Genomic DNA, 55,944 nt, shown 5'->3' with positions numbered 1-55,944 from the left:
CGGGATGACGAGGGTGCCGCCGGCGTACTCGAGGACTTGGCGGGCGGTCTCGACGGTGAGGCCGCGCCAGGGGTCGAGCTCTTTGAAGTCGCGGTGGGGTATGTCGCCGATGATGCCGCGCAGGAGGTAGCCGATGTGCTCGGAGTCGAAGACGCGTGCGGGGAGGGCGTCTTTGAGCAGGCGTGCGGTCGTGGTCTTGCCGGCGCCGTAGGTGCCGTTGAGCCATACGATCATTCGGGGGAATCTAGCAGGTGCGGACCTGTCCCCAGCGCGCCCTTTGTGTTACGTTGCGAACACCCCGGGCGCAATGCTGCGTCGACCCGCCCGCTCTCCGGTCCCGTTAGGACGTTGCCCATGCGCGCCTCCCGTCTGCTCCTGATCCTCCCGCTCGTGCTGGCCTCCGGCTGCTCCGACCTGTCCGGTCTGGCGGACGGGGCGACGACCGCTCCTCCGGCCGGGAACGGCTCGAACGTGTCGAACGAGTTCAGTGACACCGCGCCGTTCACGGTCACCGTGGACCCCGCCGCGCTGACGGCGAGCATCGAGGCGCTCGAGGTCGCCGATGAGCGCGACGACGGCTACGACCGGTCCCTGTTCCCCCATTGGAAGGACGACGACGGGAACGGCTGCGACGCCCGCGACGACGTCCTGGTCAAGCAGGACCGCACCGGGGCCCTCTCCGAGGCCGACTGCGACGGGGCGATGACCGGCGAGTGGGTGTCGATGTACGACGCGGCGACCGTGACCGCCTCCGGGGACATCGACATCGACCACTTCGTGCCGCTGAAGGAGGCCTGGGGATCGGGCGCGGTCGACTGGACCACCGAGGACCGCCAGGCCTACGCGAACTGGCAGGAGAACAACTGGCACCTCATCGCCGTCACCGCCTCCTCCAACCGGTCCAAATCGGACCAGGACCCGGCGGAGTGGATGCCCGAGGACGAGTCCGTGTGGTGCGCCTACATCTGGGCGTGGGTCGAGGTCAAGACCGAATGGCACCTCAGCGTCGACCCGGCCGAGCAGACCGCGCTCCTGGACTACACCGCCGACGCCTGCTAGCCGAGCGCGAGCCAGGTGACGCCGAGTCGGTCGACGGCGGCCCGCTCGGCGTCGGTGAAGGCGTCGCGGCCGGTGGCTTTGGCGATGAACGCGACCGGGTCCAGGCCGAGGGCGGCGAGCGCGGTGCCCGCGCCGGGGCCGAGGAGGAGCGCGCTGGTGTGCGCGGCGGCTTCGGGGGTGGTCCAGCGGGGTCGTCCGAGGGCGTCGGCGAGGTCGATGCCGTGGACGGCGACTTCGACGACGCGGGTGGTGAGGAAGTCGTCGAGGGTCATGGGGTCGCCGTGGCGGGTGGTGACGCGCCGAGTTGCGGGTTCGGCGGCGCACCGGTCGGCGGCGGTGCGCCAGGTGGTGCGGAAGCGGGCGGCGATCGCCGGTCCCCCGGCTCGGGCGTCCTGTGCGGCGGTGTCGATGCGGGTGGCGTTGACCTGGGGTGAGAAGCGGTCGTCGGGTCGGTAGTAGCCGGCGGCGTCGACGGTGGCGGCCGGTGGCTCGGGGGCGTCGAGCATGGGGGCCAGGCGGGCGAGGGTCATGGTGATGTGCGCGGTGAGTGCGGCGGCGTCCCATGGGGTGCAGCGTGTGGGTGCGGCCCAGGCGCTGTCGTCGAGCGCGGCGAGGATGCCCGAAAGGTGCTCGGATTCGCTGTTGAGTGCGGCGAGCGCGGGTGGGATCATGGGCGGCATCCTATTGTCTTGCGCCTGTGGGGATGCCGATGCTGTATGCCGCTGTGGTCCGTCCGGTCATCGACCGCGTCCATGTGTCGCTGCGCCGCGCGGTGCGGCCGGAGGTCAAGGACCTGTACGCGCGGCGGGGGTTGACGCCGGGCCTGGAAATCGATCTGTACGCCGCGTTGCTGGACCACCCGGTGCCGGAGGCGGCGGTGGCGGCGCGGATGGTCTACTGGCCGTTCGATCCCGACGCGGCGGAGGCGCCGGGCCTGGTCGAGCGCGTCGACGGGCACTGGCGTTTGACCGGTCCGGGCCGCGAGGTCACTGTGGAGGCCGACAAGGTGTTCGCGGCGACGGCGGAGCGGCTGTGGTCGTACCGGCCGTCGCCGTCGATGCCGGGCCTGGCCGCGGTGGAGGCGGTGCTGCCGCTCGTGCAGCGGCTGCTGGAGGCCGGGCGGGTGACGGGCGGCCCCGTGTTCAATGCCCTGACACCGGTGTGGGAGCCGACGGATGCGTCCCCGTCGGCGCTGCTGAACACGCGGTTGGAGGCGTTGCGGCATCACCGGGCGGACGCGCACCGTGCCGCGTGGATCGGGGCCGGGTTGACGGTCGACCAGATCCAGGCGTTGGCGCCCGGGCCGGAGCGCGAGGCGATCGAGGAGGAGACGAACCGGCTGGACGCGCCGGTCTACGAGGTGCTGGACGACGATGAGCGGCTGGTGCTGCTGGGCGGTCTGGGCGCGCTCGCCGACGGCCTCACCGACCGGTAGGCGAGTCGCCCTCATCGTGGCGTAGGTTGCTGCCCATGACTACTGAGACGTGGGAGGCGCGCGCGGCCGCGCTGTGGGAGCAGATGGACGAGTTGGGCGACGACGCGTTCGTGCAGGCGATGCTGGACCTCGCCGCCGAATGCGACCCCGACGATCCGGTCGCGCTGTTCGAGGTCGGCGGCGCGCACGACTCGACCGGCCGGACCGAGGCCGCCGTCGGCTACTACGAGCGGGCCGTCGCCGCCGGGCTGTCCGGGGTGCGCCGGCGGCGCGTGTCGATCCAGATGGCCTCTTCGCTGCGGGAGATCGGGCAGCCCGAGCGGGCCCTGGAGCTCATCGGTGAAGAGAAGACCCGCGGCTCGGACGAGTACGACGGCGCGCTGGCCATGTGCGAGGCGCTGACGCTCGCCAAGCTCGGCCGCGACCGCGAGGGCCTCTCGGTGGCGCTCCTGGCCCTGGCCCCGCACCTCCCCCGCTACCAGGTGTCGACCGTGGCCTACGCGCGCGGCCTGGTCGGCGAGGACCCGGTGGGCTAGGAGACCCGCACCGCGGGTGTCGTTTCCGGGCGAGCGGCGCCGCCGGTGCGGTGCGGGCGTTAGGTTCGAAGGCGTGGATCCTCGATTGACCGTGGCCGAACTGGACCCGGACCGGTGGCCGCATTTCCTGGCGCTGGCCAGGCAGATGGGCGGCAACCGGTCCTGCTACTGCATGTGGTGGCGCGAGGAGCGCGGTGAGCGATCGGGCAGGCCGCGGGCGGAGGCGGCGCGCGAGGTGGTCGACCAGGGCCCGCCGGGGCTGCTCGCCTATGCCGGGGACACGCCGGTCGGCTGGTGCGCCGTGGCGCCGCGTTCGGCGTATCCGCGGCTCAACACCGCCCGGGACACCCGGCCGGCGGCCGGTGCCGATGATCTCGACCGCGTATGGGTGGTGTCCTGCTTCTTCGTGCCCGAGGCGTGGCGGGGGCGCGGCGTGTCCCGGATGCTGCTGGCCGCCGCCGTGGACTTCGCCTACCGCCGTGGTGCCGCGGCGGTGGAGGGCGTGCCGATCGATCCCGCCGTGGTGGACCGCTCCCCGGGCGGCTCCTATACCGGGACGCTGCCGATGTTCCTGGCCGCCGGGTTCGAGGAGGTCGCGCGCCCTACCCCGAAGGCGCGGGTGACGGTCAGGCACCGTCGCGGCTGAACCGTCGCCCGGTTCGGGAGGCCCCCTCAGGCGACCGGGTCTGCCAGGACCTGCGCGAGGTTGGCGGCCTGGGCGCCGTCGGTGTCGTTGCCGGAGAGGCCGGTGATCATGATGAGGGCCTTCCACAGGGTCCAGCCGCGGGCGCGGCGCCAGGTGTCCGCGTCCAGGCCGACCGCGTCGCGGAAGCGCCGCCGGCTGCTGCCGCTGAAGTAGGTCCAGGCGATCTGCAGGTCGCAGGCGGGATCGCCGACGCCGCAGGTGCCGAAGTCGATGAGTGCCGAGAGCCTCCCGTCCTCCACGAGCAGGTTCCCCGGTGCGATGTCGCCGTGGAACCACGACGGCCGGCCGTCCCATGTGGAGGCGCAGGCGTCGGCCCAGACCGCCCGGCACGCGTCCGCGTCGACCTCGGGCGCGAGGTCGAGGGCGGCTTCGACATCGCCGCTGTACACGCTCGGGTGGCAGCCGCGGAAGAACGAATGGCGTCCCGCGGCGGGACCGCCCTCGGGCGGGGCCTCGTGGAGGCGGGTCAGGGCCCGTCCGAGGTCGTCCGCGAGCCGGTCGCGGTCGACGTCGGGCGCGTCCAGGAGGGTGTCGCCGGGCAGCCAGCGCCGGATCGACCACGGGTGCGGGTAGGCGGCGGTGGGGCGGCCGACGGCGACGGGTTCGGGTATCGGTAGCGGCAGGTGGGGTGCGAGGCCGGGCAGGCAGCGGTCTTCTTTCGCGACGGCGTCCGCGTAGCCGGCTGCGGAGGGCAGGCGCACGGACAGGTCGTCGCCGAGGCGGAAGGTGCGGTTGTCCCAGCCTTGGCGCGGTACCGGTCGGACGGGCAGGTCGGCCCAGCCGGGGAACTGCTCGGCGATCAGTGCCGTGACGAGGTCTGCGGTGATGTCGGTCAAGGGGTGCCTTTCGGGAGGTCGAGGGTGAGGCGGGTGCGGTCGGCCGGTGCGGCGGCGGGGACGCGGACCACGGTGTAGCCGTACTCGGTGTAGGCCTCGATGTGGACCTGTTCGAAGCGGCGGGCCTGGGCGAGGCCGATGCGGCGCACCGGGGTCGCGGTGATGGATCCGAGCAGGTCGAACAGGAGCACGCGCGGCTCGTAGAGCCCTTGGATGCGGTCGAGTTCGGCGGACAGCACCGGGCCGACCGGTGCGCCGGTGAACCGGGCGAGCGCGAGGGTGCAGACCGGGGACCGGTCGAACCACTGGACCGGTCCCGGCAGGGCATCGGCGGCGGTCTGCCGTGCCCGTTGCAGGGACGCGACCTGTTCGGTGAAGTCAGGGCGCTCCCAGGGGGTGTCGTCGCCGGCGGCTTGGGCGGTCTCGATGAGGTCGGTGGCGGCTTCGGCGATCACGGTGTGTCCGGCTTCGGCCAGGAGCCGCAGGACGGTGGTCTTGCCGGCGCCGGGGGCGCCGGTGAGGACGAAGCGGTGCAACAGGGCTCCTCAGGTTGCAGTGAGGTCGCAGGCGGTGGTGACGATGGCGGCCGCGTCGCCGTCGAGGTGGGTCGCGAGGCGGGCGGCGGCGTGCCGGTACAGGGCCAGGGCCGCCCGGCAGCCGTCCTCGTGTCCGGCGGGGGTGATGCCGGCGGCTGCGTCCCAGGCCGCGGCCCAGGCGGGGCCTTCGGCGGCGGCGACGGCGTCCCACAGGTCGTTCTCGGTGTCGCAGACGAGCCGGTTCGCCACGGACATGGCGTACCCGAGTTGGAGGACGAGGATCGCCCGGTTGGCGGCGGCGGCCCGGGTCCGGCCGCGCTCGAGCATGCCGCGGGTCTTGTGGACCTCCTCGGCCAGGCCCACGAGTTCCCCTGCGGCCCAGTGGTCGGCGCCGGGGCCGATCAGGTCCCAGGTCCACGCGTGGGCGCGGGCCTGGAGGCGGGCCAGGTGGCCCTCGGGGTCGTGGAGCAGGCGCGCCCGCCGCCATGCGCCGACGGCGACCACGGCCTCCCAGGGGCTCGTGAACGCCCCTTCGAGATCGGTGAGGGTCTTGCGGGAGAGGGTGACCATGCGGCCCTCGACCTGCCGGATCTCCGTCCCGGCGCCGGACTCCACGGCGAGGAACAGGTCGATGTCGGAGTGGGGGTGGTCGGTGCCTTGGGCGACCGATCCGAACAGGGCGATGCCGAGCGCACTGGGGGCGAGGTCGGCCGCGAGCCGCTCGGCGATCGCCAGCGCGTGGAGGGTGTGGTGCACGCGTCGAGTATTCACATGAGCCGGTGGCGGTGTCGACCGGTTTTCACACGCTGCGGTAGTAGGCGATCTTCCCCGAGATGTAGTCGCGCTTGGCCGCGAGGTCGTCCAGGGAGGCGTCCACGGCGACCCGGTGGGCTTCCAGGAGCCGGATGCGCTCGGGGATGGTGTGGTCGCCTTCGCGCACGAGTGCGGCGAAGCGGGCCATCTGCTCTACCGGCATCCCGGTGTCGCGCAGGCATTTGAGGGTGCCGAGCCATTCGAGGTCGCCGTCGGTGAACCGGCGCTGCCCGGTCGCGGTGCGCCGCACCTGGTCGATGAGGCCGATCCGCTCGTAGTACCGCAGGGTGTCCATGGAGAAGCCGGAGCGGCGGGCGCATTCGCCGATCGTGTACACGGAGGCCGTTGCATTGTCTGCCACGAGCAATGACGATACCTCACGTCGGCTGCCTGCGGGTTTGCGTTGGAGTCCACTCCAGGTCCTAGCGTCGGACCGAGGAAGTCAACGAGAGGAGACCGCTGTGGAGCGGATCGCATTGGGGACCGGCGGGATCGCGGTGTCGCGCCTGTGCCTGGGGGCCATGGCCCTGGGCGGCGTGCAGGACGAGGCGACGAGCTTCGCGATCTTGGACCGGTTCGTCGAGCTGGGCGGCAATTTCATCGACACCGCCAACTGCTACATGTTCTGGATTCCCGAGGGGACCGGGGACGAGTCGGAGCTGCTGCTGGGGCGCTGGCTGGCGGCGCGCGGCAACCGTGACGACCTGGTGATCGCCACGAAGGTGGGGAGGCGTCCGTCGTTCCCGGGCGGGGGCCTGGAGCATTCGGAGCCGTTGACGCCCGAGCGGATCGGCGCGGGTCTGGACGAGTCGCTGGCGCGGCTGGGCACGGACCGGGTGGACCTGTTCTGGTCGCACCGCGACGACCGGGAGACGGCGCTGGAGGACACGGTGGCCGGGTTCGACGCGGTGGTGCGGGCCGGGAAGGCCCGGATGGTCGGGGCCTCGAACCATGCGTCGTGGCGGGTCGAGCGGGCCCGTGCGATCGCGGCGTCCACTGGCGCCGCGGCCTATACGGCGATGCAGAACCGGTACTCGTACCTGCAGCCGCGTCCGGGGGCCGTGCTCCCTGAGGGCGGGCATGTGCACGCCGCCGCCGAGGACCTCGATTTCGTGGCGGGGACGCCGGGGACGGCGCTGCTGGCGTACTCCTCGCTCCTGTCGGGGGTGTACACGAACCCGGCGAAGCCCTTGGGCGAGCATTACCGGCATCCGGGGACCGAGGCGCGCCTGCGGGTCCTGGACGAGGTCGTCGCCGAGACCGGTGCGACGCGCAACCAGGTGGTGCTGGCGTGGCTGGCCGGGCACGCGGCGCCGGTGGTTCCCCTGGTCGGGGTGTCGTCGGTGGCGCAGCTGGACGAGGTCGCGGCCGGGTTCGACGTGAAGCTCGACGCCGGGCAGTGGGCGCGGCTGACCGCGGCGGCCTAGCCGAGGAAGCTGAGCCTGACGGTCCGGTCGGGGTTGTCGCGGTTGGTGTCGACCAGGAGCACCGACTGCCAGGTGCCCAGGGCGATGCGGCCGGAGATCACCGGGAGTGTGGCGTGCGGGGCGATCAGGGCGGGCAGGACGTGGTCGCGCCCGTGCCCGGTCGAGCCGTGCTGGTGGCGCCACCGGTCGGTGCGCGGGAGGAGGTCGGCGAGGGCGTCCAGGAGGTCCTCGTCCGACCCGGCCCCGGTCTCGATGACGGCGATCCCGGCGGTGGCGTGCGGGACGAACACGTTGAGGAGGCCGTCGCGGGCGCCGTGGGCGGCCAGGAACGCCTCGCAGTCGCCGGTGAGGTCCTTGACGGTCTCGCGGCGTCCGGTGTGGACGGCGATGGTGGTGCTGTAGAACGCCGAATTCATAACCGCCGATCTTGCCACGCCGCACCCTGTCGTACCGGCGGGGTATGTTGCGTCCATTGCGGCGGGAGGGGATCGATGGCGACGTACGCGGTGCTGCTGCGGGGCGTGAACGTGGGCGGGCACCGGAAGGTGCCGATGGCCCGGCTGCGCGAGGCGCTGGAGGCGGCCGGGTTCGACCGGGTGCGCACCTACATCCAATCGGGGAACATCGTCCTCGACTCGCACCGGGACGCAGGGGAGGTGGGCGAGGCGGTGGCCGCGGTGATCCTCGAAGCGTTCGGGCACACCGTGCCGGTCATGGTCCGCTCGGCCGCCGAGATGGACCGGATCGCGGCATCGGACCCGTTCGCGGGCCGGGGCCTGGACGAGTCGAAGGTGACCGTCGCGTTCCTGTCCGCACCCGCCCCGGCGCTGGCCGTCCCCGCCGGGCGGCCCGAAGAGGCCCACGTCCGCGGCCGTGAGGTGTGGGTGTACTACCCCGAAGGGCTCGGCGCCTCCACACTGGACCGGTCCGGGTTCTGGAAGCCGCTCGGCGCCGTCCAGTCGACCGTGCGGAACCTGCGCACCGTCCGCAGGCTGCGCGACATGACCGCCCGTACGCCGGAATGAATGCGCTTCTGCCGCAACGACAGTGAGGCTTGGACTATCGTGGGACGCATGTCCGCTGAGATCGCAGGGATCGACTGGAGCCGCCCGCCCGCACCGGCCGCCCCCGGCGCCGACCCCTACCGCGCCTACCTGGACACCCTCGGGTCCGCCGAGTCCCGCCGGACCATGCGCGGGTGCCTGGACCGCATCGCGCAGCTCCTGTCCGGCGACCCCGACACGGTCGGCGAAGGCCAGCCCTGGCACCTGCTGCGCTACGAGCACACCTCCCGGCTGCGCGCGGCCATGATCGACGCCGGCTGGTCCGGCGCCTACGTCAACAAGCACCTCGCGGCCCTGCGCCGCGTCCTCAAAGAGGCCTGGCGGCTCGACCTCATGGCCGCCGAGGACTACCAGCGGGCCTGCGACCTGCAACCGGTCAAAGCCCAGCGCCTCCCCGTCGGCCAGCAGGTCGACGCCGACGCCCTCGGCGCCGCCCTCTACGCCTGCGACGCCGACCCCGGCCCGGCCGGCGCCCGCGACGCCGCCGTCCTGGCCACCCTCTACTCCACCGGGTGCCGCCGCTCCGAGATCGCCTCCATGCGCCTGGCCGACTACGACCCCGCCGAGCGCTCGATCCGCATCGTCGGCAAAGGCAACAAGGAACGCGCCGTCTACGTCACCGAGGCCGCCCAGGCCCGCATCGACCGCTGGACCAAGGTCCGCGGCAACGACGCCGGCGCCCTGTTCTGCCCCATCAACAAGGCCGGACGCCTGCGCCGCACCGGCAACCAGCTCTCGGGGATGACCGGCCAGGCCATCGCCGACCTCCTCATGAAGCGCCTGGTCGAAGCCGGCCAGCGCCGCCACACCCCCCACGACTTCCGCCGCACGTTCATCGGCGAGCTCCTCGACGCCGGCGTCGACCTGGCCATCACCCAGTCCCTGGTCGGCCACGCCTCCCCGGCGACCACGGCCCGCTACGACCGCCGCCCGGCCCGCCGCTCCCGCGAGGCCGTCGACCGCCTCCAGCTCCCCGAATCGTGATGTCGATTTCTGGCTAGCCGATGTCGGTCCCGCAGGGCAGTCTTGGTGGCATGGACTACCAAGCGATCATCGGCGACGAGGAGCGGCTGCAGGCCGCCGTCGCCGGACGCGACGCCCGCTTCGACGGCTGGGTGTTCCTCGCCGTCACCTCCACCCGCATCTACTGCCGCCCCTCCTGCCCCGCCGTCAAACCCAAGCGCGAGCACCAACGGTTCTACCCGTCCGCGGCCGCGGCCCAGGACGCCGGCTACCGGGCGTGCAAGCGCTGCCGCCCCGACGCCTCCCCCGGCTCGCCGGCCTGGGACTGGCGCACCGACGTGTGCGCCCGCGCCATGCGCCTCATCGGCGAAGGCGTCGTCGACCGCGACGGCGCCGCCGGCCTGGCCTCCCGCCTGGGCTACTCCCTGCGCCAGCTCGAGCGGCTCCTCATCGCCGAAGTCGGCGCCGGACCGGCCGCACTGGCCCGCGCCCAGCGCGCCCAAGTGGCCCGCACCCTCATCGAGAGCACCGACCTGCCCATGGGCCAGGTCGCCTTCGCCGCCGGATTCGCCTCCATCAGGGCGTTCAACCGCGTCGTCGCCGAGGTCTTCGCCTGCTCCCCCACCGAACTGCGCACCAAAGCCAAGGGCCGCAATGTGACCGGCGGGGGCGCGATCACGCTGCGCCTGGCCTACCGCGAACCGTTCGAACCCTCCAACCTGTTCGGCCACCTCGCCGCCGCCGCGGCCCCCGGCGTCGAGGAATGGCGGGACGGCGCCTACCGCCGCACCCTGCGCCTGCCCCACGGCCCCGGCACCGCCGCCCTGCGCCCCGGACCGGGCTACATCGAATGCCGCCTCAGAGTCGCCGACCTGCGGGACGTGACCGCCGCGGTCGCCCGCTGCCGCCGCGCCCTGGACCTGGACGCCGACCCCCACGCCCCCATGGAGGCCCTCGCCCACGACCCCGTGCTCGCCCCCCTGGTCGCCAAGACCCCCGGCCGGCGCGTCCCGCGCAAAGCCGACGGCCCCGAGTACGCGATCCGCGCCGTCATCGGCCAGCAGATCGCCACCGCCTCCGCCGCGACGATCGCCGCGGGCCTGGCCGAACGCTACGGCGAACCGGTCGAGGACCCCGACGGCGGCCTCACCCGCCTCTTCCCCGCACCCCAGGCGCTGGCCGAAGCCGACCCCGCCCACCTGCCGATGCCCGGCAAACGCAAGGCCACCGTGCTGGCGCTGGCGCGGGCCCTGGCGGAGGGCCGGGTGGAGGTGGGGCCGGGCGCGGACTGGGCGAAGGCCCGCCGGGACCTGGCGGACGTGCCGGGGGTGGGGCCGTGGACGATCGAGATGATCGCGATGCGGGCCCTGGGCGACCCGGACGCGTTCCCGGTGAAGGACCTGGGCGTGATCAAGGGCGCCCGGCACCTGGAACTGGGGGCCGGGCGTGCACTGGAAGCCCGGTCGCAGGCGTGGCGGCCGTGGCGGGCATACGCGGTCCAGTACCTGTGGGCCTCCAGTGAGCATCCGACGAACCACCTCCCGACCGAAGTGAAAGCGAGCGTGTGATGAACAGCAGTGCCAGGCATCTGACGATGGAGTCCCCGCTGGGGCTGATGGCCGTCTCGGCGGTCGACGAGGGCGTCACCTGCGTCCACATGGGTGTGGAGGAGATGAAGGACGCGTGGGGGCCCGAGGAGGCCACGCCGGTGCTGGAGGCCGCGGTCGACCAGCTCGAGGCGTACTTCGCGGGCGACTTGAAGGAGTTCGACCTGCCGCTGGCGGCGCAGGGCACCGCGTTCCAGCACCGCGTGTGGACCGAGCTGTCCCGCATCCCCTACGGCGAGACCGTGTCCTATCTGGACATCGCGGTGCGGCTCGGGGACCGCAAGGCGGTGCGCGCGGTGGGGCTGGCGAACGGGCGCAACCCGATCGCGATCGTCGTCCCCTGCCACCGGGTGATCGGCTCGAACGGGAAGCTCACCGGCTACGCCGGGGGCCTGTGGCGCAAGGAGCGGCTGCTGAACCTCGAACGGGGCGAGCCGGCCCTGTTCGCCTAGGGCCCGAAGGCGCGCGGTCAGATGAGGGTGACGTCGAGCTGGACGGTGACGGCGTCCTCCTGGACGATGATGTTCGCGGCGTAGCAGATCTCGTCCGTGCACGCGGCCGGAATGATCCCGGTGGTGCTGCCATTGGGGGTCCTCCCGGCCAGCAGCGGCGCCTCCATCGCGTTGTCGGCGATGAAGTCGTCGAACGCGTCCGAGGGGATCTCGACGGTGACCTCGGCCCGGTCGCCGGGGCCGGGCGACTCCATCTGCGACAGGTCCGACTCGGTGACCTCGGTGCCCTCGGGGAAGTCCAGGCGGGTCGCGGAGGCGACGGTGGCCACGCTCGGCTGCGGGCCGCCTTCGACGGCCCAGCCGACGGCCCACACGGCCGCGAGCAGACCGACGGCGACGCACGCGAGCCACACGGCGGCGATGAGGGCGCGGCGGACCGTCGGCTGCGGCGGGGGTTTCATGGCCGCGACCCTACCCGAATCCCCCCAGTGACCGTCACGTCCACGTGCGGCTACCGGCCGCACCCCGTGCGGGCCGGCGTTCCCTGCGGCGCGCGCGGGCCCGGCATGGGGCCGGGCCCGTGTGGTGTTCAGCGCCGCTGTTCGAGCATCTCGACGGCGTCCTTCGCTTCTTTCAAGCCGACGCCGGTGAGGTCGCGGTACGCCTTGACGGCCTGGATCTTCTTGCCCTGGCCGATGAGCGCCCGGACCTCGGTGAGGGGGTCGGGGGCGGGCGGGGCGTAGTCGTGGAGGTCGAGATGCTGCATGACCAGGTCGAGTTTGCGTTCGATCCGGGCCAGGGCCTCCGCGGTGGGGTCGTATCGGTCGCGCATGGGGCTCCTCTGTCGTCGGTGCGGCCCATCGTAGGTCGTCACCGCCGGTGGGCCCGCCAGCCGCCCGCCGCGGTGATGTCGGTGCCCGAGGCCGGGTGGGCGCAGAACCCGGTGGCCCAGGTGCCGTCGTCGAGTTCGACGGCACCGAGCGTCATGGGTGCGGGGAGGGCGGCCAGGAACCGGCCGAGCGCGGCCGGGCTGAGCAGCCAGCGCTCACCGGGCAGACGCGCACCGCCGTCGCTGTCGCGGATGACGAAGGGTTTGGGCGGGTGCGTGTCCAGGGCGTACATCCGGTAGGCCGGTGCGGTGCGGATGGTGCCGCCGTAGCGGGCGCCGAGGTCGGTGAGCTGGTGGTTGAGAGGCTCCCCGGTGAGGTGGGCGCCGAAGACGACGAGGTCGGCCCCGGCCGGGGCGAACAGCGGCGCGCCGACCCCTTGGAGGGTCGCGGCGAGGTCGAGGGCGACCTGGTCGTGGAAGGCGGGGACGATGAGGCTGACGCCGAACCCTTTCGTGCCGGTGGTTCCGGCGGGGACGGCGACGGCTGCCATGTCCAGGAGGTTCACGAAGTTCGTGTAGGTGCCCATGCGGGCGTTGACGCCGATGGGGTCGGCGGCGACCTCGGCCAGGGACGGGTGCAGGGGCGCGGTGGGCAGCAGGAGCGCGTCGAACCCGGCCAGCAGTGCGGCGGCGTCGCGGCGGACGGCACGCAGGCGCTGCTGGTCGGCGGCGAGGTCGGCGCCGGAGAACTTGACGGCGGCGCGGACGATCGCGGCGACGGTGGGGTCGGCGTCGTCGGTGTCCAGATGCTCCCCGAACGCGGCGAACCGCTCGGCGACGAGGGCGCCTTCGTAGAGCAGGAGCGCGGCGTCCAGCAGCGGCTGCACATCGATCGTCTCGACGGTGGCGCCGGCGTCCCGGCACCGGTCGACCGCGGCCTCCCACAGCGGCGCGAAGTCGGGGTCGAGCCCGGCGAGCGCGGCCGGTGCAGGGAGGGCGATGCGCGGTGCCGGGGGCGCGGCGAGCGGGGCATCGGCGGGCCAGGGGCGTGAGGCGGGGTCGGCGGGGCTGGGCCCGGTCATGGTCCGCATCGCGAGCGCGGCGAGGTCGATGCCTGGGGCGAACACGGTGAGGCAGTCGTAGGAGGCGCAGGCGGGGACGACGCCGTCGACGGGGACGAGCCCGAGGGTCGCTTTGATGCCGATGAGGCCGTTGAGGGCGGCGGGGACGCGCCCGGACCCGGCGGTGTCGGTGCCGAGCGCGAAGTCGGCGATGCCCAGCGCGACGGCCACGGCGGACCCCGAGGAGGAGCCGCCGGAGATCAGGCGGGGGTCGGCGGCGGACCGGACGGCCCCGTAGGGGCTGCGGGTGCCGACCAGGCCGGTGGCGAACTGGTCGAGGTTGGTCTTGCCCAGGCAGATCGCGCCGGCCGCGCGCAGCCGGGCGACCGCGGTCGCGTCCCGCGCCGGCTCGTACGCGAAGGAGGGGGCGGCGGCGGTGGTGGGCAGTCCGGCGACGTCGATGTTGTCCTTGACGGCGAACACGGTCCCGGCCAGCGGCAGGTCCTGGCCGGCGAGCGCGGCGGCGTCGATGCGTGCGGCTTCGGCGAGGAGGTCGTCCTCGGCGCGCAGTGCGATCCACGCTTCGGGCCGCTCACTGCGTTCGAGGCGGTCGAGGGCGGCGCGGACGCGTGCGGCGGCGCTGGTGTTCACGGGTTCCCCTGTCAGGTGTGGTCGGCTAGGGCGCGGCGATGACGAGCAGCGGTGTGCCGGGTGCGGCCTGCCCGCCGGGGCGGGCGAGGACGCGGGTGACGGTGCCGGTGACGGGTGCGGTCACGGGCATCTCCAGTTTCATCGCTTCGAGGACGACGACGGTGTCGCCGGCGTGGACGGTGTCGCCTGCGGCGGCGTTGACGCGCCAGACGCTGGCGGCCATGGGCGCTTCGACGAGGGTCTCACCCGGGGCGAGGTCGACGGTGGTGCCGGTGGCGGGTGCGGCCTCGGCGTGGTCGCGGTCGAATTCGCCGGCGTCGGCCCAGCGTTGCCGTTCGGCTTCGAATGCGGCGGCCTGGCGGGTCTGGAAGGCGCCGATCTCGGCGGCGTTGTCGGACAGGAGCCGCCGGTAGTCGGCGTAGGCGAAGGTGCCGGGGCGGATGTCGATCTGGGCGCGTCCGGCGGCGAGTTCGCGGCGGCACTCGGCGAGTTCGGCTTCGGTGACGCGTTCGAAGACGACGCGGTCGAAGAACCGCAGCAGCCACGGGAGGCCGTCGTGGAAGGACGCGAGGTCGCGCAGGCCGGCCCAGATGGGGGCGGTGCGGCCGACCAGCTGGTAGCCGCCGGGCGAGTCCATGCCGTAGATGCACATGTAGGAGCCGCCGATGCCGACGGTGCCTTCGGCGGTCCAGGTGCGGGCGGGGTTGTACTTGGTGGTGACGAGCCGGTGCCGGGGGTCGACCGGGACGGCGGCGGGCGCGCCGAGGTAGACGTCGCCCAGTCCCAGGACGAGCCATTCGGCGCTGGTGGCGATGTTCGCGACGTCTTCGATGGCGTCGAGGCCGTTGATGCGGCGGATGAACTCGATGTTGGAGGGGTTGAAGAGGGCGTCGTCGCGGACGTTGGTGGCGTAGCGGGCGATGGCCTCGTCGACGACGGCGTCGTTCCAGGAGATCGGGAGGCGCACTTCGCGGGAGGGCACGGTCATGTCGTTGATGTCGGGCAGGTCCTGCTCGAGTTCGACCAGGAGCCCGGTCAGTGACCGGATGGGGAGGACGTCGGGGTCGACGTGCAGGTGGAGGGAGCGGACGCCGGGGGTGGTGTCGATGAGGCCGGGCGGGGCCGCGGCCCCGAGGGCGTCCATGAGCGCGCCGACGCGCATGCGCAGGCCCAGGTCCAGGTGCATGGGCCCGTATTCGAGGAGGATCGCGTCGTCGCCGGCGCGGCGGTAGGCGACGGCGGGGCGGTCGCCGTCGGGTTCGACGGCGGCGAGTGTCGCGTCGTCGGCGGCGGCGTTGACGAGGGGGACGGGTGCGGCGACGGGGTGGGCGCGGAGCCGGTCGGCCTCGGCTTCGGCGACGGGGATGAAGCGGACGGTGTCGCCCGGGCGCAGCTGCCCGAGCTTCCACCGGTCCGAGGTGGTCACGGTGAACGGGCACGCGAACCCGCCGAGGCTGGGCCCGTCGGGGCCCAGGAGTGCGGGGGTGTCGCCGGTGAAGTTGACCGTGCCGACCGAGTAGGGGTTGTCGTGCAGGTTGGAGGGGTGGAGTCCGGCTTCGCCGCCGTCGGTGCGCGCCCACCCGGGTCGGGGCCCGTCCAGGCGCACCCCGGATCGTCCGGCGTGGACTTGGACGCTCCAGTCGGCGGCGTAGATCCGCTCCATGTCGGCGGTGGTGAAGTAGTGCGGGGCCGGCTGCGGCCCGGGGGTGACGGCGAGGTCCCAGGTGTGGCCGAAGGCGGGCCGTTCGGCTGCGGGTACGGGCCCGGCGGGGTCGCCTGCGGGGGCGCCGGGGAGGAGGCGGTCGCCGGTGCGGAGCTGGTCGCCGGTGTAGCCGCCGATGCGCCCGGGCGGGAAGGTCGAGGCGGAGCCGAGGAACGTGGGGACGTCGAGGCCGCCGCGGAAGAGCACGTAGGTGCGGGCGCCGGCGTCGTGGACGGCGCCGACGGCGAGGACGCCCCCGGCGGGCACGTCGAGGGGTTCCCACTGCGGGACGGGCGCACCGTCGAGGGTGACCGGTGCGGGCGCGCCGGTGACGCATACCGTTGCGGCCGTGGAAAACCGGAGGGTGGGTCCGGTGATGGTGCATTCGAGGCCGGGGGCGCCTTCGGGGTTGCCGAGGGCGCGGTTGCCGAGCCGGAACGAGTAGTCGTCCATGGGCCCCGACGGGGGGACGCCGACCTGCCAGTGGCCGATGCGGCCGGGGAAGTCCTGGACGGTGGTGAGGACCCCGGCGGTCAGGACGTCGATGCGCGGGGAGGTGTCGCGGATGGTGGCCACGGTCCCGGTGTCGTGCCGCACTCGGGCGACGCGCTCGTCGGCGGCGGCGGCGCGCAGCTGCCCGAGGTTGGTGTGGACGCCTTCGATCCTGGTCGCCCCCAGGGCTTTCGCGAGGCCGGCCCAGGCGCCGTCGCGGGTGCCGGCGTGGGTGATGATCTTGGCGAGCATCGGGTCGTAGGTCGCCGGGACGTCCAGGCCCCGCTGGATCCACGTGTCGACCCGGGCGTCCTCGGGGAGGTCGACGCAGGTGAGGAGCCCCGCGGAGGGGAGGTGGTCGCGGGCGGGGTCTTCGGCGTAGACGCGCGCTTCGACGGCGGCGCCGCGCACGGGCGGCCCGGCGTCGGGCAGCCCTTCGAGGAACGCGGTGTCGCCGGCGGCGGCGCGGATCATCCACTCCACGAGGTCGATGCCGAGGATCTGCTCGGTCACGGGGTGCTCGACCTGGAGGCGCGTGTTGAACTCCAGGAAGGACGCTTCCTCGCGTTCGGCGTCGTAGATGAACTCGACGGTCCCCGCGGACTGGTACGCGGCCGAGGCCGCCAGGGCCCGGGCGGCGGCGTGCATCTGCTCGCGCACCCGGTCGGGCAGGCCGGGGGCGGGGGCCTCCTCGATGACCTTCTGGTGGCGCCGCTGCAGTGTGCAGTCGCGGTCGGCCAGGCTCACGACCCGCCCGGCCCCGTCGCCGAAGACCTGCACCTCCACGTGCCGGGCGCGGCGCACGTACCGTTCCAGGTAGACCGCGTCGTCCCCGAAGTTGTCGGCGGCCAGGCGCTTGACGGTGGCGAACACGTCGGCCAGGCCCGCCGCGTCCTCGGCGACGCGCATGCCGATCCCGCCCCCGCCCGCGGAGGCCTTCACGATCACCGGGTACCCCACCTGGGCCGCCGCGTCGAGCGCGTCCTCCACCGTGGGGAGCGCGGCGGTGCCGGCCGCGAGCGGCACCCCCGCCGCGGCGGCGGCCTCGCGCGCGGTGACCTTGTCGCCGAACAGCTCCAACTGGCCCGGGGTGGGGCCGATGAACACGAGTCCGGCTTCGGCGCAGCGGCGCGCGAACGCCGCGTTCTCGGCCAGGAACCCGTACCCCGGGTGCACGGCCTGCGCGCCGGTGTCCTTCGCCGCGGACAAGATCGCGTCCACGTTCAGATACGACTCGGCCGGCGCGGCCGGGCCCACGCACACCGCCTCGTCCGCGTCCCGCACATGCAGCGAGGCCGCGTCGACGTCGGAGTAGACGGCGACCGTGCGGATGCCGAGCCGGTGGGCGGTGCGGGTGATGCGCCGGGAGATCTCGCCGCGGTTGGCGATGAGGATGCGGTCGAACACGACAGGTCTCGCTCTCAAAAGGAAAAAAGGGGGGAGGTCAGGGGCGGACGGCGTTCGCCAGGTGCGCCCACGTCAGGGCGGCCTCGGCTCGGCCGACGACGATCTGCCGCGACGTCTCGATGTGGCGGGTGAGGACCTGCGTGGCCTCCTCGTACCGCCCCTCGAGGGCGCCTTCGGCGATCTGGATGTGCTCGGCGATGGTGTCGGCCATCCGCTCGGCGGTGAAGTAGTCGAACATCCGCGCCGGCCGGATCCGGTTGTTCACCGCCTGCAGCGACTCGGCCAACTGCGGATTCCCCGACGCCGCCAGCAGCGTCAGGTGGTAGCGCTCATCGGACTCCACGAACCCCGCGTCCGGGCCCGGCGGGGCGTCCCGCAACCGGTACCACCGCTCCAGCTCCGGCCCCAGCAGATCCGCGTCATGGCGGACCTCCGGGTCCGCCGCCGCCCGCGCCAGCCCCCGCAGCTCCAGCGTGAGCCGCACCTCGTACAAGTCGTTGAGCTGATCGATCCGGGGCCGGTACGGGTACAGGCCGTCGACCTCGCGGGACACGAGCCCGTCGGCGGCCAGGCGGCTCAGCGCCTCCCGCACCGGCGTGCGCGACACCCCGTAGTTCCCGGCCAGCCGCTCCTCGCCCAACCGCTTCCCCGGCTCGTACCGCCCCGCCATCAAGTCCGCCCGCAGCGCCACGTACACGCGCCCCGCCAGCGGACCGTCCATCTCGGGCAGTGCCGTGAAACCGCTCATATGGACATCGCCTCCCGCACCCGCTCCCCCGCGCCCGCACCGGTCGCCCCCGAGGACGCGACCCGGCCCGACCGCAGCACCGCGAACCGGCCCGCCGCCTGCAACGCGAACCCCAGATGCTGCTCCACCAGCAGCACCGACAGCCCGCCCCGCGAGGCCAGGGCCACGATCGTCGACTCGATCTCGGCCACGACGTTCGGCTGGATGCCCTCGGTCGGCTCGTCGAGGATGAGCAGCCGCGGCTCGGTGATGAGCGCGCGGGCGATGGCCAGCTGCTGGCGCTGGCCGCCGGAGAGGAGTCCGGCCTGGCGTCCCAGGAGGGGGCGCAGGGCGGGGAACAGGTCGAGTTGGGCGTCGATGAGGGCCCTGCCGTTCTTGCGGCCGTCGGCGACCAGCCGCAGGTTCTCGCCCGCGGTGAGGTGCGCGAAGCACTGCTGGCCCTGGGGCACGTAGGCCATGCCGGCTTTGACGCGCTTGTTGGCGGGGGCGCGGTTGATGCGCTGTCCGTCGAGTTCGACGGTGCCGGACATGACGGGGATGAGGCCGACGACCGCGCGCAGGAGCGTGGTCTTGCCGGCGCCGTTGTGGCCCATGACGGCCACGACCTCGTCGGCGCCGACGTCGAGGTCGACGTCGTGGACGACGGGGGTGCGCCCGTACCCGCAGGTGAGGTTACGCAGTCGCAGCATCGATGGTCTCCTGCTCGTTGGCGGCGCCCAGGTAGACCTCCTGGACGCGGGGGTCGTTCGCGACCTCGTCCACCGAGCCGGCGGCCAGCACGCGGCCGGCGTGGAGGACGGTGACGCGGGACGCGAAGGCGCGCATGAAGTCCATGTCGTGCTCCACCACGGCCACGGCGCGGGTTTCGGCGATGGCGTGCAGCAGCCGCCCGGTGGTGTCGCGCTCCTCGTGGCCCATGCCGGCGATCGGCTCGTCGAGGAGGAGGACGTCGGCGTCGCCGACGAGGAGCATCCCGATCTCCAGCCACTGCTTCTGGCCGTGCGCGAGGATGCCCGCGGGCGTCTGGGCGTGGCCGGCCAGGCCGATCTGCTCCATGACGGCGACCACCTGGTCGGGCAGGGCCTTGCGGCGCCGCAGGAGGCTCCACGGGGAGCGCCCGGCACCGGCGGCGATGTCGAGGTTCTGCGCGACGGTGAGCTGCTCGAACACGGTGGCGGTCTGGAAGGTGCGGCCGATGCCGCGGCGGGCGATGTGGTGGACCTTCCTGCCGCGCAGCTCTACGCCGTCCTTGACGACCGAACCCGAGTACTTCGCGAGCCCGGTGACGGCGTCCACCAGGGTGGTCTTCCCGGCCCCGTTGGGGCCGATGAGGAAGTGGACCTCCCCGCGGTCCAGGGTCAGGTCGACCCCGTCGACGGCCCGGAACCCGTCGAAGTCGACGGTGATGCCGGTGCAAGTGAGTGCGTGCGAGTTCATGCTGGTGCCTCCGCGGTGACCGGTTCCTTCCGGAACCGCTTGGTGGCGGCGGCGATCGAGGCGATCCCGCCGGGGAGCAGGGCGATGACGACGATGAACAGCAGCCCCTGCGCGTACGTCCACGCCGAGGGGAACTGCTCCGAGAGCGCGGTCTGCGCCCACGCGACGGCCAATGCGCCGACCACGGGCCCGACCAGGCTCGCGCGGCCGCCGATGGCGACACCGAGGATGAACATGATGGACGGCACGATGCCGATGCTCGCCGGGGAGATGATCCCCACCACGGGCACGAAGATCGCACCGGCCACGGCGGCGAACAACGCCGCCGCCGCGTACGCGACCACCTTGATGTTCGCCGCGTCGTACCCCAGGAACCGGACCCGCTCCTCGGCGTCGCGGACCGCGACGAGCAGCTCCCCGTACCGGGAGCGCCGCAGCTGCAGCGCGACCGCCACGACGACCAGCAGCACCCCGGCGGCGATGAAGTACAGCATCTGCTCGTTGACCGGGTCGTCGAGGTTGTACCCGAAGAAGTACCGGAACCGCGACATCCCGTTGAACCCGCCCATCGACTGCTGCCCGATGAGCAGGATCGCGAACGCCCCCGCCAGGGCCTGGGACAGGATCGCGAAGTAGGCGCCCTTGACGCGCCGCTTGAACACCGCGAACCCCAGCAGCACCGCGAACGCGGTGGGCAGCACCAGGATCATCGCGATCGTGAACACCGGCGACGCGAACGGCACCCAGTACGCCGGCAGCTCCCGGATCCCGGCCAGCTCCATGAAGTCCGGCACCGCCCCGGCACCGTTCCGGAACTCGGCGTCGGCCATCTTCATGTGCATCGCCATCAAGTAGGCGCCCATGCCGAAGAACACGCCCTGCCCCAAGGTCAGCATCCCGCCGCGCCCCCAGGCCAGGCCGATGCCCACCGCCACGATCGCGTAGCACAGGAACTGCGCCAGCAGCCCCAACCGGAACCCCGACAGCAGCAGCGGCGCCGCACCGAACAGGACCAGCGCCGCGGCACCGAACCCCGCCCACGTGCCCGCCCGCGTCGAAAGGAACTTGCTCATGCCAGACTCCTGGTCCGCAGCGTGAACAACCCCTGCGGGCGCAGCTGCAAGAAGACGACGATGACGACGAACACGCCGACCTTCGCCAGCGACGCCGTCGAATACGTCTCGAACACGGCCTGGAACGTCCCCAGCGCGACCGCCGCGACCACGGCGCCCTTGATCCGGCCCATCCCGCCCGCGACCACCACCAGGAACGCGTCCACCAGATACGACTGCCCCGTGGTTGGACTCGTCGACCCGATCAGCGTCAACGCCACCCCCGCCACACCGGCCAGACCCGAGCCGATGAAGAACGTCCCCGCATCCACCGCCCGAGAGGAGATCCCCGCCGTCTCCGCCAAGTCCCGGTTCCCCACGACCGCGCGGATCCGCCGGCCCGCCGCCGTGAACCGCAGCACCAGCGCCACCACCGCCACGGCGACCACCGCCAGCGCCAGAATGAACAACCGCGTCTTCGGCACCGCCGTACCCAGCAGATCGACACCGCCGCGCAGGAACTGCGGCACCGTCACGTTCACCGCCGGAGCACCGAACACATCCCGCGCCACCTGCTGCAGCACCAGACCCACACCGAACGTCACCAGCAGCGTGTCCAGCGGCCGGTGGTACAGGTGCCGGATCAGCAGCCACTCCAGGACCAGGCCCATCGCACCGCCGACCAGGAAGCCGACGGGCAGGGCGATCAGGAGGGACAACCCGGCGTCCCCCACGGCCTGCTGCACCACGTACGCCGTATAGCAGCCCGCCATGATGAACTCGCCGTGCGCCATGTTGATCACGCCCATCTGACCGAACGTGAGCGACAGGCCCAGCGCCGCCAGCAGCAGGATCGAACCGGTGCTCAACCCGGTGAACAACTGCCCTACCAACAGGTCCATGGTGTCTCCCTCCCGATCGCCCGCACGACTACTCGCTCACCTGCAGGTCAGACGCCCACGCGTAGCCCTCCAGGAACGGGTCCGGATCGATCGCGCCCGCCGACTCCCACACCGTGTACAGCAGCCCGTCCGCCCGGATCTCCCCGATCCGCGCCGTCTTCGTCACGTGGTGGTTCTCCCCGTCGATCACCACAGTCCCCTCAGGACTCTCGAACGAGACCCCGTCCGCGCTGGCCTGGATGTCGGCGACGTCGAACGACCCGGCCTTCTCGGCGGTCGCGGCCCACAGGTACACGGAGTTGTAGGCGGCCTCCATCGGGTCGGAGGTGACCCGCTCGGCGCCGTACTCGGCCTTGAACGCGTCCACGAACGCGGTGTTCGCCGGGGACTCGATGGTCTGGTAGTAGTTCCAGGCCGCCAGCTGGCCTTCGATGTTCTCGATGCCGATGCCGCCGACCTCCTCCTCGGCGATGGAGACGCTCATGACGGGCATCTCCGCTGCGGTGAGGCCGACGTTGGCGTACTCGCGGAAGAACGCGACGTTCGAGTCGCCGTTGAGGGTGTTGAACACCGCGTCGGCGCCCGAGGCGCCGACCTGGTTCACGATGGTGGAGAACTCGACCGAGCCCAGCTGCGCGTAGTCCTCGCCGACGATCTCGATGCCCTTGTCGGCCGCATAGGCGTTGATGATCGCGTTCGCGGTGCGGGGGAACACGTAGTCCGAGCCGACCAGGTAGAGGGACTTGACGCCGGTCTCGGCGAGGTAGTCCAGGGCCGGGATGATCTGCTGGTTCGTGGTCGCCCCGGTGTAGAAGATGTTCTCCGACGCCTCCAGGCCCTCGTACTGCACCGGGTAGTACAGCAGGGAGTCGTTGTCCTCGAAGACCGGGAGCATGGCCTTGCGGGAGGCCGAGGTCCAGCCGCCGAACACGGCCGCGACGCAGTCCTCGCGGATGAGCTTCTCGGCCTTCTCGGCGAACACGGTGGGCTCGGAGGCCCCGTCCTCGGCGACGATCTCGATCTGCTTGCCCTGCACGCCGCCCGCGGCGTTGATCTCGTCCACTGCGAGGTAGATCGAGTCGCGGACCGTGGTCTCCGAGATGGACATGGTGCCGGACAGGGAGTTGAGGGCGCCGACCTTGATCGTGTCGCCGGAGGTGTCCACGCACGACTCGGCCGCGACCGTCTCCTCCCCGGCGCGCGAACCGCACGCCGAGGTCAGGGCGAGCGCGGTCACGGCCGCGGTGGCGGCGAGGGTGCGGGTGAGGTCTCGGGCAGGGAACGTAAAACGCTGTGGCATGCGGTGTTCGACCTTTCGCGGGGTGTGCGTCCCGGCTCGATGGGGACCGGGCCTGCAAGGGGTGTCGCCGCAGGCAGCGGCGGTGTACAGGTGCGTATACAGCGTCGTATCCGCTATGGGTCCAAGCTAGGGTCGCGATGTTTCACCGCCGTTCACGTCAAGAACGGCCGCATGAACTCCCGTTGCGGGTGCGTAAAAAAGCCCGCACGATCACCGAGCGTGCAAGCGAGACCGCCGGTCCCCAAACCATCCGAAACCGGCCCGCCCCAACATAATGACACCGCTCCCAAACATCGATATGCTTGACTGCCAAAGCAACCCGCGACCCAAGGAGCACCACCACATGCACACCCGACCCGCCAACCCCCGCAAACGAACCCCCGCACTCCTCCTCGCCCTCACCGCCACCGCACTCCTCGCCACCGCCACCCCCGCCGCAGCCGCCCCCGACACCACCACCGCCGACGACTGCAACCTCTACGAAGCCCTCTGCCTCTACGAAGGCACCGACTACACCGGCGCACGATTCAACGTCAGCTCACTCGTCGAACCCGGCACCTGCGTCAGCCTCGTCGACCACGGCTGGGCCGGCCGCGTCAACTCCGCCATCAACACCCACACCCAAAGCGCCGCACTCTTCGCCAACGACGACTGCGTCGGCGGCCCCTACCAAGTCCCCGGCTCCAGCTCCATCCCCGACCTCGGCGGCTTCGAACCCCTCAGCGTCTGGATCGCCGGCTAAACACCCCACCGACAGCGAACGGGGCCAACGCCACCGCGCCGGCCCCGTTCACCCACCCCTCACACAGGACGACCCCGCCAACGCACCCAACCCAGCCACACCCGACACACCGCCACAATCACCCCGACCACACCCAGCACCGTCAACAACCACGCCACATCCGGAGCCAGCAAAAAGAACAACACCCGACTCGGCGCCAAACCCGGCACCACCACCCACGACACATACGCCACCACCGCCGCCGCCAACACCCAGCAGACCGCACCCGCCACCACCCGCACCCCGCCCCGCGCCGACCCCGCACGCTTCACGACCCGCACCACCGACCACACCGCGAACACCACCGCCGCAACCACCAGCAACGACAAACCAGCCAGCAGCCCGACGTACAGCGGATCGACCGCGAGCTCCTCGGCCGCACCCCCCGCCAGAATCCGCACCGCGCCCAGCATCGCCCCGATCAACACCCCCTCCTCGAAATGCCCATACCGGTTCTGCGCCACCACCAACGCCCTCCCCAACTCCGGCAGCAACAGCACACCCGCCGAGAACCCCGGAGCCGCACCCGTGTGCCACACCGTCGACACCCCCAGATCCGCATTCCGCGAATCCACCCGCCACCCCAACCCGTAATCGACCGAATCGCTCACCCCGACCGCACCCCCATGCATGAGCGCCAACGACTCCCCCGACACCACCGGCACCGCCGCCCGACCCAGATGCGCACCCGCGAACGCCGCCAGATCACCGATGTCCCCACCCAGATACCCATAACTCGGACCCGCCTCATCGAACCGCGCCTCCACCCGCGCCGCACGCCCGAACACCGGCGCGAACCCGTCCGCCACCCCCGCAGCATCACCAGCCGTCAACACCGCCCCATCCATCCCCAACGGATCCAGCACCGCCGACCGCAGGTAGTCCACATACGGCACCCCCGCCACGGCCTCCACCACCGCACCCGCCACCACGTAATTCGCGCTGGCGTATGCGAAGGCCTCGCCCGGTTCGGCGATGGGGTCGACGTCGGCGAGGTCGGCGACGGCGTCGCCGTAGGGGTCGTCGCGGTGCTCGAAGCGGTCGGTGATGCCGGTGCCCTCGGGGATGCCGGAGGTCTGCTCGAGCAGGTGCCGCACGGTGATGCGGTCGGAGTGCGCGGTGTTGGCGAGGGCGAAGTCGGGCAGGTAGGTGACGACCGGTTCGTCGAGGTCGAGCAGGCCGTCCTCGACGAGGGTCATGGCGGCGGTGGCGGTGACGGGCTTGGCGACCGACCCCCACAGGAACGGGGTGTCCTCGCCGACCGGTTCGCCGTCGCCGTCCTCGCCCCAGAAGGCGGTGTTCACATCGCCGTCGGCGCTGAGGATCGCGTAGGCGGCGCCGGGGACGCCGGCGTCGGCGAAGCTCGCGTCGAGGTAGTCGCCGACGGCCGTGACGAGGTCGGTCTGGTCCTGGCTCGGCGCTTGCGGCAGCGGACCGGTGAGGGGTGCGAGCGCGGCGAGGGCGGCGGCGATGACGTTGGTGTACATGGCGTTCCCCAGGGTGTGGTGGGAGGCGGCGATAACCATACGAGGATATGGCTACATGAAAACCATACAGGTATATGGTTCAGGGATGCCCAGGACCGCCGACCACGATCTCCGCCGCACCCAGATCGCCGCAGCGGTCCAGCGCATGATCGCCCACGCCGGCTTCGACGCCGCCACCATGGCCGCCGTCGCCCGCGAAGCCGGCATCTCGGTCGGACTCGTCCAGCACTACTTCAAGTCCAAGGACGAACTCCTCCTCTTCGCCTACGAGGGCATGACCGCCGACCAGCTCGCCCGCGTCGGGCGGCTCATCGCCGCCGGCGAAGCCGACCACCAGCCGATCCGCGCGATCCTCCTGCGCTGCATGCCCGAGCTCTGGCCGCTGGACGACGCCCGGCGCGGCGAGTACCGGGTCGGCCGCGTCTTCCGCGCCCGCTCGCTCGACAACCCCACCATCGCCGAAGTCGCGCGCCAGACCGCCGCGATCGTGCACGCCCAGATCGCCCGAGCGGTCGCGAACGGCAAGGAGTGCGGTGAGGTCGAACCGGAGACCGACCCCGACCTCACCGCACTCGAACTCGCCGCCCTCATCGAAGGCCTCGCCGACGACCTCTACCGCGAACCCGAACGCCCCGTAGGCGAACGCACCATGGGCGACGCCGCCGCCGCGATCCTCCAAGCCCGCCTGGAGCACCACTTCCCCGGCGAATGCCGCCACTACGCCCGCACCGGGCCATAACCGATTGACACTCCGACGCAGCGTGACGAGGATCGACCGATGCCGACGCACCCCGTCACCGTCAACCGGCAGGCGATCTGGGTGGGGGTTCCTCGAGCGCGTCGCCACCGGCCTGTGGGTCCTCGGGTTCGGGCAGACCTGGGGCCTGGAGAAACTCGCCAACGCCGAGCACCTCGTCGCGACCGACTGAGCACCGGCCTTGCCGCTCAACCGCGTTCGGCGTCCCAGGCCGGGCTCGGCACGAAGTGGACGTCGTAGCGCTCGTGCATCGCCGCGACCTCCGCTTCCGGCAGTCGCCCGGCGAGCACGTCGGGCAGCTGCCGGAAGTACGCGAAGCGCTCCACCCCCGGCGCGATGGTCACCAGCACGTCGGCGCCGGCGTCGGCGGTGGCCGCGAACGCATGGTGGACTCCAGGAGGGATCACCGCGTAGCCGCCTGCCTCCACCGTGACCGCCTCGGTCCCGATCAGCATCCGCAGGGAGCCGCTGATCACGAAGAACGCCTCGGCCGATCGCTCATGGAAGTGCGGTCGCGCCCCGGCCGCGCCGGGCTCGAGCGAGAGCCGGTTCGCGCCGAGCCTGCCGCCGGTGTGCCCGGCGTCCGCGAGGAGCCGCAGCGAGGGCCGCTCGACGGTCTCCGCTTCCCGTTCCTGAATCACCCAGGCGCCCTCGACGTTCATGACCGCTCCCATCTAGTTGAATAATTCAACTACCGTAGCGCGAATGGTTGAATCCTTCAACTGTTACGATCGGCGGGTGACCCGATGGCTCGACCCAGGCCAGCAACGCGACTGGCGCGCCTTCATCGAAGGCTCGATACGGATCATCGACCTCCTCGACCAGCGCCTGCGCGAACAGCACGGCCTGAGCCTCGCCGAATTCGAGATCCTCGTGCGCCTCTCCGAGTCCGAAGGCAGGATGCGCATGGCCGAGCTCGCCGAGCTCGCCTACTACTCGCGCAGCCGCCTCTCCCACCAGATCAAACGCCTCGAAGCGCGCGGCCTCGTCCGCCGCGAGACCGTCCCCGACGACAAGCGAGGCGTCCTCGCCGCCCTCACCGCCGAAGGAACCGCGGCACTCGACGCCGCCGCCCGCGACAATCTCGAGACCGTCCGCGAGCACTTCGTGGACGCGGTCGAGCCGGCCGACCTCCGCGCGCTCGGCCGTGCCATGCGCGCGGTCGCCGACCGGCTCGGGTGAACCCGGCCTACGCGGCTTCCTTGAGGCGGGCCAGGAAGAACTCCCGCACATCCGCGGCGAGCAGCTCCGGGACCTCCATCGCCGCGAAGTGGCCGCCGCGCTCGAACTCCGACCAGTGCCGCACGTCGAACAGCCGCTCGGCCAAGGGCCGCACCGACAGGGTGATGTCGTGCGCGAACACCGCCACCCCGAGCGGCACCCGGCACGGCTCGCCCTGCGTGGCACCGCGCTGCGTGTCGCGGTGCAGCCGCGCCGAGGAGGCCGCCGTCGCCGTCAGCCAGTACAGCGAGACGTCGGTGAGCATCCGGTCGTCGCTCACCGGGGTGGCCGGGTCCGTCCACTGCGCGAACCGCTCGGCGATCCACGCGAGCTGACCCACCGGCGAGTCGGTGAGCGCGTACCCGATCGTCTGCGGCGTCAGGGCCTGCAGCGCCTGGTACGGGGGCCGGTTCGCCATGAGGTGGCGGATCGTGTCGAGCCGGGCCTCGTCCGATGCGGAGAGCGGGCCCGCGTCGGGGTCCGGCCGGGTCGGCAGGTAGTTCACGTGCACGCCGATCACGTGCTCGGGCGCGAGGGCGCCGAGCGCGGTGGAGACGCCCGCGCCGAAGTCGCCGCCTTGCGCCCCATAGCGTTCGTACCCGAGGCGGCGCATGAGCTCGGCCCATGCCCGGGCGACGCGCGGGACGCCCCAGCCCGCCTCGTGGGTCGGCCCGGAGAAGCCGTAGCCGGGGATCGAGGGGATCACCAGGTGGAAGTCGCGCGAGAGCGGCTCGATCACGTCCAGGAACTCCAGGAACGAACCGGGCCACCCGTGCGTGAGGACCAGGGCCACCGCGTCGGGGTTCGCGGACCTGACGTGGACGAAGTGGATGTTCTGGCCTTCGATCTCGGTGGTGAAGTGCGGCAGCTCGTTGAGCATCGCCTCCTGCTCGCGCCAGCTGTAGCCGGTGCGCCAGTGCTCGGCGAGCGCCTTGAGCCGCGCGAGCGGGAACCCGTAGTCGGTCCCGGCGTCGTCGACCTCGTTGGGCCAGCGCGTGTTCGCGAGCCGGTTGTTGAGGTCGTCGAGGTCGGCCTGCGGGATGTCGATGCGGAAGGGCTTGATCTCGGTGGTGCTCATGGCGATCACTCCAAATTCGTTTGATCGACTAACGTTCATGTTGCTAACGATAGCATATTCGTTAGTGTCACCAACGATCCGACGCGGGCGTCACACCGAAAAAAAGGGGGCCGGGAGCCGAACGGCTCCCAGCCCCTTACGCACTCGGCTAGCCCTTGGCGTCCCGGCATTCGAGGATGCCGCTGCGGCTGGTGATGCGCAGCACCTCACTACCGGCGAAGTGCGCCTCCAACCGGCGCTCGATCTCGTCCATGAGCCGCCCGAAGTCATCCGGGGACAGCGCGAAGAAGTCCTCCTCGGACCGGAACGCCGCCATCAGCGGCCCCGGCTCGGGCAGTTCGATCACCCCGGGCAGATCGTGCAGGTCGACCGAGCCGAACCGCTCGGACACCAGCGACCGGGCGATCTCCAGCGAGAACCGGTCGAGGAGGACCGAGCGCGCCAGCCGCAGGTCGGTGCAGAGCACCGCGTTCGCTGCCTCTCGCCAGAGCGGCTCGTACTCGTGCTTGTCGTCCGAGGCGAGCGTCGAGACGAACAGGACCCCGCCCGGGGCGAGCACCCGCCGCAGCTCGTCGAGCGCCGCCGGGATGTCGGGCACGTGGTAGAGCATGTGCATCGCCAGCACCACGTCGGCCGAACCGTCCTCGAACGGCAGGTCCGCGACGTCCGCGACCACCGTCGGCTCCGGCACGGTCTCCAAAATCCCCGAGGCCAGGTCGACCCCGATCACCTCCGCTCCGGGAAACGCCTCGCGCAGGCGCGTCGTATAGCGGCCGTTGCCGCAGCCGACGTCGAGGATCCGCTTCGGCTCCCCGGAGAGGCGCGAGATGACGACGCCGGGGAGATCGTAGTCGGGGGTCTTGTAGGCGTAGAGCCCTTGCCGGACCGCGAGGCCCTCCTCGCTGCGGTAGTTGTCGACCTTCTGAAACCGCTCATCCGTGGTCTGTCGCTGCATCGCCGGTCCTTCCGCGTTCTTGTCGGGCCCCGCGAACCGCACGGGCCCACTGCTTTCGCGTACGGGTACTCCACGCGCCACCCCCGCGTCACGGTTGCGCTTGCGGCGCAACCGCATTCCTGCCCCGCGAAACCCGATTGCGCACCGGCGGCGCGTCTGCTGTGATGGCCCCACCCCACGCACCGACCGGTGCGCCAGCGAAGGAGACCGCGTGCCGCCCACCGCCTACGCCGACGCGGCGAGCACCGCGGCCGAGACCGCCCTGCTCGCCTACGACCTCCCCGCACCGCTCACCGTGTCACCGATCCGGCTCCTCAACAACGCCGTCTACGCGGTCACGGCCGCCGATGACCGCCGCTACGCCCTGCGCGTCCACCGGCCCCGGTACCGCCACCCCGACCACACCCGGTCCGAACTGGCCTACCTGGACGCCGTCCACGACGACCTGGCCGCCGCCGGCGTCCGCGTGCCGAAACCGGTGCCCGCCAAGGACGGCGCCCTCACCGTCGCGGTCCCCGACGCGCCGACCGTCCACTGCGACCTGCTGACCTGGGTCGACGGCCACGTCCAGCGCCCGGGAACCGGCCTCGGACTCAGCGGCGTACGCGAGACCGGCCGCGCCCTGGGCCACCTCCACCGGGCCGCCGCATCCTTCACCCCGCCCGCGGGCTTCCACCTCCCCACCTGGGACGCCCGGGCGCTCTTCACCGAGCACTCGCCCTACCGGCCCGGACCCCTCCACGACCTGCTGAACCCGGCCGACCGCGCCGTCTTCGACACCGTCGCCGACCAAACCGCCGAGCTCTTCGACCGCCTCGGCACCGACCCCGAGGCGTACGGGATCGTCCACCACGACTTCATCCTCCTCAACTGCCACCCCCAGCGCACGACACGGGGCTGGAGCATCGGCGTGATCGACTTCGACGAGACCGGCTGGGGCCACTACCTCGCCGACCTCGGCCCCGTCCTCGGCAACCTCAGCGACTACCCGCACTTCAGACGGCTCCGCGCCGCCTTCCTCGACGGCTACCGGTCCGTACGGCACCTGCCGACCGAACTCGAAGCGCACCTCCCGCTGCTCATGGCCGCCCGCCACGCCGCCCAATGCCTCTGGGCCGCAGGCCTGGCGCACAGCAACGGCAGCGCCGAAGTCGACACGGCCGACCACATCGCCTACCGCATGTGGGAAGTGCGCCGCTGCCTGGCGATGCGCGACGACCGCTGACCGATCCTCCAGCGCGGCATCGCGCCATTGGCGCGATGCCAATAGGATCGGCACCGGTCGTGCCCGCCCGCACGAGCACCGCGCCCCTGGAGGTTCAGCACACCTTGTCCACGTTCGTGAAGGGCCTCGCCTGGACCGTCGCGCTCCTCTCCGGAATCGCGACCATCTTCGCCCTGTTCGGCGGCCAGCAATGGCTCGAGCAGCAAGGATGGACCCTCGCCCCGAGCGCCACCCCGAACGTCGAGGTCGTCGAGCAGACCACTTCGGCCACCCCCGACGCGCCCACCGACGACCCGGCCGAAACCGAAGCCGCCGAGTCCGACTCCGAGAACCAGGGCTCCCCGGCACCGACGACCGCGGACTCCGCGCTCGCCTCGGCCTGGGCAGCCGTGAACGCCTGGTCCGAACGCACCTTCGACAACCTCCTCTGGGGCATCGTCGCGATCGGCGTCTCAATGCTCGTCGCCGGGGCCGCGGGTGCACTGTTCGCCGCCGCCCAGTACGCGATCTCCGGACTCGCGGCGTTCTTCCAAAGGGTCTTCGGCGTGGTGCTCCTCGCCGTCGTCGTGGCGATGGCCTTCCTCCTCCTCGGCGCCGAATCCGGCTACCTGGTCTGGTTCCTCGTGCTCACCGGCATCAGCGTCCCGTTGGGCTACTTCGTCTCAGACGAGTTCGGCTGAGCCGGTCGCACCCGTCACCGGCGTGTGTAGACCACGCCCACCTTGTCCAGGGCCGCTGCGGCACGGCCGTGGAAACCGGCGATCTGCCAACCTGGCGGGGCCGTGAACGTCGTGCAGTCGCCCGTAGCCGTACCGCCCTCGAGCGTGCGGCCGGTACTGGTCGTGAAGCGGGCGTAGAAGATCCGCGTGTGGTTGTCGTGCTTGCCCTGGCAGACGCGCAGAGCGGTCGGGTACTCCCCCGCCGCCAGCGTCAACTCTTTGAGCGTGCCGCCGCTGCCGCCGTGCGTGAGGACGGTGCCGTCGATGAGGGTCGCGCCGATCTGGTCGATCCGCTCCCCCGCGCGCAGACGCAGGACACGGGCGGCGTCGCCCGCGTCGAGGTCGTCCACATCGGTGAAGAACTCGCCGTGCGGGCCGCCGGCCTGGTCGCTGAGGGTGAAGTCGCCGCCCGTGGACCAGGAGAAGTCCACACTGATCGGGTAGTGGTCGGAGAGGTTCCCGCCGCTCCCGTCCCTGAACGCGGCGTGGTCGTTGCGGTACTGGCCCGCGTCGAGCTTGACGTGCTCGCCCGAGCGGTAGAGGACCTTGTCGACGACCTCGCAGCCCGCATCGACCGTGGCGTCCTCGCAGACGATCGCCTCATCGCCCTCGTTCGGGGCGTCGCCGCCGCGCACGAGTTCGACCCAAGCGTCGGTGAGGCCGTTGGCGGCCGCGAACTCGGCGATGCCGTCGCCGCGCGTGTAGCGCGTGTTGGTGTCGCCGTAAACGATCACCGCGTTCCCGGCCGAGTGCGTCGCCATGTGCGCCGACACCTGCGCGAGGTTCGCTTCGCGGGCGGCGACGTCGCCGGGTTCGCTCCCGGCGTCGGTGTGCAGGTTGTACAGGTCGACCCACACGCCTTCGGCGAGGCGGGCGCGCATGAACGTGAAGCCCTTGGGGGTCAGGCAGTCGCCCGAGCCGGAGGAGCACTGCTGCCACTTGACACGCTCGAAGTCCTCGAACGGCAGGTCCGAGAGCGTGTTGAGGCCGTCGCCGAACGGCACGCCGCCGCTCGTGGGCGTCCGGTGCGGATGGTCGTCCGCCGCGTACAGCGCCGCATGGTAGTTGAAGTCCTCCTGGACGTGCACGATGTCGTACGCGCCCAGGCGGGACCCGATGATCGGGGTGTTCGTCTCAGGGTCCCCGTCGCCGATCCCCAGCGGCAGGCCCGCGATGTTGTAGGAGAGGACGGAGAGGTCGCCGCTGAGTGCGGCCTCCTGCGCCGCGACCGGTTCGGGCGCGGCGGCGAGGGTGAGGGCGGCGAGCGAGGTCAGCGCGGTGAGCGCCGCCAGGCGGGGCGGGAGGTGCATGCGGCTCCAGAGGGCTTGCGGCCGAGGAGGACTCGGCTTCTCGGTTGTCGGCCCTCAGATTGCCCGAATAATGCGAAATGTTCAAGACTGCCGCGAGAACCCCGCCCCGCCTGGTGGTGAACGCTCGCGCTCACACCGCCAGGCCGAGCGCCAGGAGCACGATCGAGGAGGCCAGGAACGTGAACGTCCCGACGGTCTCCTTCGGCCAGAAGTCCGCCAACACGTGCGTGTGGACCGCACAAGTCCAGAACAGCACCAGGCCGGCCGCCGCCGCGAGGCCCACCGGCGGAAACGCCAGGCCGAGCAGGAGGCCGATCCCGCCGGCGGCCTTGAGGACGCCGATCGGGAAGACCAGCATCGACTGCGGCACGTTCGCGCCGTCCATGAGCGGCAGGATCACCTTGAGGCGGACCATCGCGCCGATCCCCGAACCGAGGTTGAGGACGCCGAACGTGATCGCGAGGACGAAGTAGAGCGTTGACATGACGAGACTCCCTGTCAGTAAGCGGTGGTGAGGTAGGTGCGCGAGGCGCGCTGGTCGTCGATCGCGCCGATCATCGCGTGGGCGACGTCGGCGCGGGAGATCTTGAGCGCCAAGGGCAGGCTGGTGCCGTAGGCGACCTGGTAGATACCGGTGAGCGGTCCGTCCGTGAGGCGCGGCGGGCGCACCGAGGTCCAGTTGAGCCCGCTCTCGTCGAGCAGCTCCTCCATCGCGGCGACGTCCCGCATATGCGTGCCGATCACGGCCCGCGCGATCGGCAGGGTCACGAAGTTGAGGAACGGCCCCGCACCCGGTTCGCGGCGCGGCGGCCGTGGGCGGGACGAGGTCGCGACGGTGGTGAGGCCGATGCCGCTCACGGTGATGAGCCGCTGCGCCCCGGCCGCCTGCATCGCCGCGATGATGCGCGCAGTGCCGGGGGCGACGATGCCGGTCTCGGATTTGGCGCGCGGACCGAGGCAGGAGAGGACCGCGTCCGCCCCGGCCACGGCCGCGACGAGGGCTTCGGTGACCGGATCGGCGAGATCAACGGCCACAGCCGGAACCAGATTGTCTATTTTGGAGAGATCGCGGGCGACGGCGGTCACGTCGTGGCCCGCTTCGAGCGCCTGGGCGAGCACGGCGCGGCCGACCCCGCCCGTCGCTGCGATGACGGTGAGCTTCATTGGACTTCCTCGGATTCGCGCCGGATCGGCGCACAGTGATGGAGCACCGCTGCCGGCGGACCGGCACGGCATGAAGGGCGCTGAAGTTCAGCGCAGGGTGGTGAGCTTCTGCGGGTTCGTGACCGCGTACACCGCGGCGACCCGGTCGAGATCCGGGGTCAGGTCGAGCATGAGGACCCCGACGACCCGGCCCTCGCGCCACATCAGCGCCGCGGGCGAGCCGTTCACCGGGCGGAACTCGACCTCGAGCCCCTCATGGCGGCGGAACCGGCGGCTGACCAGCAGCGCCGCGATCCGCTCGGCATCGCGCATCGGCCGCGGCCCGGCCGCGGGACCCAGGCCCCCGCCGTCGCAGGTGAGCACCACGTCCGGCGCCATGAGCCCGAGCAGCCCGTCGATGTCCCCGCCCGAGACGGCGGCCATGAACCGCTCGGTGACCTGCCGGTGCACCGCCGGGTCCACCGCGAACTTCGGGCGCCGCGACTGGACGTGCGACCGGGCGCGGTGCGCGGTCTGCCGCACCGACGCCGGCGAGCGCCCCAGCAGCTCGGCGATCTCGCCGTGCGCGTACCCGAACACCTCGGCGAGCACGAACACCGCCCGCTCGGCCGGGGTCAGCGATTCGAGGACCACCATGAGCGCCAACGAGACCGACTCGGCCCGCAGCGCCGGCTCCGCGGCGTCGGGCGCCGCTTCGGTGAGCACCGGCTCGGGCAGCCACGGCCCGATATAGGTCTCGCGGCGGCGCTTCACCGCGTCCTGGCGGGCGATCGCGGCATTGATGCCCACCCGCACCAGGTACGCGCGGGCGTGCTCGATCGGCGCGCCGTGCGAGCGGCGCTCCCATGCCAGCCAGACGTCCTGGAGCACGTCCTCGGTGTCGGCGACGGTGCCCAGCATCCCGTACACGATGCCGAACAGCAGCTCGCGGTGCTCGTTGAACACCACGGCCGGTGGATCTGGAACTGCGTTCACGGCGGCCCTCCTCAGCGTTTTCGGCCTGTCGCACTCCAAGAGCCGAACAGGGCCGCCGTTTGTGACACCCGCATCGCGATCGTGACCGGGCTCGCAGTCGTTCTTCTGGTGAGAGCGCGGCGAAGCCGCGCACGTTTCAGTCTTTTTGTCTGTTTTTCAAAGAGAGGCGTTAAGCCTCGGTTCCGATATATATCAGAGATTTCAGCACGTGCTTGCCCGGCTCGAGGACCCCTCTGAGCACCGGCAGCACCGTTGCGGGCCAGTACAAGTGCGTGCCAGGCATCGGCTGGATCAGCGCCGCCTCCCGCTCCCCCGTGCTGTCGATCAACTCCGAACGCAGCCCCGCACTCGACACCACCACATGGGACTCCTCGACCTCCGAGACGTGGCCCGGCATGGGAACGCACCAGCCGCCCTCCCCCGTGTGCAGCACCCGCTCGGTCTCGATCACATGGATGCGGGCGTGCCACCCGTCGACCGCCGCCTCCAGCGAGGTCGTGATGGTCACGTCCTCCCACGGCTGCCAGTTGACGGTGAGCACCCCCTTCTCGTCGATCGACCCCTCATCGGAGTCCTCACGGCCGCGCCAGTGCCGGCCGTCCTCCGACAACAGCAGCGCCCCGTCCGGCACCGCCGACTCAAGGCCCGGACCACCGGTCGCATGCGAGAACCCCGCCAGCGTCGAGTACGCCAGCTTCCCGTACGCCGCCTCGCCGGTGCGCGCCCACGGCACCCACGCCTGCCCGTTCAACCGCGTCACATGGCCGCCGCGGTCGCGCACATGCACCGCGCGCGCCGCCTTGTGCGGCTCCACCCCCGCGCCCGGCAGCGCCGCCTCCACCGTCCAGAACGGATGATCGGCCGGGGCCAGCAGCCCGGCGAAGACCTTCGTCGCCCACCACGGGGAGCCCGCGGTCAAGTACTGCTCGGCGACCGCGTTGTTCGGGTACGCGTACCCCACCGTCAACCGCCCCTCCGGGTCCAGGATCGGCTTGTCCCACCACCATTCGAGGTGGCGGCGGCTGAACCCGGCGGCCTCGGCCCACGGCACCGCCTCCACGTCCGCGGCGGCCAGCGCGCCCCACAGGCAGCCCTGCGCGAACCGGTAGCCCAGGCTGCGCCCGTAGGGGACGGCCGCGCCGTCGGCACTGAACCACGACCGGAACTTGCGGGCGAACGCCCCCGCGTTCGCCACGTACCGGTCGTCCCCGGCGAGCTTGTAGTGCAGGAGCGCGTAGGTGTGGAACGCGAACGGGTTGTAGTAGTCGACGCGCCCGCCCGGGCCGTCCTCGAAGACGCTGTCGCCGAGCGCGAAGTCGCCCATGCGCTCCAAGTGGCCGTTGGCGACGGCCGGGTCGTGGGCGATGCCCAGCCGCTTGAGTCCGTGGCCGGCGAACACCGGGAAGTAGTGCCAGTTCATGTCGGCCACCGGGCCGTTGTAGGCGCCGGTCAGCCACGCCGCGAGCTTGTCCTTCGCTTTGGGGGCCAGGGGGTCCCAGAGCCTGTCGGGGGCGAGGCTGCAGGCCCAGCCGACCGCGGCGGCCTCGACGATGCGCTGGCCGCCGTTCGCGGCGTCGCCGACGTACCAGGCGTCCTCGGGGTCGACGGCGCGGGCGAGGGTGGCGGCGAGGGAGGCCCACAGGTCGTCGGGGACGGCGTCCTTGGCGGCGGCCAGGCCCCAGAGCGGGCGGGTCAGCAGTTCGAACCAGTCCTCGGCGTGGGAGTGGTTCGACATGGTCACGGGTGTGGCGTCGGGACCGGCGGCGGCCAGCTCGGCGGCGGGCCTGCCGATCGCGAGCGCGGCCGAGGCCCACCCGGTGTGGCTGTGGTCGAGCGGTCCGAACGTTCGCAGCGGTGAAGTCACGCTGGCAGACGCTATCAATGCCGGTGCCGTACGGCAAGGGGTCCCGGGGGCGGCCATGGGATATTCACGGCGGAATCAGTGATGAATCAGGGTGGTTCGGACCTTTGGGATCTTGCAGGATGAGGTGCAGCACAAGGGGTGCGGCTCAGGGAGGATCCGGATGATGGACGACAGGTACGCGGCCTTCACCATGGCGGACCCGGCCTTCTACGACGCGATGTACTCGGCCGAGACGGCGGGCGCTTCGTTCGAGGTGGCCGGGCGGGACCTCCCGGAGGGCTGGCGTCGCTCGGAGTCCGACGACTGGCTGACGATGCGCCGCGACGACACCGCACTGCCGTTGCAGGGCTGGAAGATCCACGCTTCGGCCACGATGGACGGCGCGGAGCGGGTGCTGGCGGCGGTGTGGGACTACTGCGTGCCGCGCGGCATCCAGTTCAAGTTCCTGCGGTCCTCTGCCGCGCTGCTCGTGCGGGTGTCGAAATACGCGCCCCGCGGCTACTCGGGGAAGCTCGTGACGATCTACCCGGGCTCCGATGCGGAGTGCGAGCGCATCCTCTCCGAACTGGGAGCGCTGCTCGACGGTGAGGCGGGGCCGTACATCCTCAGCGACCTGCGCTGGGGTGCGGGACCGCTGCACGTCCGGTACGGGGCCTTCGCGAACCGGTACACGACCGACGCCAGAGGCGCGGTCGTCCCGGCCCTGCTGGACGGCGAGGGCCGCCTCGTGGCCGACCGGCGCGACCCGGTGTTCCACGTCCCCGACTGGGTCGAGCTCCCCGAGTTCCTCGCACCGCACCTGGAGGCCCGCAGCGCGGTCAAGGTGGACGAGATCCCCTACACGATCGAACGGGTCCTGCACTTCTCCAACGGCGGCGGCATCTACCTCGCCCGCGACCGCGAAGGGCGCCAGGCGGTCCTGAAGGAGGGTCGCCCGCACGCCGGCCTCGACGCCTGGGGCGCCGACGCGGTCGCCCGCGTCGAGCACGAGCACCAGGTCCTGGAGCGCCTCACCGGCGTCCCCGGCGTGCCCGAGTCGCACGGCGTGTTCTGGCTCGGCGAGCACCGCTTCCTCGCCATGGAGTACGTGGAGGGCGACGTGCTGAGCAAGGCCGTCGTCACCCGCTACCCGCTCGTGGACGCCGACGCGACCGCCGAGGAGTACGCCGCCTTCACCGCCTGGGCGGTCGACGTGCACGACCAGATCGCCGCCGTCGTCGCCCAGATCCACGAACGCGGCCTCTCCTACGGCGACCTGCACCTGTTCAACGTGATGGTCCGCCCCGACGGGCGCGCCTGCCTCCTCGACTTCGAAGTCGCCGGGGACGTCGACGCCGAACGCCGTGCGGGCCTCGGCAACCAGGGCTTCGCCGCCCCGCGCTCGCTCACCGGCGCCGCCGCCGACCGGTACTCGCTCGCGTGCATGAAGCTCGCCCTGTTCCTGCCGATGACGAACCTGCTCGGCCTCCACCGGCTCAAGGCCCGCCACTTCGCCGAGATCATCCGCGAGCGCTTCCCCGTCCCCGACGGCTGGCTCGACGATGCCGTGGACCTCATCGCCCCGCCCGAATACGCCTACGAGGCCCCGAGCACCGAGCCCGACGACTGGCCGGCCGTGCGCGACGCGATCACCCGCGCCATCGTCGCCGGCGCCACCCCCGAACGTGACGACCGGCTCTTCCCCGGCGACGTGCAGCAGTTCGAGTCCGGCGGGCTCGGCCTCGCCTTCGGCGCCGCCGGCGTCCTGCACGCCCTGGACGCCGCGGGCGCCGGACGGTTCGAGCGGTTCGAGGACTGGCTCCTGCAGCGCGCCACCAGCCCCGCCCCCGGCTCGCGCCTCGGCCTCTACGACGGCCTGTGCGGCGCCGCCTTCACCCTCGACCGGCTCGGGCACCACCAGGCCGCCCTCGACACCGTCGACGTCGTCCTCAGCGAGGACTGGAAGTCCTTGGGCGGCGACCTGTTCGGCGGCCTCACCGGCATCGGCCTCAACCTCCTCCACCTGGGCGCGGCGCGCGGCGAACCGGACCTGACCGAGACCGGGCTGGCCTGCGCGGGCCTCGTCGCCGACCGGCTCGAAGCCGAGACCGCCGGCGGACCCCGCAGCGGCGGCCGCGAACCGTGGGCCGGACTCATGCGCGGCGGCGCCGGACGCGCCATGCTCCTCATGGGCGCCTTCGACACCACCGGCGACACCGCCTACCTCGACACCGCCGCGGCCGCGCTGCGCGCCGACCTCGGCCGCAGCGTCGTCCGCTCCAACGGCTCCCGCGAGATCGACGAGGGCTGGCGCACCATGCCCTACCTGGAAGCCGGCAGCGTCGGCCTCGGCCTCGCCCTCGACGCCTACCTCACCCGGCGCCCCGACGCCGCGTTCGCCGAGGCCTCCGAGCAGCTCGCCCTCGCCGCCCGCTCCCCCATGTACATCCTCCCGGGCCTGTTCACCGGCCGCGCCGGCATCCTCCTGTACCTCGCCGGACGCACCGAGCACCCCGCCGCCGACCCGGCCGTGCGCGACCAGGCCCGCGCCCTCGCCTGGCACGCCCTCCCCTACGCGGACGGCATGGCCTTCCCCGGCACCGGCCTGCTGCGGCTCTCCATGGACCTCGCGACCGGGAGCGCGGGCGTCCTGCTCGCCCTCGCCGCGGCACTCGAAGCGGGGCCCGAAGCCCGGCTCCCGCTGATCGGCAGTTCCACTGCCCCACAGACACCCGCGCCTCGCGCGCAGGTGAACCCAGTTTCCCAGTAGAACGACGAAAGGACACGAACATGGCTCTCCTCGACCTGCAAGGCATGGAAGGCAACAACGAGCTCAACACGGCCGGCAGCAGCAACAGCGGGCACTCCTGCCCGTCCAACCTGAGCGCCACCCTCTGCGGCGGCACCAGCAGCCTGAGCATCCTGCTCTGCCACTAGCCGAATCCGAACCTCGGCCCCGGACGGCGCACTGCCGTCCGGGGCCGAGGTCGATGAACGGAGCCGCCGATGACCGCCCCCGCACTCGCATTCGGCACCGTCGTGCGCCGCTCCCGCCGCACGCTCCCCCTCCTCGGCGCCTCCGCCCTCGCCGGGACGCTGAGCCTGCTCGCCCTGCCGCTGGCGCTCGCGAACGCGATCGACAGCGCCGTCGCCGGCCGCGGGGCCCAGACCTGGACGTGGATCGCGGCGGCGCTGATCCTGCTCGGCGTCGCATGCGACCTCGTCGACGCCTTCACCGAGACCACCTGCACCGCGGACGCGGCGGCCTGGCTCCGCCGCGGGCTCGTACGGCGCATGCTCGGCATCCCCCACCGCATCCGCGAATTCGACACCGGCGACCTCGTCGCCCGCACCTCGGCAGGCGCCGCGGACGCCGCCCAAGCCGGGCCCGGCGTCATCGGCGGACTGGCCGCGGCACTGCCGCCCGTGGGCGCACTGGGCATGCTGCTGTGGCTCGACTGGACGCTCGCATTGGCGTTCGCGATCGGCCTCGCCTTGGTGGCGATGGTGCTGCGGCTCTTCGCGAAAGAGACCGCCGCCGCCGCGATGGCCTACCAGCGGGCGCAGGGGACCATGGCGGCGCGACTGACCGAGGCGATCGGCGGCAGGCGCACCATCGCTGCCGCGGGCACCGTCGACACCGAGACCGAACGCGTCCTGTCCGACCTCCCCGAACTCGCCGAGCACGGCAAGGCGAGCTGGCGCGCCCTCTCGGCAGCCGGCGCGAGAGCGGCGGTCGCCGGTCCACTGGCGACGGTCGGCGTGCTGGCGGTCGCCGGAATCCTGGTGGGCCACGGCAGGATGAGCGCGGGCGAGGTGCTGGCGGCAGGCCAGTACGCGATGCTCGGCGCGGGCCTGGGCTCACTGACCGGCGTGCTCGGCGTCCTCGCGCGCGCGAAAGCGGCGGTGGCGCGACTCGGCGAAGTCCACGCGGTGCCGGTGCTCGAGTACGGCGACCGAACCCTGCCCCAGGGCACCCGCACGAACGGCGAGCAGCCCGCACGCGAAGGCGAGGACACCGGCTCGGCCGGCGCCGCGCGCACCGACCGCTCGGCGAAAGCCGCATCGGTGCCGAGCCAGGGACTGCCCGCCGGTCCTGGTGCGCCTCATTCGACTCACGGCCTGCTCGAACTCCGCGCGGTGACCGTGGAAGGCCCGACAGGACCGCTCCTCGAAGACGTCACGTTCACCGTCCCCGGCGGCGCGGTCGCGGCGGTCGTGGGCGCCTCCGGGTCGGGAAAATCGGTGCTCGCAGCAGTCGCGTCGCGGCTGCGCGACCCCGATCGCGGCGAGGTGCGCTTGGACGGGGTCCCCTTGCACCACTTGTCGTCCGAGGCACTGCGAGACGCGGTGGGCACCGCATCCGAACGCCCGGCGCTCGCCGGAGCCACCCTCGCCGACGCGATGGGACCGGGCCGGCCCCGCGAAGCGGTGACGGCCGCAGCAGCGGCGGTCGGCGCCGACGGCTTCGCCGAACGCCTCCCGGACCGCTACGACACACCGCTCGACCAGGTCCCCATGTCGGGCGGCGAAGCCCAGCGCATCGGCCTCGCCCGCGCCTGGCGAGCCGAACGCCTCCTGGTGCTGGACGACGCGACCGCCGCCCTGGACGCGGTCAGCGAACTGCGCATCGCCGAAGCATTGGCCGCGAGCGGCCGAACGAGGCTCGTGGTGACGCACCAGGTCCGGGTCGCGGCCCAGGCGGACATGGTGGTGTGGCTGGAAGCGGGCGCAGTGCGAGCCGCGGGTCCGCATCGGACCCTGTGGGCCGACCCCGACTACCGGGAGGTCTTCTACCAATGAACTCAGACCAGCGTCCGGGCCCCACTACGACGACAATGCAGCCGCCCGGCAAGGCGCCGCGCGCCGTCGCCGTCGCCCCGACCCCGGGCCCTCATCCCCACCACCGACGCCGTTCACGCTCGCGTTCGCGTGCGACCCACCGCGCGAACCCCTGGACACTGCGGTGGCATGTCACGCATCACCCCCGCCGCTCCTCACATTGCTCGGCGGCCGCGTCATGAGGGCCGTCCTGCGCTACGCCGCTTCCGGACTCCGGCCGAGGGCCCTGCTCGCGCTCTTCCTCTGGTCGATTCCCGAGACGCTCCCGACCGCGCTCTTCGGGCTCATGGTCGCGCGCGCCCTCGACGACGGGTTCCTCGCCGGTCGCCCTTGGACCGGCGTCGCCTGGCTCGGCGGGCTCATGGCCGCCGCAGTCGTCGGCGCGTTCGGCACCCGCGGGCTCTACGCGACCCTCGGCGCCACAGTGGAGCCGTTCCGGGACCGCCTGGTGCGCCATGTGATAGGTCACGCGCTGCAGGACTCCGTGGCCGGTCGACCCGACACGGGCGCCGTCTCCCGCCTCGCCCGACAGGTCGAGATCGCCCGCGACTCCTACGCGGGCGTGGTGCTCGCCGTTCGCGGATGCCTCGTCACCGCAGTCGGTGTCACCGTGGGCCTGCTTGCGCTCGATCCGCGCCTCGCGCTGTTCGTGCTGCCGCCGTTCCTGCTGGGGCTGTTCGCCTTCATCGCGACGATCGGCTTCGCCGCCGCGCGGCACCGCCGCGCCGCCGAGGCCGATGAGCGCATGGCCGAACGCGTCGGCCAGGTCGCGGCCGCCGCGACCGACCTCACCGGCTGCGGCGGCGAAGCGTACGGCGAGGCGTTCACCGCCGGACCGATCGAGCGGCTCGCCGCCGCCGAGCGGGCACTGGCCGGCGCGGCGGCGCTGCGCGCCATGTGCTTCGCGGTTGGCGGCTGGCTGCCGCTCCTGGCCGTCCTCGCCGCCGCACCGTGGCTCGCCGACCGCGGGCTCACGGCAGGAGCGCTCACCGGGGCGCTGCTCTACGTGCTCACCGGCATCCAACCCGCCCTCAACACCCTCGTCAGCGGCCTCGGCAACAGCGGCCTGCGCCTCTGCGTCGCCCTGGGCCGCATTCTCGACGACCGCTCGCACACGTCGGCCCATCCCAGCGACCGCGCCGACGCCCCGGCCGCCACTGCCACTGCCACTGCCACTGCCACTGCCACTGCCACTGCCACTGCCACTGCCACTGCCGAACTGTCACACCCCCGCGCCACACTCGAACCGGGGGGCCCTGCGATCCGAAACACCCGACCCCAGGGAACAGACGACCTCGAATTGTCGGACCCTCACGACACCATCGAACCGGGGGCAGTCCAGTTCGGACACACCCGGCCCCGGGGGCAGGACGAACCGACCCGATACCCCGGCAATCAACCGCCCGCGCTCACCGCACAAGGCCTCAGCTTCGCCTACGGCCCGCACGCCTCACCGGCCGTCGACGACCTCGACCTCACCGTCCCCGAAGGCGACCACCTCGCGATCATCGGCCCCAGCGGCATCGGCAAGTCCACCCTGGCCGCGCTCCTCTGCGGCCTCCTGCGACCCGACGCGGGCGCGGTCGCCTACGGCCGCACCGACGCCGCCGCCTTCACCCCGGCCGAACTCGCCAAGCGCCGCGTGCTCATCCCCCAGGAGGCGTACGTCTTCACCGGCACCGCCCGCGACAACCTGCGATACCTCGACCCGGACGCCTCCGACCCCGAACTCGCCGCAGCACTCGCCGCCGTAGGCGCCGCGGCCCTGGTCGACCGGCTCGGCGGGCTCGACGCGGTGCTCGATCCGCGCCGGCTCTCGGCCGGGGAACGGCAGCTCATCGCACTCGCCCGCGCCTACCGCTCCCCCGCCCCGATCGCCGTCCTCGACGAGGCCACCTGCCATCTCGACCCGGCCGCCGAGGCCCGCGCCGAGGCGGCCTTCGCCGCCCGCGGCACCCTCCTCGTCATCGCCCACCGCGCGAGCTCCGCGATGCGGGCCCGCCGGCTCCTCGTCCTCGACGGCGGCAGCGCCGCCATCGGCGACCACGAGCACCTGCGCGGCGCGTCACCGCTGTACCGGAGCCTGCTGGCGCACTGGGGCGACGAGCACCCGGCCGCGCCGGATCCGCTGCCGCCCAAGGCGACGGCCCGGGTCACCGCGGGTCAGATCCAGCCCGCCTCTTGAGCGATGCGCACCGCGTCGATGCGGCTGCGCGCCCCCGACTTGTGGATCGCGTTCGACAGGTAGTTGCGGACCGTCTCCACCCGCAGGAACAGCTGTTCCGCGATCTCCCGCGTGGTCGCGCCCGTCCCGACGTGGCTCAGGACCTCCCGCTCCCGCTTCGTGAGCGGGTTGCTCCGGGCGCGCATGGCCGCCAGCGCGATCGTCCCGTCGATCACGGCCTCGCCGCCGGTGAGGCGGTGGATCGCGTCGATGAGCCGTTCGAAGGTCGCCCCGGTGGTCATGAAGCCGACACGCGGCGCGAGCCGGGTCAGGTCTTCGGAGAGGCCTGCGGTGCGGGTGGGGTCGACGAGGAGCAGCACGCTCATGTCGGGCAGTGCCGCGCAGAGGGCTTCGGCGCGTTCGGGCGGCAGTAAACCGGTGTCGTGGACGAGGACGTCGGGCTGCAGGCGCAAGGCCGCCGCCAGCGCGTCTTCATCGCGTTCGGCGCCGTCGATGAGGCTGATGCCCTGCTCGCCGGACAGTCCTCGGCTCAGTGCCGTCTGCCAGAGGCATTGGTCGTGCTGGACGAGTACGCGGATCATGGACTCCCACCTGTGTCACCTTCACAAGTCCCTGCCGACACCCACCCGTAGTGTCCGGGATCCTGGCACAAGCCTCAGGGTACCGGTCCGCAAAGGACACTAAACACGAGGAAATGTCAGATCAGTGACAAATCGTGATCGCGGGTGACATTGACACATCGCAATGTCCCGAAAAACCCCAGAAAGGCCCGTCCGGGTCCGGCCGTGATTGCAGCCGGCCTCGGACAGGCCCTTGTGGAGTGTGACATGTGATATGCCACCGGTTTCAGGCGGCGCGTGCCGCCGTTCCGCTCGCGTCGTCGGTGCCGGCGGCCGGCGAGGGCGGCTCGGCGACCGCGGGTGCCGCCGTGATCGCGAGGACCGTGGCGGTGTCGCCCGGCTGGTCGGGGTGGGTGTGCTGCCAGCGGCGGGCGAGCCAGCCGAGGAACAGCCCCACGGCCGCCATGGTGACGACCGAGCCGACGAGCGACTGCAGTCCCGGTCCGGCGATCCAGGCGATCGCCAGGCCCAGGCCGACCGAGTACACGGCCCACAGGACCCCGCCGAGCGCGGCCATGCGCGCGTAGGGCGGCTTGGCGGTGCCGGCCGCCGCCCACGCCAGCGCGGTGCGCCCGGCGGGCAGGAACCGCGCCACCATCGTCGTCCGGTACGGGTGGTCGCCGATGGTGCGCTGCAGGAGCGTCTCGAGTTTCAGGGCGGTGCCGGTCACGAGCCCGCGCACGGCGCGCGGGCTGCGGCGGGCGAGGCCCGCGCGCAGCGTACGGAACAGCCGGTAGCCCAGGAATTCGCCGAGCCAGGAGGCGACGGCGGCCCCGACGAGCAGCACGCCGATGAGGAGCGGGTTGCCGAAGACGAGTCCGGCGGCGGCGGTCACGAGCGTCGCGCTCGGAAGCATGGGGACGAAGAAGTCCGCGACCACCATGCCGATGAGGATGAGCATCGCCCAGAAGAAGACCGTCATGGGTCCCCCCGTTCACCGAGTGCCGGAGGGGACCGGGCCGGGGGTCGGCCCGGTCCCCTTCAGGCATCGGCTACTTGGACGCTCCGACGAGCTCGCGCTCGTCTTCGCGCGGGGCGTCCTTGGTGAGGTGCTCCTGGAGCTTGTCCCCTTCGACGTCCACGTTCGGCAGGATGCGGTCGAGCCACTTGGGGATCCACCACGAGCCGCGGCCGATGAGGGCCATGATCGCGGGGATGATCGCCATGCGGACCACGAACGCGTCGAAGATGACGGCCGCGGCCAGCGCGAAGCCCATCGAGGCGATGAGCGCTTCACCGCTGAAGATGAACGCCGCGAAGACGCTGATCATGATGAGCGCGGCGGCGACCACGACCCGCGAGGAGTGGCCGTAGCCCTCCACGATGGCCTGCTTCGGGTCGGCGCCGTGCACGTAGGCTTCGCGGACGCGGGTCACCAGGAAGATCTGGTAGTCCATCGCGAGGCCGAAGACGAGGCCGATCATGAGGATCGGCATCATCGACATGATCGGGCCGGGCTGGTCGACGTTGAACAGCTCGGCGCCCCAGCCCCACTGGAAGACCGCGACGAGTGCGCCGAGGGCGGCGAACACGCTGAGCATGAAGCCGAGCGTCGCCATGATCGGCACGAGGATGGAGCGGAACACCAGCAGCAGGATGAGTGCCGCGAGGCCGACGACGATGAGCATGTACGGCAGCAGCGCGTCGTTGAGGTTGTCGGAGATGTCGATGTTCAGCGCGGTGGCGCCGGTGACCGACCAGTTCGCGTCGGTGTCGTCGGCGAGGGCGCCGCGGATCTCGTGCACGAGTTCGTTGGTGGCGTGGTCGGACGGTCCGGTCTCCGGGATGAGGGTGACCATGACGGTGTCCATGTCGGCGTTCGGGAACGCCTGGCCGACGACGGCGATGCCGTCGATGCCGCCCAGCTCTTCGGTGATGTTCTGCGCGGCGGTCATCGCGTCGACGCCGTCTTCGAGGTCGCCGACGATGATGAGCTGGCCGTTGAAGCCTTCGCCGAAGCCTTCGCTGACGAGGTCGTACGCCTGGCGCTGGGTGGTGTCCTCGCCGGAGGAGCCGGCGTCGGGCAGGCCCAGTTCGAGGTCGAGCGCCGGGTAGGCGAGCGTGCCGAGGCCGATGATGCCGACCAGGGCGACGAGGATCGGGTGGCGGGTGATGAACCCGGCCCAGCGCTTGCCGCCGTTGGGCTTGGCGTCGTGCAGCCCTTCGGCGATGCGGCGGCGCTGCCGCTTGGTGAAGATCCGCTTCCCGGCGAACCCGGCGAAGGCCGGGAGCAGGGTGACGGCGATGAGCACGGCGATGACGACGGTGACGGCGGCGGCCACGGCCATCTCGGTGAGGAACGGGATGTTCACGACCGAGAGGCCCAGGAGCGCGATCACGACGGTGAGGCCGGCGAAGAACACGGCGGAGCCGGCGGTGCCGACGGAGCGGCCCATGGCCTCGGCGCGGGCGCGCTTGTCGTCGACGCGGCCGTCCGCGGCGAGTTCGTTGCGGTAGCGCGAGAGGATGAACAGCGCGTAGTCGATGCCCACGGCGAGGCCGATCATGGAGGCCAGGGTGCCGGTGGACTCGCTGACGTTCATGAAGGAGGTCGCGGCGAGGATGCCCGCGGTGGTGAGCATGACGCCGAGGACCGCGGTGATGATCGGCAGGCCCGCCGCGAGGAGGGCGCCGAAGGTGACGACGAGGACGACCAGGGCGACGCCGATGCCGATGAGCTCGGTCGTGCCGGTCTCGGGCATCGGCTGGAGGACGTCGCCGCCGACCTCGACGCGGACGCCCGCGTCCTCGGTGTCGGCGATGGCGTCTTCGAGGTAGTGGATGGTGCCCTCGTCGAGCTCCATGGCGGGCTCGGCGTAGGTGACCTGCATGACGGCGATGTTCTGGCCGTCCGCCGAGATCATCCCGATCGGGTTGCCCGCTTCGTCGACGGCGAAGGGGCTGGTGACCGCGGCGATCTGCGGCGAGTCGAGCATGTGGGCGGCGAGGTCGTCGATGACGGCCTTGTTCGCGTCCGCGGTGAGCGGTTCGCCGTTCTCGGACTCGAACACGATCTGGGCGGTGCCGCCGTCGGCGTTCGCGTCGGGGAAGCGTGCTTCGAGGAGGTCGAAGGCCTCCTGGGATTCGGTGCCGGGCAGGACGAACTCGGGGTTCGTCTCCTGCTGCATGGTCGCCGCGGCGGTGAGGACGCCGCCGAGGACGAGGACCCAGACGGCGAGGACGAGCCATCGCAGTCTGAAGGACCCTCTGCCGAGGCGGTAGAGGAAGGTGGCCACGCTGGGTGCTCCTTACAGGTTCACCTTCCGGCTCCGCCGCCTGGTGGCGTTCGAGGGGTCCGTCGATACCGGGCGGTGCCGTCGCACGGCAGCGCCTTTGAACGACGTGACCCTCGGCGCCTGTTGGGTGTGCGGCGGCGGGGCCGGTCGGCTCGGGTGGTGTTCGCCGGCGTCTTCGGCGGCGGGTTTCCTGGTGTGTTGCGGCTATGGGGTGTGGTTATGCGTCTGGTTCGGGGCCGTCGGCGAGGGGGCGGGCGATGCCGGCCTCCATCTGCGCGAACGCCTGGGTGATGGCTTCGGCGAGGGTGCGGCCGCGGGGGTTGGCGATCCAGTCCTCGTTGGAGATCTTCATGGCGATCAGGGCGCTGCCGAGCATGAGCCGCGGGTAGGGGTCCTCGGTGCTGCGCCCGGTGGCTTCGGCGACGATCGCGAGGAGTTCGGTGAACAGCTCCATGAACTGGCCGGCCTGGACCTTGATGAGTTCGGGCGAGCTGTGGATGAGCTCTTCGCGGCACTGCATCTGGGTGATGTCGAAGCGCTCGTCGATGCGCAGGCCGACGCAGGCGTCGCGCAGGGCGTCCCAGACGGGCTGCCGCGCGGCGCGATCGCGCACCGCGGCGATGAACTCCCCGGTGATCTCGTTGAAGTCGTAGAGGAAGGCCGCTTCCTTGCTGGGGAAGTAGTTGTGGAAGGTGCGGGTGGACACCCCGGCTCGCGCCGCGATCTCGTCGGCGGCGACCGCCTCGAGACCGCCCTTCTCCAGGGCCAGGCGGAGCGTGGCGTCGCTGAGGGCCGCCTTGGTGGCGGCCTTCTTGCGTTCGCGGAGTCCGGTCTGGTCGGTCATGAGCCAACCCTAGTGGGGGTTGCTCATGTTCACAAGATGCAGATGAAGAAATTTTGCAGCAGGCGCAAATTTTCCTGGTGGGAAGCGTTTATGTGAGCGGAGCCACGCAGGTGGCGCCGGGGACGGTCCACTCGGTCACCGGCTCGGACGCGCCCGTCGGATCGACCCGGACGACCTCGCCGGAGTGCTGGCAGGCCACGAGCAGCGTCCCGTCCGGGGTGAGCACGGCGTCCCGCGGCCACGTGCCGCCGACGGGGACCGAGCGGAGGAGCGAGCCGTCCGCGGGGTCCACGGTGGCGACCTGGTCGGGGCCGCGAACGGTGACGTACACCAGGCCGCGCTCGGGGTCGGGGACGACGGCGGCCGGCAGCGGGCGCGGCGCGTCCTCCTCCAGGCCGATGTCGGGCAGGGCCGCGAAGTCGGCGACGTCGCCGGCGGGCAGGGCCACCGGGGAGCGGAAGGAGAAGGTGGCCGAGTCCTCGTCGAAGGAGCCGACCGCGACGGCGTTCGCCAACTCCCCCACCACGATCGCGCGGTCGCCCAGGAACGCCAGGTGACGCGGGCCGAACCCGGGCTCGAGCTCGGTGGACCCGGCCGGCACGAGCTTCCCGGCGTCGCTGAGGTCGAAGGCGTGGATGCGGTCGGATCCGAGGTCGACCGCCAGCACCCGTCCCATGTGACATACCACTTGGTGCGCGTGCGGGCCGGTCTGGCGGTCCGCGTCCGGGCCCGAACCGGCGAGCTTGAAGACGTCGGTGGCCTCGCCGAGCGTGCCGTCCTCGCCGATGGGCAGGACCGCGACCGAGCCGCCTCCTTCGCCGTCGCCGTAGTTGGCGACCAGCAGCCAGCGCCCGGTGGGGTCCACGATGCCGTGGCAGGGGTTGTCGCCGCCGGTGGACTGGCCCTGGCCCGCCCGTTCGAGCGTGAAGTCCTCGCCGAGGCGCCAGGCCGCGGCGAAGCCGGGCTCGGTGTGGGTGAGGGTGTAGACCGCTTCGGGGCCGACGTGGACCCACGTCGGGTTGACCACCGCCGCCGCCGCGCCGAGTCCGTCGGGGCCGGCCACGATGAGCCCGGGGCCGCCTTCAGTGGTGTAGTCGCCTAGGAGGTACCGCATGTGCCCGATCCTAGCGGCTCGCCGCCGCGGGCTCGGGCTCCCCGGCGCTCCGGAACCGGTGCGCGGGACCGGCGGAGGGGAGACGGCACGCGCTCGGGCTCCTACACTTGGGGGCATGGCCGAGGAGAGCAAGACCGACGCGCAGTGGCGCGAGCAGCTCAGCCGCGACGAGTACCGGGTGCTGCGCGAAGGCGGCACCGAGGCGCCGTGGACGGGCGAGTACGTCGACGAGAAGCGACAGGGCGTCTACCGGTGCCGCGCGTGCGGCGCCCGGCTGTTCGCCTCCGACACGAAGTTCGACTCCCGCTGCGGGTGGCCCTCGTTCTGGACGCCGATGGCCGGTGACAGCGTGCGGCTGCTCGAGGACGACAGCCTCGGCATGCGCCGCACCGAGGTGCGCTGCGCCAACTGCGATTCGCACCTGGGCCACGTGTTCTACGGCGAGGGCTGGGACAACCCCGACGACGCCCGGTTCTGCATCAACTCGATCAGCCTGACCCTGGAGCCGGTCGCCGACACGCAGTGAGCGCGGCGGGCCGGTCGCCTTGGGCCCGAATCGATCAGGGCAGTGCCATATCACATGGCACACGGTGGAGCCGTGCCGAGCGGGCCGCGGTGCGCCCGGACGCCCTCAGGCGGGCTCGCGCCTCCCGACTAAGCTCTCCCACGTCCCCTGCTCCCCGAATCAGAAGCGAGGCCGAGGGTGGAACCCGGGAACCTGATCGCTGGCCGTTACCGCCTAGAGCAGCGCCTCGCCGCGGGCGGCATGGGCGCGGTGTGGCGCGGCACCGACACCCGGCTCAACCGCGTCGTCGCCGTCAAGCTCCTCCATTCGGGGCTGTCCGGCAACGACCGGTTCCGGGCCCGCTTCCACCAGGAGGCGCAGGCCGTCGCCCAGCTCCAGTCGCCGGGGATCGTCAGCCTCTACGACTACGGCGAGGAGCACGCCCCCGAAGGGCTCGTCTCCTACCTCATCATGGAGCTCGTGCGCGGACAGGCGCTCGACACCGTGCTGCGCGAGCGGGGCCGCCTCTCCCCCAACGAGACGCTGAAGATCATGGCGTCGTCGGCCGAGGCGCTCCACATCGCCCACCAGGCCCACATCATCCACCGCGACATCAAGCCGGGGAACCTGCTCGTCGGCTCCGACGGCACCGTCAAGATCGTCGACTTCGGCATCGCCGCCGCCAAGGGCGGCGCGGGGCTGACCGAGACCGGCACCGTCATGGGCACCCTCGCCTACGCCTCGCCCGAGCAGCTCCAGGGCTCGCAGCTCACCGGCGCGACCGACCTGTACTCGCTGGGCATCGTCGGCTACGAATGCCTCGCCGGGCGACCCCCGTTCGCGGGCAACGAGCCGACCGCCGCGATCGCCGGGCACCTCACCGGCCAGCCCGCGCCGCTCCCTCCCGACGTCCCCGCGCCGGTCGCCCAGATCATCATGCGCTGCCTGGCGAAGGACCCCCGCCAGCGATTCGCGTCGGCCGCCGAGCTCGCGCAGGTCTGCAAGTCCGGCGGCATGGGCGGCGGCACGACGGCGATCCTCGCCCCCGCGCCGAACCCGTACCAGTCCGGGCCGTCCCCGCAGTCGTTCCAGCAGTCGCCGTCCACCCAGGTGATGACGCCGGGCGGTGTCGGGGCGATGGCCGCCGGCGTCGCGCCCGCCCACACCTCGGTCCAGCCGGTGCACCACGACGAGTACGGCAGCCCCACCACCGGCCAGTTCGGGGCCGGAGGCCCGCCCGAGCGCCCGCTGCCGCCCCCGCGTGAAGCCGAAGAGCCCAAGCGCAACCCGACCGGCCCGATCCTGGTCGTCGTGGCCGGCATCGCGGTGCTCGTCATCGCCCTGTTCCTGCTGAATCCCTGGGACGACAAGGGCGACGACGGCGACACGACCGCCGGCGAGGACGCGAACGCCACCTCGCAGCCCGAGGCCACCGAGGAGGACACCGAGGTCGCGGAAGAGTCCAGCGACGACTCCGGCGACTCCGAAGAGGACGACTCGGACAACAACAACAACGACGAGGAGGAGGCGAGCTCCGAAGAGGCGACCTCTGAGGAGGCCCCCCATCTCGTCCATATCGACGACTACGTCGGCCAGGACGTCAACGACGCGATCGAGGAGCTCGAAAACGAGGGCTTCACGTCGGTCACCGCGACCCCCACCTCGACCGAGACCGGCGAGTTCGACACCTGCGAGGTGCTCTACCAGAGCCCCGAGGCCGACAGCGAGGTCGGCAAAGAGACCCCGATCGAACTGAGCTACGTGGCCAACGACGCGTCCTGCCCGGACGGCGTCCAGGCCGGCTGATCCGGCGCGGAGCACGCGCGACGCGGATGCAGGTGCGCTCGCTCACCTCGTCCGGTCGCCGGGCGTGACGGGCCTCGGCGAGAATGGTCGGCATGCCGCAACCGCCCGCGCTGCCCGAGCTGCCGATCCGCGACGCCCTGCCTGCGCTCCTGGAGGCCGTGGCGCGCACCGGGACCGCGGTGCTCGCCGCGCCTCCGGGCACCGGCAAGACCACGCTCGCGCCGCTCGCCCTCGCCGGCCTCATACCCGCCGCAGGTGATGCCGCGTCACGCGTGACACGTGACATGCCACAGCGGCGCGTCCTCGTGGCCGAACCGCGGCGGCTCGCCACCCGGGCCGCCGCCGCGCGCATGGCCGCGATCCTCGGCGAGCAGACCGGCGAGCGCGTCGGCTACCAGATCCGGGGCGAGGCGCGCCGGTCCGCCGCCACCCGCGTCGAAGTCGTGACGACCGGGGTCCTCCTCAACCGGCTCATCGCCGACCCCGAGCTCCCCGGCGTCGACCTCGTGGTGCTCGACGAGTGCCATGAGCGCCACCTGGAGACCGACACCGCCTGCGCGTTCCTCGCCGAGACCCGCCGGTTCCTGCGCCCCGAACTCGGCCTGGTCGCCGCCTCCGCGACCGCCGACATCGGCCTCTGGACCGCCCTGCTCGGCGCCGAGGGCGCGCCGGCGCCCGCCGTGAGCTCCGAGCCGATGCGCCACCCCGTCCAGATGCACTGGGCCCCACCGCGAGAGCGCGTCAACGCCCCTGACGGCATGCGGGTCGACCCGAAGTTCCTCGCCCACGTCGCCCGCACGGTCGAACGCGCTCTCGACACGGACGACGGCGACCTCCTGGTCTTCCTCCCCGGCGCCGCCGAGATCCGTCGCGTCGCCGAGCGGTTGTCGCACTTGACCACCGAAAACCTCGGAGTCGATATATATCAATTGCACGGCTCGATTTCGGGGGCCGAGCAGGACCGCGCCCTCACAGCGAGCGCCCACCGCCGCAGGATCGTCCTCGCCACCGACATCGCCGAGTCCAGCCTGACCGTGCCCGGGGTGCGGATCGTGGTCGACGCCGGCCTCGCCCGCCGGCCCCTCGTCGACCACGCCCGCGGGCTGCCGGGGCTGACCACCGCCTACGCCTCCCGGGCCGCCGCCGACCAGCGCGCGGGCCGCGCCGGACGCGAAGGCCCGGGCGCGGTCTGGCGCTGCTGGAGCGAAGCCGAGCACCTCCGCCGATCCGCTCAGCCCGCCCCGGACATCGCCTGCTCCGACCTCACCGCGTTCCGCCTCCAAACCGCCTGCTGGGGCACCCCGGTGGCGGACCTGGCCCTCCCGGGCCCGCCGCCCGCCGGCGCGATCGACGCGGCCGAGGCGACCCTGCGCTCCCTGGGCGCCATCGACGACGAGGGCGCGGCCACCGCTCGCGGCCGGGGCCTCGCCCGCATGGGCGTCCACCCGCGGCTCGCCCGCGCCCTCGTGGACGGTGCCGCGCGCGTGGGCGCCGAGAAGGCCGCCGAAGTCGCCGCGCTCCTCAACCTCGACCGCCGCGCGCAAGGCGACGACCTCCTCGCGCAGTGGCGCCGGCTCCGCACCAGCCGGGACCGACAGTGGGAGTCCGAGGTCAAGCGCCTGGCCAGAGCCTTGTCGAGTGTCCGGGGCGCGGACGGTTCGGACACCGCGCTTCCCCAGGGCCGCACGCCCGCCGCCGATACGTCCGCTTCGCGTTCGACCGGGCGTCGGATCGCGGTCGGCGACGACGAGGCCGCGGCCACCGTCATCGCCCTCGCCTTTCCCGAGCGCGTCGCGAAACGCCAAGGGGGCGCGGCGTTCACACCGATCCAGGGCAGGGCGAACGAGTCGAACCGGCCCGGCCCTTCGGCGAGCGCGGGCCAGTGGCGCACCGTCGCCGGAACCGGCGCGGTCGCCGCCGAAGGGTCCTCGCTCGCCGGGAGCCCGTGGCTCGCCATCGCCGACGCCGACCGCTCCCCCGGCCGCGCCGCCGCGATCATCCGCGCGGCCGTGCCGATCGACGGCGAACTCGCCTGCGACCTGGTGGGCGACAGCACGGCCGACCGCGTCGAGTGGGACCCCGAGCGCCGGGACGTGGCCGCGCGCCGCGTGCGCTCGCTGGGCGCGATCGAGGTGTCCGCGGAGCCGCTGCGCCAGGCCGACCCGGCTCTCGTCGCCGCGGCCCTCGCCGAAGGCCTGCGGCGCGAGGGCCTCGGCCTGCTCCGGTGGTCGGAGGAGTCCAAGCGGCTGCGCGACCGCATGGCGTTCTGCCGCAGGGCGATCGGCGAGCCGTGGGCCGACGTGTCGGACGCCGCGCTCACTGCTGGCACCGACTGGCTGGAGCCGTGGTGGTCCCGGGCCCGGCGCAGGTCCGATGTGGAGCGCATCCCGGTCGGCCAGGCGCTGCGGAACCTCCTGCCGTGGCAGGCGGGCATCGACGACACCGCGCCCGAAGCGCTCAGTGTGCCCACCGGCCGCGAAGCCCGCGTCGACTACTCCGGGGAGACCCCGGTCCTGGCCGTCAAGCTCCAGGAGATGTTCGGCGCCGTGGACACCCCGCGGATCGCGGGCGTGCCGGTGCTCCTGCACCTGCTGAGCCCGGCCGGGCGGCCGCTCGCGGTGACCGCCGACCTCCGCTCGTTCTGGGAAGGGCCCTATCAGGACGTGCGCAAGGAGATGCGCGGCCGCTACCCCAAGCACCCGTGGCCCGAGGACCCCTACTCGGTGGCGCCGACCGCGAGGACCAAGCGGCACCTGCGCTGAACCGGGCCCGAGTGCCCCTCCGGGGCGCTAGGCGTTGACCCAGTCGTCGACCGGCAGCAGCATGGAGGTCCCCCACAGGGCCGAGGCGATCGTGACGAGCGCGAACAGGAAGATCCAGCCGCCGGTCGGCATCGCGGTGATCCCGGCGAGCTGGTCGGCGTCCGACTGGCCCGCGCCGTGCCTGCGGCGGCGGCGGCGCGAACCCAGCTCCAGCACCGGCTTCACCGACCCGAGCAGCAGCAGCCAGGACCCGGCGTAGGCCGCGACGGTCTGGACGATCGCGTTGCCGTACCAGGTGGCGGCGAAGACGCCCGCGCCGACCACGATCAGCGCCAGCGCGCCGTACCAGTTGCGGATGAACACGAGCATGACCGCCAAGAGCCCCAACGTGATCCACAGGAGCAGGACGATGCGTCCGGCGCCGGTGAGGGCCGCGGCGAGGAGGCCGAGGAGGGCGGGGGCGATGTAGCCGGCGAAGAGGGTCATGGCGGCGCCGAAGCCGGTGGGCCTGCCGCGCGAGAAGGTCAGGCCCGAGGTGTCGGCGTGCAGGCGGATGCCGGTGAGGCGGCGGCGCATGAGGATCGCCATGAGCGCGTGCCCGCCTTCGTGCGCGATGGTGACCAGGCCGCGGGTCCAGCGCCACACGGGCGTGTAGAGGACGGCGGCGGCCGCGGCGGCAAGGCAGGCGAGCATGACCCAGACGGGCGGGGCGTCCTGGGTCTGGGCGAGCGTGTCGATGACGGTCTCGATGGGTTCCACTGGGCCTCAGCGTTCGGGGTGAATCGGTCGCACGGTGAAGGATGATCGTAGCCGCGCCCGTATGGTGGAAGGGGTAGAGGCACCTCCTCGTGGAAGGACGGCCCCATGGGCACCGACGACCGCCCCGATCCTCACCTGAACTTCCTCGAGACGACCGATCGGCTCGTGGAGGACCTGGCGATGCACAACCTCAAGGCCCGCGAGAAGCTGCGGGAGGGCATCGCGTGGCTCGAGGCGCGTCGGGCGGACGCCGATCGGTCCGAGAACGCCGACATCGAGATCCTGCTGGCGCAGTGCCATGACGCGTTGAAGCGGATGGAGTCGCTGCGGGGCACCTACCAGGACGTGCGGGCGATCAACGCGGCGGCGCACGCCGAGCATGTGGAGTGGCTGGAGAAGCGGATGCTGGGCGGTACGGAGTCGCCCGAGGAGCGGCGGGAGCGGCAGGGGCGTCTGGACCGGTTGCGGCGGGAGCGGCAGGCGCGGATGGGCGATCTGCAGCGGCGTTCGCGGGAGGCGCGGCAGCAGCCGCCGCAGGCCGAGGGCGACGAAGACTGAAGCCGCGGAGCCGCTTCGGCATGAAGTGACCGTTCACCTTGTGCTGCAAGCGTTCACCTGCGGCATTGAACGGCCCGGCCGGTAACGATTCGGCCACGACCCATTGACATGTACCGATTCGTTCGGTAGGAATGAACTCTGAACCGAATGAGAGAGCGCTCTCTCACGATCGATCTGAAGCCA

The 55,944-nt window shown here is 72.1% G+C and carries 55 protein-coding genes (1 of these 55 running past the window's edge); 23 read left to right on the top strand and 32 right to left on the bottom strand.

Going from position 1 to position 55,944, the window contains the following annotated elements:
• On the bottom strand, window positions 1-234 hold the 5' end (the start) of the coding sequence (locus tag QWI33_RS23945; protein WP_289959484.1) for an AAA family ATPase. It extends 285 nt beyond the left edge of the window; 234 of the gene's 519 nt are visible here — the first part of the coding sequence; its start codon is at window positions 232-234; its stop codon lies beyond the left edge, outside the window.
• 120 nt (window positions 235-354) lie between these two features.
• Between QWI33_RS23945 and QWI33_RS23940 the strand changes: the two genes are divergently transcribed.
• The gene (locus QWI33_RS23940) at window positions 355-1,059 is read left to right on the top strand and encodes an HNH endonuclease family protein (protein WP_289959483.1); all 705 of its coding nucleotides are present in this window, start codon (window positions 355-357) and stop codon (window positions 1,057-1,059) included.
• Here the strand turns inward: QWI33_RS23940 and QWI33_RS23935 are convergent.
• The gene (locus QWI33_RS23935) at window positions 1,056-1,730 is read right to left on the bottom strand and encodes a maleylpyruvate isomerase N-terminal domain-containing protein (RefSeq protein WP_289959482.1); all 675 of its coding nucleotides are present in this window, start codon (window positions 1,728-1,730) and stop codon (window positions 1,056-1,058) included. The two genes, QWI33_RS23940 and QWI33_RS23935, sit on opposite strands and share 4 nt — an antisense overlap.
• A 32-nt stretch (window positions 1,731-1,762) precedes the next feature.
• Here QWI33_RS23935 and QWI33_RS23930 point away from each other — a divergent pair, with 32 nt between their 5' ends.
• From QWI33_RS23930 to QWI33_RS23920, 3 genes are all read left to right on the top strand, one after another.
• Window positions 1,763-2,494 (top strand): hypothetical protein, encoded by a 732-nt coding sequence (locus QWI33_RS23930; protein ID WP_289959481.1) that lies wholly within the window; start codon window positions 1,763-1,765, stop codon window positions 2,492-2,494.
• Between the two features lie 35 nt (window positions 2,495-2,529).
• A complete protein-coding gene (locus tag QWI33_RS23925) occupies window positions 2,530-3,030 on the top strand; it encodes a tetratricopeptide repeat protein (protein ID WP_289959480.1) in 501 nt (166 codons plus the stop codon).
• 73 nt (window positions 3,031-3,103) lie between these two features.
• Window positions 3,104-3,676, top strand: a complete 573-nt coding sequence (locus QWI33_RS23920; RefSeq protein WP_289959479.1) for a GNAT family N-acetyltransferase — start codon at window positions 3,104-3,106, stop codon at window positions 3,674-3,676.
• 26 nt (window positions 3,677-3,702) lie between these two features.
• On the opposite strand, the gene QWI33_RS23915 is transcribed toward QWI33_RS23920, so the two are convergent.
• Genes QWI33_RS23915 through QWI33_RS23900 form a run of 4 tightly spaced genes read right to left on the bottom strand, consistent with a single transcriptional unit; the run spans window position 3,703 to window position 6,282 of the window.
• The gene (locus QWI33_RS23915) at window positions 3,703-4,572 is read right to left on the bottom strand and encodes an aminoglycoside phosphotransferase family protein (RefSeq protein ID WP_289959478.1); all 870 of its coding nucleotides are present in this window, start codon (window positions 4,570-4,572) and stop codon (window positions 3,703-3,705) included.
• Window positions 4,569-5,108, bottom strand: a complete 540-nt coding sequence (locus QWI33_RS23910; RefSeq protein WP_289959477.1) for an AAA family ATPase — start codon at window positions 5,106-5,108, stop codon at window positions 4,569-4,571. Before QWI33_RS23910 ends, QWI33_RS23915 begins: the two co-directional genes overlap by 4 nt.
• A 9-nt stretch (window positions 5,109-5,117) precedes the next feature.
• Window positions 5,118-5,864 carry a nucleotidyltransferase domain-containing protein gene (locus tag QWI33_RS23905; RefSeq protein ID WP_289959476.1) on the bottom strand — a complete coding sequence of 249 codons (747 nt, stop codon included), beginning with the start codon at window positions 5,862-5,864 and terminating at the stop codon, window positions 5,118-5,120.
• Between the two features lie 43 nt (window positions 5,865-5,907).
• A complete protein-coding gene (locus QWI33_RS23900; protein WP_289959475.1) occupies window positions 5,908-6,282 on the bottom strand; it encodes a MerR family transcriptional regulator in 375 nt (124 codons plus the stop codon).
• 100 nt (window positions 6,283-6,382) lie between these two features.
• On the opposite strand from QWI33_RS23900, the gene QWI33_RS23895 reads away from it, so the two are divergent.
• Complete coding sequence (locus tag QWI33_RS23895; RefSeq protein ID WP_289959474.1) at window positions 6,383-7,348, top strand: aldo/keto reductase; 966 nt, start codon at window positions 6,383-6,385, stop codon at window positions 7,346-7,348.
• On the opposite strand, the gene QWI33_RS23890 is transcribed toward QWI33_RS23895, so the two are convergent.
• Complete coding sequence (locus QWI33_RS23890; protein WP_289959473.1) at window positions 7,345-7,764, bottom strand: secondary thiamine-phosphate synthase enzyme YjbQ; 420 nt, start codon at window positions 7,762-7,764, stop codon at window positions 7,345-7,347. The two genes, QWI33_RS23895 and QWI33_RS23890, sit on opposite strands and share 4 nt — an antisense overlap.
• A 75-nt stretch (window positions 7,765-7,839) precedes the next feature.
• Here QWI33_RS23890 and QWI33_RS23885 point away from each other — a divergent pair, with 75 nt between their 5' ends.
• The 4 genes from QWI33_RS23885 to QWI33_RS23870 are packed head-to-tail and all read left to right on the top strand — an operon-like array spanning window position 7,840 to window position 11,434.
• Window positions 7,840-8,373, top strand: coding sequence for a DUF1697 domain-containing protein (locus QWI33_RS23885; protein ID WP_289959472.1), 534 nt, complete (start codon window positions 7,840-7,842; stop codon window positions 8,371-8,373).
• A 48-nt stretch (window positions 8,374-8,421) separates the two neighbouring features.
• The gene (locus QWI33_RS23880; RefSeq protein WP_289959471.1) at window positions 8,422-9,396 is read left to right on the top strand and encodes a tyrosine-type recombinase/integrase; all 975 of its coding nucleotides are present in this window, start codon (window positions 8,422-8,424) and stop codon (window positions 9,394-9,396) included.
• Between the two features lie 50 nt (window positions 9,397-9,446).
• Window positions 9,447-10,943, top strand: coding sequence for an AlkA N-terminal domain-containing protein (locus QWI33_RS23875; RefSeq protein WP_289959470.1), 1,497 nt, complete (start codon window positions 9,447-9,449; stop codon window positions 10,941-10,943).
• Window positions 10,943-11,434 carry a methylated-DNA--[protein]-cysteine S-methyltransferase gene (locus QWI33_RS23870; protein WP_289959469.1) on the top strand — a complete coding sequence of 164 codons (492 nt, stop codon included), beginning with the start codon at window positions 10,943-10,945 and terminating at the stop codon, window positions 11,432-11,434. The genes QWI33_RS23875 and QWI33_RS23870 overlap by 1 nt, the downstream gene beginning before the upstream one ends.
• A gap of 17 nt (window positions 11,435-11,451) precedes the next feature.
• Here QWI33_RS23870 and QWI33_RS23865 read toward each other — a convergent pair whose 3' ends face one another.
• The 10 genes from QWI33_RS23865 to urtA all read right to left on the bottom strand — a co-directional run bounded on the left by QWI33_RS23865 (window position 11,452) and on the right by urtA (window position 23,015).
• Entirely contained in the window at window positions 11,452-11,895 is a 444-nt protein-coding gene (locus QWI33_RS23865) for a hypothetical protein (protein WP_289959468.1), read from the bottom strand.
• Window positions 11,896-12,023: 128 nt separating this feature from the next.
• Entirely contained in the window at window positions 12,024-12,266 is a 243-nt protein-coding gene (locus QWI33_RS23860; protein WP_289959467.1) for a ribosomal protein L7/L12, read from the bottom strand.
• A gap of 38 nt (window positions 12,267-12,304) precedes the next feature.
• Complete coding sequence (atzF, locus tag QWI33_RS23855; RefSeq protein WP_289959466.1) at window positions 12,305-13,975, bottom strand: allophanate hydrolase; 1,671 nt, start codon at window positions 13,973-13,975, stop codon at window positions 12,305-12,307.
• Between the two features lie 25 nt (window positions 13,976-14,000).
• Window positions 14,001-17,576, bottom strand: a complete 3,576-nt coding sequence (gene uca, locus QWI33_RS23850) for an urea carboxylase (protein ID WP_289959465.1) — start codon at window positions 17,574-17,576, stop codon at window positions 14,001-14,003.
• Between the two features lie 37 nt (window positions 17,577-17,613).
• Window positions 17,614-18,324, bottom strand: a complete 711-nt coding sequence (locus tag QWI33_RS23845; RefSeq protein ID WP_289959464.1) for a GntR family transcriptional regulator — start codon at window positions 18,322-18,324, stop codon at window positions 17,614-17,616.
• Window positions 18,321-19,013, bottom strand: a complete 693-nt coding sequence (urtE, locus tag QWI33_RS23840) for an urea ABC transporter ATP-binding subunit UrtE (protein ID WP_289959463.1) — start codon at window positions 19,011-19,013, stop codon at window positions 18,321-18,323. Before urtE ends, QWI33_RS23845 begins: the two co-directional genes overlap by 4 nt.
• Window positions 18,997-19,761 carry an urea ABC transporter ATP-binding protein UrtD gene (gene urtD, locus QWI33_RS23835; protein WP_289959462.1) on the bottom strand — a complete coding sequence of 255 codons (765 nt, stop codon included), beginning with the start codon at window positions 19,759-19,761 and terminating at the stop codon, window positions 18,997-18,999. Before urtD ends, urtE begins: the two co-directional genes overlap by 17 nt.
• Complete coding sequence (urtC, locus tag QWI33_RS23830) at window positions 19,758-20,834, bottom strand: urea ABC transporter permease subunit UrtC (protein ID WP_289959461.1); 1,077 nt, start codon at window positions 20,832-20,834, stop codon at window positions 19,758-19,760. Before urtC ends, urtD begins: the two co-directional genes overlap by 4 nt.
• Window positions 20,831-21,715 (bottom strand): urea ABC transporter permease subunit UrtB, encoded by an 885-nt coding sequence (gene urtB / locus QWI33_RS23825; RefSeq protein WP_289959460.1) that lies wholly within the window; start codon window positions 21,713-21,715, stop codon window positions 20,831-20,833. Before urtB ends, urtC begins: the two co-directional genes overlap by 4 nt.
• Before the next feature lie 28 nt (window positions 21,716-21,743).
• Window positions 21,744-23,015, bottom strand: a complete 1,272-nt coding sequence (gene urtA, locus QWI33_RS23820) for an urea ABC transporter substrate-binding protein (RefSeq protein WP_289959459.1) — start codon at window positions 23,013-23,015, stop codon at window positions 21,744-21,746.
• Window positions 23,016-23,358: 343 nt separating this feature from the next.
• Between urtA and QWI33_RS23815 the strand changes: the two genes are divergently transcribed.
• The gene (locus QWI33_RS23815) at window positions 23,359-23,757 is read left to right on the top strand and encodes a peptidase inhibitor family I36 protein (protein ID WP_289959458.1); all 399 of its coding nucleotides are present in this window, start codon (window positions 23,359-23,361) and stop codon (window positions 23,755-23,757) included.
• Between the two features lie 59 nt (window positions 23,758-23,816).
• Here the strand turns inward: QWI33_RS23815 and QWI33_RS23810 are convergent, their stop codons facing one another.
• Window positions 23,817-25,283, bottom strand: coding sequence for a serine hydrolase domain-containing protein (locus QWI33_RS23810; RefSeq protein WP_289959457.1), 1,467 nt, complete (start codon window positions 25,281-25,283; stop codon window positions 23,817-23,819).
• Window positions 25,284-25,368: 85 nt separating this feature from the next.
• On the opposite strand from QWI33_RS23810, the gene QWI33_RS23805 reads away from it, so the two are divergent.
• Together QWI33_RS23805 and QWI33_RS23800 are read left to right on the top strand one after the other, a co-directional pair.
• A complete protein-coding gene (locus QWI33_RS23805; RefSeq protein WP_289959456.1) occupies window positions 25,369-26,022 on the top strand; it encodes a TetR/AcrR family transcriptional regulator in 654 nt (217 codons plus the stop codon).
• A gap of 22 nt (window positions 26,023-26,044) precedes the next feature.
• Complete coding sequence (locus QWI33_RS23800) at window positions 26,045-26,212, top strand: hypothetical protein (protein ID WP_289959455.1); 168 nt, start codon at window positions 26,045-26,047, stop codon at window positions 26,210-26,212.
• A 16-nt stretch (window positions 26,213-26,228) separates the two neighbouring features.
• Here QWI33_RS23800 and QWI33_RS23795 read toward each other — a convergent pair whose 3' ends face one another.
• The gene (locus QWI33_RS23795; protein ID WP_289959454.1) at window positions 26,229-26,702 is read right to left on the bottom strand and encodes a cupin domain-containing protein; all 474 of its coding nucleotides are present in this window, start codon (window positions 26,700-26,702) and stop codon (window positions 26,229-26,231) included.
• Between the two features lie 76 nt (window positions 26,703-26,778).
• Here QWI33_RS23795 and QWI33_RS23790 point away from each other — a divergent pair, with 76 nt between their 5' ends.
• Window positions 26,779-27,222 carry a MarR family winged helix-turn-helix transcriptional regulator gene (locus QWI33_RS23790; RefSeq protein ID WP_289959453.1) on the top strand — a complete coding sequence of 148 codons (444 nt, stop codon included), beginning with the start codon at window positions 26,779-26,781 and terminating at the stop codon, window positions 27,220-27,222.
• A gap of 7 nt (window positions 27,223-27,229) precedes the next feature.
• On the opposite strand, the gene QWI33_RS23785 is transcribed toward QWI33_RS23790, so the two are convergent.
• Together QWI33_RS23785 and QWI33_RS23780 are read right to left on the bottom strand one after the other, a co-directional pair.
• On the bottom strand, window positions 27,230-28,339 hold the full coding sequence (locus tag QWI33_RS23785; protein ID WP_289959452.1) for an epoxide hydrolase family protein: 1,110 nt from the start codon (window positions 28,337-28,339) through the stop codon (window positions 27,230-27,232).
• 148 nt (window positions 28,340-28,487) lie between these two features.
• Entirely contained in the window at window positions 28,488-29,294 is an 807-nt protein-coding gene (locus QWI33_RS23780; RefSeq protein WP_289959450.1) for a class I SAM-dependent methyltransferase, read from the bottom strand.
• A gap of 211 nt (window positions 29,295-29,505) precedes the next feature.
• Here QWI33_RS23780 and QWI33_RS23775 point away from each other — a divergent pair, with 211 nt between their 5' ends.
• Window positions 29,506-30,519: a phosphotransferase enzyme family protein gene (locus tag QWI33_RS23775; protein ID WP_289959449.1), complete on the top strand. Its 1,014-nt coding sequence runs from the start codon at window positions 29,506-29,508 to the stop codon at window positions 30,517-30,519.
• A 59-nt stretch (window positions 30,520-30,578) separates the two neighbouring features.
• Window positions 30,579-31,199, top strand: coding sequence for a hypothetical protein (locus QWI33_RS23770; protein ID WP_289959447.1), 621 nt, complete (start codon window positions 30,579-30,581; stop codon window positions 31,197-31,199).
• Between the two features lie 14 nt (window positions 31,200-31,213).
• Here the strand turns inward: QWI33_RS23770 and QWI33_RS23765 are convergent, their stop codons facing one another.
• The 5 genes from QWI33_RS23765 to QWI33_RS23745 all read right to left on the bottom strand — a co-directional run bounded on the left by QWI33_RS23765 (window position 31,214) and on the right by QWI33_RS23745 (window position 36,551).
• Window positions 31,214-32,548: a jacalin-like lectin gene (locus QWI33_RS23765; RefSeq protein ID WP_289959445.1), complete on the bottom strand. Its 1,335-nt coding sequence runs from the start codon at window positions 32,546-32,548 to the stop codon at window positions 31,214-31,216.
• Between the two features lie 130 nt (window positions 32,549-32,678).
• On the bottom strand, window positions 32,679-33,032 hold the full coding sequence (locus QWI33_RS23760) for a DoxX family protein (RefSeq protein WP_289959444.1): 354 nt from the start codon (window positions 33,030-33,032) through the stop codon (window positions 32,679-32,681).
• A gap of 14 nt (window positions 33,033-33,046) precedes the next feature.
• Window positions 33,047-33,712: an NAD(P)-dependent oxidoreductase gene (locus QWI33_RS23755; protein WP_289959443.1), complete on the bottom strand. Its 666-nt coding sequence runs from the start codon at window positions 33,710-33,712 to the stop codon at window positions 33,047-33,049.
• A gap of 87 nt (window positions 33,713-33,799) precedes the next feature.
• A complete protein-coding gene (locus QWI33_RS23750; RefSeq protein WP_289959442.1) occupies window positions 33,800-34,687 on the bottom strand; it encodes a sigma-70 family RNA polymerase sigma factor in 888 nt (295 codons plus the stop codon).
• 169 nt (window positions 34,688-34,856) lie between these two features.
• The gene (locus QWI33_RS23745) at window positions 34,857-36,551 is read right to left on the bottom strand and encodes a DUF2264 domain-containing protein (RefSeq protein WP_289959441.1); all 1,695 of its coding nucleotides are present in this window, start codon (window positions 36,549-36,551) and stop codon (window positions 34,857-34,859) included.
• Window positions 36,552-36,714: 163 nt separating this feature from the next.
• Between QWI33_RS23745 and lanKC the strand changes: the two genes are divergently transcribed.
• The 4 genes from lanKC (at window position 36,715) to QWI33_RS23725 (ending at window position 43,557) form a co-directional block, all read left to right on the top strand.
• On the top strand, window positions 36,715-39,300 hold the full coding sequence (lanKC, locus tag QWI33_RS23740) for a class III lanthionine synthetase LanKC (RefSeq protein WP_289959440.1): 2,586 nt from the start codon (window positions 36,715-36,717) through the stop codon (window positions 39,298-39,300).
• 20 nt (window positions 39,301-39,320) lie between these two features.
• Window positions 39,321-39,467 (top strand): SapB/AmfS family lanthipeptide, encoded by a 147-nt coding sequence (locus QWI33_RS23735; RefSeq protein ID WP_270116863.1) that lies wholly within the window; start codon window positions 39,321-39,323, stop codon window positions 39,465-39,467.
• 69 nt (window positions 39,468-39,536) lie between these two features.
• Entirely contained in the window at window positions 39,537-41,333 is a 1,797-nt protein-coding gene (locus QWI33_RS23730; RefSeq protein ID WP_289959439.1) for an ATP-binding cassette domain-containing protein, read from the top strand.
• A 217-nt stretch (window positions 41,334-41,550) separates the two neighbouring features.
• A complete protein-coding gene (locus QWI33_RS23725; protein ID WP_289959438.1) occupies window positions 41,551-43,557 on the top strand; it encodes an ATP-binding cassette domain-containing protein in 2,007 nt (668 codons plus the stop codon).
• Here the strand turns inward: QWI33_RS23725 and QWI33_RS23720 are convergent.
• The 5 genes from QWI33_RS23720 to QWI33_RS23700 form a co-directional block, all read right to left on the bottom strand.
• A complete protein-coding gene (locus tag QWI33_RS23720) occupies window positions 43,536-44,138 on the bottom strand; it encodes a response regulator transcription factor (protein WP_289959437.1) in 603 nt (200 codons plus the stop codon). The two genes, QWI33_RS23725 and QWI33_RS23720, sit on opposite strands and share 22 nt — an antisense overlap.
• Window positions 44,139-44,403: 265 nt before the next feature.
• Window positions 44,404-45,099, bottom strand: coding sequence for a DedA family protein (locus QWI33_RS23715; RefSeq protein ID WP_289959436.1), 696 nt, complete (start codon window positions 45,097-45,099; stop codon window positions 44,404-44,406).
• A 70-nt stretch (window positions 45,100-45,169) separates the two neighbouring features.
• Complete coding sequence (locus QWI33_RS23710) at window positions 45,170-47,413, bottom strand: MMPL family transporter (protein ID WP_289959435.1); 2,244 nt, start codon at window positions 47,411-47,413, stop codon at window positions 45,170-45,172.
• 217 nt (window positions 47,414-47,630) lie between these two features.
• A complete protein-coding gene (locus tag QWI33_RS23705; RefSeq protein ID WP_289959434.1) occupies window positions 47,631-48,257 on the bottom strand; it encodes an acyl-CoA-like ligand-binding transcription factor in 627 nt (208 codons plus the stop codon).
• Between the two features lie 88 nt (window positions 48,258-48,345).
• Window positions 48,346-49,371, bottom strand: coding sequence for a lactonase family protein (locus QWI33_RS23700; protein WP_289959433.1), 1,026 nt, complete (start codon window positions 49,369-49,371; stop codon window positions 48,346-48,348).
• A gap of 115 nt (window positions 49,372-49,486) precedes the next feature.
• Between QWI33_RS23700 and msrB the strand changes: the two genes are divergently transcribed.
• The 3 genes from msrB (at window position 49,487) to hrpB (ending at window position 54,444) form a co-directional block, all read left to right on the top strand.
• Window positions 49,487-49,897, top strand: a complete 411-nt coding sequence (gene msrB / locus QWI33_RS23695; RefSeq protein ID WP_289959432.1) for a peptide-methionine (R)-S-oxide reductase MsrB — start codon at window positions 49,487-49,489, stop codon at window positions 49,895-49,897.
• Window positions 49,898-50,074: 177 nt separating this feature from the next.
• Window positions 50,075-51,682: a serine/threonine protein kinase gene (locus QWI33_RS23690; protein WP_289959431.1), complete on the top strand. Its 1,608-nt coding sequence runs from the start codon at window positions 50,075-50,077 to the stop codon at window positions 51,680-51,682.
• 92 nt (window positions 51,683-51,774) lie between these two features.
• Window positions 51,775-54,444, top strand: coding sequence for an ATP-dependent helicase HrpB (gene hrpB / locus QWI33_RS23685; RefSeq protein ID WP_289959430.1), 2,670 nt, complete (start codon window positions 51,775-51,777; stop codon window positions 54,442-54,444).
• 27 nt (window positions 54,445-54,471) lie between these two features.
• Here the strand turns inward: hrpB and QWI33_RS23680 are convergent, their stop codons facing one another.
• Window positions 54,472-55,203 carry a M50 family metallopeptidase gene (locus tag QWI33_RS23680; RefSeq protein WP_289959429.1) on the bottom strand — a complete coding sequence of 244 codons (732 nt, stop codon included), beginning with the start codon at window positions 55,201-55,203 and terminating at the stop codon, window positions 54,472-54,474.
• A 105-nt stretch (window positions 55,204-55,308) separates the two neighbouring features.
• Between QWI33_RS23680 and QWI33_RS23675 the strand changes: the two genes are divergently transcribed.
• Entirely contained in the window at window positions 55,309-55,761 is a 453-nt protein-coding gene (locus tag QWI33_RS23675; RefSeq protein ID WP_289959428.1) for a hypothetical protein, read from the top strand.
• Window positions 55,762-55,944 lie beyond the last annotated feature (183 nt).

The organism is Glycomyces tritici (genome assembly GCF_030403505.1).
This window is presented reverse-complemented; position numbering and strand designations above follow the sequence as displayed.

Coding starts and splice junctions, on each gene's coding strand:
- QWI33_RS23940 (WP_289959483.1), top strand. CDS start 355: ATGCGCGCCTCCCGTCTGCTCCTGATCCTCCCGCTCGTGCTGGCCTCC.
- QWI33_RS23935 (WP_289959482.1), bottom strand. CDS start 1,730: ATGATCCCACCCGCGCTCGCCGCACTCAACAGCGAATCCGAGCACCTT.
- QWI33_RS23930 (WP_289959481.1), top strand. CDS start 1,763: ATGCCGATGCTGTATGCCGCTGTGGTCCGTCCGGTCATCGACCGCGTC.
- QWI33_RS23925 (WP_289959480.1), top strand. CDS start 2,530: ATGACTACTGAGACGTGGGAGGCGCGCGCGGCCGCGCTGTGGGAGCAG.
- QWI33_RS23890 (WP_289959473.1), bottom strand. CDS start 7,764: ATGAATTCGGCGTTCTACAGCACCACCATCGCCGTCCACACCGGACGC.
- QWI33_RS23885 (WP_289959472.1), top strand. CDS start 7,840: ATGGCGACGTACGCGGTGCTGCTGCGGGGCGTGAACGTGGGCGGGCAC.
- QWI33_RS23880 (WP_289959471.1), top strand. CDS start 8,422: ATGTCCGCTGAGATCGCAGGGATCGACTGGAGCCGCCCGCCCGCACCG.
- QWI33_RS23875 (WP_289959470.1), top strand. CDS start 9,447: ATGGACTACCAAGCGATCATCGGCGACGAGGAGCGGCTGCAGGCCGCC.
- QWI33_RS23870 (WP_289959469.1), top strand. CDS start 10,943: ATGAACAGCAGTGCCAGGCATCTGACGATGGAGTCCCCGCTGGGGCTG.
- QWI33_RS23865 (WP_289959468.1), bottom strand. CDS start 11,895: ATGAAACCCCCGCCGCAGCCGACGGTCCGCCGCGCCCTCATCGCCGCC.
- QWI33_RS23860 (WP_289959467.1), bottom strand. CDS start 12,266: ATGCGCGACCGATACGACCCCACCGCGGAGGCCCTGGCCCGGATCGAA.
- QWI33_RS23845 (WP_289959464.1), bottom strand. CDS start 18,324: ATGAGCGGTTTCACGGCACTGCCCGAGATGGACGGTCCGCTGGCGGGG.
- urtE (WP_289959463.1), bottom strand. CDS start 19,013: ATGCTGCGACTGCGTAACCTCACCTGCGGGTACGGGCGCACCCCCGTC.
- urtD (WP_289959462.1), bottom strand. CDS start 19,761: ATGAACTCGCACGCACTCACTTGCACCGGCATCACCGTCGACTTCGAC.
- urtC (WP_289959461.1), bottom strand. CDS start 20,834: ATGAGCAAGTTCCTTTCGACGCGGGCGGGCACGTGGGCGGGGTTCGGT.
- urtB (WP_289959460.1), bottom strand. CDS start 21,715: ATGGACCTGTTGGTAGGGCAGTTGTTCACCGGGTTGAGCACCGGTTCG.
- urtA (WP_289959459.1), bottom strand. CDS start 23,015: ATGCCACAGCGTTTTACGTTCCCTGCCCGAGACCTCACCCGCACCCTC.
- QWI33_RS23815 (WP_289959458.1), top strand. CDS start 23,359: ATGCACACCCGACCCGCCAACCCCCGCAAACGAACCCCCGCACTCCTC.
- QWI33_RS23810 (WP_289959457.1), bottom strand. CDS start 25,283: ATGTACACCAACGTCATCGCCGCCGCCCTCGCCGCGCTCGCACCCCTC.
- QWI33_RS23805 (WP_289959456.1), top strand. CDS start 25,369: ATGCCCAGGACCGCCGACCACGATCTCCGCCGCACCCAGATCGCCGCA.
- QWI33_RS23795 (WP_289959454.1), bottom strand. CDS start 26,702: ATGAACGTCGAGGGCGCCTGGGTGATTCAGGAACGGGAAGCGGAGACC.
- QWI33_RS23785 (WP_289959452.1), bottom strand. CDS start 28,339: ATGAGCACCACCGAGATCAAGCCCTTCCGCATCGACATCCCGCAGGCC.
- QWI33_RS23780 (WP_289959450.1), bottom strand. CDS start 29,294: ATGCAGCGACAGACCACGGATGAGCGGTTTCAGAAGGTCGACAACTAC.
- QWI33_RS23765 (WP_289959445.1), bottom strand. CDS start 32,548: ATGCACCTCCCGCCCCGCCTGGCGGCGCTCACCGCGCTGACCTCGCTC.
- QWI33_RS23760 (WP_289959444.1), bottom strand. CDS start 33,032: ATGTCAACGCTCTACTTCGTCCTCGCGATCACGTTCGGCGTCCTCAAC.
- QWI33_RS23755 (WP_289959443.1), bottom strand. CDS start 33,712: ATGAAGCTCACCGTCATCGCAGCGACGGGCGGGGTCGGCCGCGCCGTG.
- lanKC (WP_289959440.1), top strand. CDS start 36,715: ATGGACGACAGGTACGCGGCCTTCACCATGGCGGACCCGGCCTTCTAC.
- QWI33_RS23735 (WP_270116863.1), top strand. CDS start 39,321: ATGGCTCTCCTCGACCTGCAAGGCATGGAAGGCAACAACGAGCTCAAC.
- QWI33_RS23730 (WP_289959439.1), top strand. CDS start 39,537: ATGACCGCCCCCGCACTCGCATTCGGCACCGTCGTGCGCCGCTCCCGC.
- QWI33_RS23725 (WP_289959438.1), top strand. CDS start 41,551: ATGAGGGCCGTCCTGCGCTACGCCGCTTCCGGACTCCGGCCGAGGGCC.
- QWI33_RS23720 (WP_289959437.1), bottom strand. CDS start 44,138: ATGATCCGCGTACTCGTCCAGCACGACCAATGCCTCTGGCAGACGGCA.
- QWI33_RS23715 (WP_289959436.1), bottom strand. CDS start 45,099: ATGACGGTCTTCTTCTGGGCGATGCTCATCCTCATCGGCATGGTGGTC.
- QWI33_RS23705 (WP_289959434.1), bottom strand. CDS start 48,257: ATGACCGACCAGACCGGACTCCGCGAACGCAAGAAGGCCGCCACCAAG.
- QWI33_RS23700 (WP_289959433.1), bottom strand. CDS start 49,371: ATGCGGTACCTCCTAGGCGACTACACCACTGAAGGCGGCCCCGGGCTC.
- msrB (WP_289959432.1), top strand. CDS start 49,487: ATGGCCGAGGAGAGCAAGACCGACGCGCAGTGGCGCGAGCAGCTCAGC.
- hrpB (WP_289959430.1), top strand. CDS start 51,775: ATGCCGCAACCGCCCGCGCTGCCCGAGCTGCCGATCCGCGACGCCCTG.
- QWI33_RS23675 (WP_289959428.1), top strand. CDS start 55,309: ATGGGCACCGACGACCGCCCCGATCCTCACCTGAACTTCCTCGAGACG.